A 57671-nucleotide genomic window follows, 5' to 3' on the forward strand; every position below is an offset into this window, starting at 1 on the left:
ACAGGGAGGACTATCATATGCCGATGGTAACCGTTTCCATTTCTCCGCTGCAGGCCGCCGATATCCGTACGGCTGTCGATAATGGCGACTATGCGTCCAGCAGCGAAGTCGTGCGTGAAGCATTGCGGCTGTGGGATGCAGCCCGCAAGCTTGACGGCTACAACAGTGGAATGCTCGATCACGATGGCGCGCATCTTGGCGGCAAGTGCGTGGCCGACATGTTCGCCGACCACGAGGCCGAGCATCGCCGGTCCGCCTAAGGCCCGGCTCAACGAAAAGCGATCGGCCATGCCGGTCGCTTTTTAGCGAACTTTCACAAAAGTTTCATACTGGAGAAAGGCTTCATTGACCCTTCTCCCGCAAGGTCCTGCGGAAAAATAATAATCACAGTGGAGAATGGCATGTCCTTGGCTGCCACCGCCGAGCCCGCCCTCGTCCGTCGCTATGCCAGCGATCAGATCGTAACCCTTGCCAAACTCGTCGTCGAAAACGCTTTTCAGCCGATCGTTGAAACCAACACCGGCGTCGCCTTCGGCTATGAATCGCTGATGCGCGGGCAGGACCGCATCGGTTTCAATTCGCCGCTCGAAATTCTCGATGAGGCCCACAGACACGACCAGCTGCTACAGCTGGAGCAGATGGTGGCGAGCCGCGCGCTCGCGAAATTCGCGACGGTTCCCAATTTCGCCAATGCCACGCTGTTTCTCAACCTCGATGTCCGCCTGATCCCCTATGGCGAACGGATCGTCGAAAGCCTGCTGCATCATCTAAAGCTCGCCAGCATCCCGCCATCCTCGATCTGCTTCGAGTTCTCCGAGCGGTTCGACAATACCAGCGTGCCGGAATTCTCGGCGCTGGTCTCGCTGCTGCGTAAGGCCGGTTTCAAGCTGGCGATCGACGATTTCGGTGTCGGCCACGGCGAGATGAAACTGCTCTGCGATTATCCCGTCGATTACCTCAAGGTCGACCGCCACTTCATCGCCGATATCGACGGCAGTCCGCGCAAGCGGCATCTGTTGAAGAACATCGTGCACATCGCCCACGTTCTCGGCACCCGCGTCATCGCCGAGGGTATCGAGACGGAAGCGGAATTCGTCGCCTGTCGCGAATTTGGCGTCGATCTCGTACAGGGCTGGTTCATCTCACGGCCGACCACGCATGTCTCCGAACTGGTGCCGTCCTTTCCGCATCTGCAGGACCTCGGCAAGAGCAAACGCAACAACCAGTCGCTCGACGAAATCCTCATCCGCAAGCAGATCGAGGTGCTGCCCACCGTCTTCGAGAACGACACGATCGACAGCGTCTTCGAAGTCTTCCGCCGCAACCCGCAGCAGGCCTTCTTCCCGGTTCTCAACGCCAATGGCGAGCCGCGCGGCATCCTGCACGAGCGCCACCTGAAGGAATACATCTACCACCCCTTCGGCCGCGATCTCCTGAAGAACAAGGTCTACGAGCGCACCATCTCCAACTTCGTCGAGATGGCGCCGATCGTCGGCCTGGATTCCGATGCCGAGCAGCTGATGGCGATCTTCGCCAATATGGAAGGCAGCAACTGCCTGCTCCTGACCGAGAACATGCGCTACGCCGGCGTCGTGTCGGCCGCCTCGCTCATCAAGGTCATGAACGAGAAGAAGCTGAAGACCGCGCAGGACCAGAACCCGCTGACCGGCCTGCCGGGCAACCATGCCATCCGCGATTTCATGCGCGACGCCAGCCGCGACGGCGATGATGTCAGGCACTTCTGCTACTGTGACTTCGACAACTTCAAGCCGTTCAACGATGCCTACGGCTTCCATCTCGGCGACCACGCCATTTCGCTCTTCGCGGCGCTGATGCGCCGTTATTTCTTCGCCGAACGCCACTTCCTCGGCCATGTCGGCGGCGACGATTTCTTCATCGGCGTGCGCGGCTGGAACAAGGAAGAACTGACGGAGATCCTCGACCGCCTGATCGGCGATTTCCATGAGGATGTGCTGCATCTCTATTCCGATGCCGACCGTGCGGCAGGCCGCATTCGCGGCCACGACCGCGCCGGCGTCGAAGCGCTCTTCCCGCTCATGCGCTGCTCGATCGGCGTGCTGGAATTGCCCGAGGGGCTCGTCATCGACGATATCAGCCGCGTCAGCGCCGCCATCGCGCAGATCAAGGCGGAAGCCAAGGAGAGCGACGAGGGGCTTGTCTTCCATCTTCTGGGCGAGGCGAATTGACGCTCCGGCGCTTCCGGCCTTCTCAAGCCCCGAAAGCTGAACTATCTCCTCTCAGATAGGAACCGAGGAGATCCGTTCATGCCCTTGCCCACGCACATGCGTTTCGTCGATCTGCCACGCTTGGGCGCGCCCGAGGTCATGACGATCGCGACCGGGCCGCTGCCGGTGCCGGGCGAGGGGCAGATCCTTGTCCGCACCGAGGCTATCGGCGTCAACCGGCCCGACGTGGCCCAGCGCCAGGGCAGCTATCCGCCGCCGAAGGACGCCAGCCCGATCCTCGGCCTCGAACTGGCCGGCGAGGTCGCGGCCATCGGCCCCGGCGTTACCGGCTATTCGATCGGTGACAAGGTCTGCGGTCTCGCCAATGGCGGCGCCTATGCCGAATATGGCCTGCTGCCCGCGGGCCAGGCCTTGCCCTATCCCAAGGGCTTCGATGCGGTGAAGGCCGCGGCCCTGCCGGAAAACTATTTTACCGTCTGGGCCAACCTCTTCCAGATGGCCGGCCTTACAGAGGGGGAAACCGTGCTCATCCACGGCGGCTCCAGCGGCATCGGCACGACGGCCATCCAGCTTGCCCGCGCCTTCGGCGCCGAGGTCTTCACGACCGCCGGTTCCACCGAGAAATGCGAAGCCTGCGTCAAGCTTGGGGCCAAGCGCGCCATCAACTACAAGACCGAGGATTTCGCCGAGATCGTCAAGGCGGAGACCGGGGAGGGTGTCGATATCATCCTGGACATGATCGGCGCCGCTTATTTCGAAAAGAACCTCGCCTCGCTCGCGAGGGATGGCTGCCTCTCCATCATCGCCTTTCTCGGCGGTGCGGTGGCCGAAAAGGTCAACCTGGCGCCGATCATGGTCAAGCGCCTGACCGTCACCGGCTCGACGCTGCGTCCGCGCACCGGGGAGGAGAAGCGCGCCATTCGCGACGATCTCCTCTCGCACGTCTGGCCGCTGTTAGACGAGGGCAAGGTTGCCCCTGTCATCCATCAGACCTTCGCCTTCGAAGATGTCGTCGCCGCCCATCGCCTGATGGAGACGAGCAACCACATCGGCAAGATCATGCTGCGTCTCTGACGATCAGGCTGCCGCCGGCTCTTGCGTCTTGTTGCCGGCGGTCTGGATCGACAGCGAGATCAGGATCGTCACGATCCCCGGCAACGCCATCAGCACGAATAGCCAGTGTGCGGCCGATATTCCGCCGGCGATGCCATCAGGCGCAAGCAGGCCGGTGCTGTTGACGATGACGCCCGCGAAAGCCGCGCCGAATGCGCTGCCGAGCGACTGAACGGTGGTGATTGCCGCCGAAGCCTTGTCCTGCTCCGAGGTGGCGACGATGCGAAGCACCTTGGTCACCAGATGTGCCCAGCCGAGCCCGACTCCGAACCCCATCAGAAACATGAATATGACGGCGGGCGCGAGCAGCACGAGGCTGCCGGCCTGGTTGTCCCGCGCCAGAAAGATCGCCAGCGCCGCGACCGCAATCGTTTCGACCACGCAGCCGGCGACGATCGCGCGGCCGGCGCGCCTGCCCGAAAGCGAGGCGCTGAGGAACGCGGCTGCCGTCCAGCCGAGCGCCACGAGCGCTGTGAGATAGCCCGATTCCAGGGGGCTGACACCGTGCAGCGACTGCAGGAAATAGGGAATGTAGATGTCGCTGGTCAGCACCAGCATCAGCAGGAACATCGTCAGATAGACCCGGGCGATCGGCATGCCAAAGGTGACGGCGCCTGATGGCAGCAGGCGGTTTTCACTCCGTCGTTCGATCCCGAGCATGGCAAGCACGGCGACAAGCGATGCCGCGACCAGCAGCGCCTTCGACTGCGTGGCCTCGATCGTGCCGGCGATGCTGACCAGAAGCACGGCAGCGAGCAACAGCCCGATCTGCGTGATCGGCGTGCGGCCGGGAGCCCGGTCGTCATGCGCGGAGGGAAGAAGCAGGGGTGCCAGTACGGCCATGAGTACACTAACCGGAACAATCAGCATGAAGGCATGTCGCCAGGCGCTTCCATCGGAGAACAGGCCGCCGAGGCTCGGGCCGAGCAGCGTCGCCACGCCCCAGATCGCGGCGTAGAGCGTCGAAGCCTTGCGCCACAGATGCTCGGGATAGGCAAAGCGGATGAAGGCATAGGCAAGCCCGCCCAAAGCGCCAGCCCCGAACCCCTGCACGGCGCGTCCGGCCAGAATGACCGGCATGGAGGGCGCCAGCGCGCAGATCAGGCTGCCGGCGGCAAACATCAGCGCGCCGGCCACGTAAACCGTGCGCAGGCCGATCCCGCGCGGTCGCATGGCGACGAAGATGGAGCCGAGCACAGCGGAAGCGACGAAAAGCGTCGTCACCCAGGAGAGCAGTTCCAGCCCGCCGATATCGCGCACGATCGATGGCGCGATGGTCGCCATGATGTAGGCTTCGACCGCATAGAGCGTCACGCCGCCGCCGAGCATCAGCGTGGCGGCCAGAACCGGCCTGGAAAAGAGATGAAAGACGGAGGAGCGCTCCGTCGCGACGTCATCGATGCTGCTCATGCGGAATGCCTTGAATGTTTCCTGGAGAGTCTTTTGCAAGTTATAACGCAGCACGCAGCCGGGCACGGTTAGGCCGTTTGCCGGGAGGTTCGCGGGGTTCGTTCGAGAAACAGCAGCAGCCCGATCGAGCCAAGCCCGATCGCAGCCGCGAAGATCGCCGTGCCGGAATAGCCGGTGAAGCCGGTACCGATAGCGAAGACCGACGCGCTCAAGCCGTTGGCGATGAAGGTGTTGACCGAGATCAGCGAGCTCCCAAGCCCCGGTCGATCGGCGATCAGGTCTTGCAGGTAGGTGATGGGAACGCTGAGGATCGCCGCCGCGCCGCAGGCATTGATCGGCACCAGTGCGTAGATCTGCCAGGGCGCCGAGGCGAATCCGAGAAGGACCAGATAGAGACAGTAGATCGTGGCCCCGAACGCCAGCACATGTACGCTGCGAAACCGCCGCTGCAGCCCGCCCCACATCATCATGAAGGGCATCTCCAGGAAGGCGACGAGGCCTGCCATGAAGCCGACATCGACGACGCTGCCGCCGGCCGAGTGTGTGATGATCAGCGGCGACACCACCGAGCTCACGCGCTGCAGTCCGAGAAGCGAGGCGATGATGCCGATCCGCGCCAGCACATGCGGTGACAGCAGCCGGCCGAGCGACGAAAAGAACCCGATATGTACGGGCGGCGGCCCCTCGCGTTTCGGCGCCGGCTTGGCGACGAACAGGTAGAGAGAGAAGCAGACGAGGCTCGCAAGGCCGGCGATCCCATAGGCTGGCATCATCGATTGCGAATGGATGAGATAGAGCCCGATCAGCCCCGGCGCCAGCGCCCACGAACCGGAGAACAGGGCGCGCACGGTCGAGGTTATCGCCGCCGCCTGTCCCCGGTCCATGGTGTTCGTCGTGGTACGGATGCTGGCGAACAGGATCGAATAGGTGGAATTGCTGATGGGAATGAGCACCAACATCGAGAACACGAAGACGGCCGCCGTGCGGAACTCGTAGATCATGCCGAAACCCAGCATGCCCGAGATCGACAGCGCAAGGACCAGCGGGCGCCGGTCGCTAAGCTTGTCGGACCAGATGCCGAGCGTAAGGCTGGTGCAGACATTGACCGCCGCCGCCAGGAAGATCAGCCCGGAATAGGCCCGGTCCGAAAGCCCGAGCTCGTTGATCCCGATGATCGACTGATACGGCATCGTCGACGCATAGGTGAAGGCAAGCGCGATCAGCGTCAGCGTCGGAATACGGATCCTGACGTCGCGGAGGATGGAAGAAAAAGCGGATGGCATGGCGTGATTCCCTATGCCCCAGCTATAAATCAGTAGTGTGCTTTCGAATAAGCAAAGTTTGTGATGGCGCAGGTCAAATCGCGTGATGAGTGGTCGGATTTCGTGATTGCCGGCTCTACAGCCCAATCCGCCCGAATGCCGGGATCTTGACTCCCGGATTGGCGACATCGACACCCGCGACCAGTCCCATGAAATGCACCTCGAAGCCGCTGCGCGCGCCGGCGGCGATGCCGACGAGCCCGTAGAGCGTCGCGTGCATGTCGCGGCCATCGGCATCGACCTCGAACATCCGGCCATCCGTCAGGAAATCGCGGCCCACGGCATCGGGCGGCAGCACCGCGCCGAGGTCGGGCACCGCCCTCAGCACATGGGCGACGAAGCTGTTGGAATTCGGGCCGGGATAGATTCTGTAGTCGCCGACGCCGGAATAGGGGTAGGACTGGATCGCGCTCTCGACGGCGGGAATGAGCCGGGTTGCCTCGGCCCCCTTGATCCCGCGCACGATGCGTGGCCGGTTCGAATACCAGTAGGCATCCGCCACGTAGTTGTTGCGGCGGATCGGCGAACCCCAGCCGACCTTGTCGTAGCGGTTATAGGCGGTATCGCCAGAAGCCTTCGTCACGATCCAGGAATGGCTGGCGACGGCGCCTTTCAGCCCGCCGGTGCTCGCCGACATGATGTAGATCGCCGCCTCGCTATCCGCATCCGCTTTCGGCAGCACGCCCGCGGTGCCCCAATCGGCCTCGCGCCAGCTCTTCGGATGCTCCTGCAGCGACCACCAGCCGGCGGCCGCAAGCGCGGGAAGGATGTAGATGACGAGAATGAGGAGCAGGAGCCGTTTGAGATGACGCATGGAAACGCCGGTGACCTTCCGATGGCGGGGTTGCGGGTGGACCATTCACGGCCAGGGTGGCGCAATTGAGCCTTCTTTCCGGGGTTGCTTTATCACGCCCATCCTCTAAGGCTGGCAGCCTCTCAGAACAGCAGGAAACCCGCCATGAACAATCCCGTTACCGTCGAAGTCACCCGTGGCGCGCTCGTCGAAAGCCGGCATCGCGGATCGGTGATTGCGGTCGATGGCGACGGCACGGTCGTGTTCTCGCTGGGCGATGTCGATGCCGGCGTCTTTCCGCGCTCGGCATGCAAGGCCATGCAGGCGCTGCCGCTGGTCGAAGGCGGGGCGGCGGATGCCTATGGCTTCGGCAACAGGGAGCTTGCGCTCGCCTGTTCCTCGCACAATGGCGAGGAGGAGCACGTTGCGCTCGCCGCTTCCATGCTGGCCCGCGCCGGTCGTGACGTCGAAACGCTGGAATGCGGCGCCCACTGGTCGTCGAGCCAGAAGGTGCTGATCAGGCAGGTCCGCAGCATGGACAAGCCGACGGCCCTTCACAACAATTGCTCCGGCAAGCATGCGGGCTTCGTCTGCACCTGCTGCCATGGCGGCATCGATCCAAAGGGCTATGTCGGCTATGATCACCCGTTGCAGCAGGAGATCCGCGGCGCGATGGAAAACCTCACCGGCGCCGTGCTCGGCCACGACAATTGCGGCACCGACGGCTGCTCGATCCCGACCTACGCCGTTCCGCTGCGCGGCCTCGCGCACGGCTTCGCGAAGATGGCGACCGGGGCCGGCCTCGAGCCGCTGCGCGCCAAGGCCTCGCGTCGTCTGATCGAGGCCTGCATGGCCGAACCCTTCTATGTCGCCGGCACCGGCCGCGCCTGCACGGCGCTGATGCAGGTCGCACCCGGCCGCATCTTCGCCAAGACGGGCGCCGAGGGTGTCTTCTGCGCCGCCGTTCCCGAGCAGGGCATCGCCATCGCACTGAAGTGCGACGACGGCCATTCGCGCGCCGCCGAGGTGATGGTCGCCGCCACGCTCGCCCGCTTCTTCGAGAAGGACAGCGAGATTCGCGCCGCCCTGGAGGCCATGGCCACCGTGAGCATGCGCAATTGGAACGGCATCCATGTCGGCGACGTTCGCGCTGCGGCTGTGCTGGCAGCATAGGTCGTGCCGAAATGATGCATTTCGGTGATGAAATGTAGAATTAACTAATGCATGCGAAACTAAGCTCCGCGACAACGCATGCGGTTCTTCTGATTTAAGGTACGCTTGGCACAGTATATCGAACGCCATGAGGGCAGGATATGTTTGCAGGCCGCTATCTCTGGTGGATGCTGATCGCGATCGCGGTCTTCCTGTTCTTCACCATGTGCTTCGATTACGTGACCTGGCTGAGCGTCGTCATCTCCGGCTGCACTCGCGTTGCCGGTTCCTGCGGACCGCTGATCTTGACCATGTCGGGCTCGATGAAACCTTCCGGCGTCTATCTCGCCGGCGGCATCATCCTCGTCGTCACCTTCGCGCGCATCCACTATATTGGGTTGAACTGGTTATGGGCGCTGGTCGCCGCCGTCTGGTTCGTGGCATCCGCGCCGTTCCCGTTGCTTCTGGCGAGCGGCTGGACCGGCCAGCTGAAGCCACAGGCCGTGCTCGAAGCGCTGCCGGTCTCGTTCCTGTTTCTCGTCACCTTCTGCATCTACATCTGCTCCGCCTTCGAGGAGAGCGGTACCAAACCATTCGGTGCCTGGCGGCCGGTGCGCCTGGCGGCGCATCTTTCGGCCATCTATTGCGCGCTGCTGGCACTCGCCGAGACCTCCGCCTTCGCGACGATCCCCAGCCGCATGCTGGGAGAGCCCGGTTTGACGGCAGTCGTCGCCGGCCTGCAACCGGGCCTTCAGGATATCCTGACGCTCGGTTCCAACGACCGTATGCTGGCGCTGATCGCCTTGGGGATCTTCGTCGGCTGCATAGCGCTCAGTATCCTGCAGGAACACCGCGACGCCCTGCATGCCCGTTTCGTTCAGCCGATCATGCTTCGCGGATCGCGACATTGAGGTCACGATAGGGCACAAGCGCCGTCGGCCTGTCCGTCGCGACGATCAGGCCCGAGATATCGGCGATCGGCAGCACGTGGCAGGCGGAGACACGATCGAGCTTCTCTTCCGTCAGCAGCACATGCGTTTCCGCCGCACAGCTGGCGATATGTCGCTTGATCGCCGCCTCCTCGAAATCGCCGGTCGAAAGCCCGTGGACCGGATGCGCCGCCGTCACGCCGAGAAAGAAGATATCCGGCCGAAGCTGCGAGATCGCCGCCATCGCCACGGCGCCGGTCGCCACCATCGAATGTTTGTAGAGCCTGCCGCCGATCAGGATCACCTCGGCGGTCGGGTGATGCTCGAGCTCCGAGGCGATGGTCGGGCTGTGCGTGACAATGGTGACGCCAAAGCCGGTGGGCAGTTGCCGCGCCACCTCAGCCGTCGTCGTTCCGCCGTCGAGAAAGATCATCTGCCCCGGCTGGATCATGCCGGCGGCCTTGGCGCCAAGCTTTTGCTTTGCCTGCGATGCCACCTCGCGCCGCGCCGAGAAATCCGGCAGGGCCGGCGCGATCGGCAGGGCGCCCCCATGCACCCGCTTCAGCAACCCCTCGGCCGCCATCTCCCGGAGATCGCGCCGGATCGTGTCCTCAGACAAGGAGAACTCCTCGGCGACGCGCTTGGCAATCACCTGGCCGTCGCGGCTGAGAATGTCGAGGATGAGCGATTTGCGTTGGGTAGTGAGCATGGCGATTCTGCACGAAAATGGACGAAATGTCACGATACTGCACGAAATGATTCGACAATCAAGAAATATAATGCATTTTCGTGCGACCCCGTGCATGAAGCCGGGAGAGCACAGGAGAATGACCATGTTGATCTTGATTGCAGGCCCCTACAGATCCGGCACCGACGACGATCCCGCCAAGATGGCGGAGAACCTCAGGCGCCTAGAGGAGCCGTCTTATGCATTGTTCCAGGCCGGACACGTGCCGATGATTGGCGAATGGGTGGCGCTGCCGATCTGGCATGCAGCCGGCGGCCAGAATATCGGCGACGATCTCTACGAGGAAATCTTCCACCCCGTCGCCGGCCGCCTGCTGCAATTGTGCGACGGTGTGCTGCGGCTGGAAGGCGCGTCCAAGGGTGCCGACAACGATGTCAGGATCGCCAACGAACGCGGCATCCCTGTCTGGTATCGGCTGGAGGATGTGCCGGGCTGCGCCAGGGCCGCATAGCGCGGAGGCGAGGCCGGTTCGCCGGCCTCGATTCCGGCATGTTCGATCAGCCCGGGCCGCGCTATAAAGCTAACGGAAAAGGGAGATGATCATGCCGACTTTATATTTCGGGAAGGGCAGCTGCGCGCTTGCCAGCCTTATTGCGCTGGAGGAATCCGGCCTGTCGTTCAACGCCCATAAGCTCAACCTCGCCAATGGCGACCAGCGCACGCCCGATTTTCTCAAGATCAACCCCAAGGGTCGCGTTCCCGCGCTGGTCACCAGGCGCGGCACGCTGACCGAAACGCCGGCGATCCTCGCCTATGTCGCGGCGATGGCACCCGAGGCGGGTCTGGCGCCGCTGGACGATCCCTTCGAATTTGCCCGCCTGCAGGCCTTCAACAACTACATCTGCTCGACCGTGCATGTGAACCACGCGCACCGCCCGCGTGGCAGCCGCTGGGCGGATGAACCCGCCGCGCTCGAGGCGATGAAGGCCAAGGTGCCGCAGACCATGACGGAAAGCTTCACGCTGATCGAGGAGACCATGTTCGAAGGCCCTTGGGTCATGGGCGAACGTTATACCGTCGCCGATCCCTATCTCTTCGTCATGACCGACTGGCTCCCAAGCGACGGCGTCGACCCCGCCCGCTTCCCGAAGGTCGCCGCGCACCACGCGCGGATGCTGGAGCGCCCGGCGGTGCAGCGCGCGCTGCAGAGGGAGAAGATCTAGCGGAGCGAACTCTATTGCCGAAATGCAGCCGAAAGCCGTTTCGGCGCGCGAAGCAGCCACGCGCCGATCAGCCTCTCCGTGAGTTCGGCATCGTCGATCTCCTCGGCGCGGAGCGGCATATAAGGCCAGCCCACATAGTGAGCGGTCTGGAAGTAGATGTGCGGCGCCATCTCGATCAGTCGCTCCTTGTCGTCGATCGAGATCGGAATGACCAGCGTCGCCTCGTCCTTGACCGTGACGAACGCCTTGCCCCCGACCTTCAGCGCCGGATTGCCATAGGACGTACCCTCTTCCACGCCCGGCAGGCCAGCCTGCGCGGTCAGTCGCTTCACGCGTGTGAACTGGATGTCGGTACTGTCGGGCATGGCAGTCCTCGCGCCGGTTTGCAGGGATGGTAGCAGGTTTTGGGAGTGCTGAGCGGGTCTTGTTCTCCTCCCGGTCAACGGTCCGATCCTCTCCTGCAACCACGGGATTTCCAAGCGCTGAATGCCTCCGTGATCTCGCGCGGCGGCAAAGATCGCCTCCGTAAAAACCGACATATGCGTGCGCTATTCAGGCTGTTGTCAGGTGAATCGCATCTTCAGCACCTGCGAGATCGAGACGTCTCGGGCAGGTGCGGAGCAGGGGCGAATGACAAGAACTGAACTGGTCAGGTCTCTCTGGCTTCCGTTGGTGGTCGTCATCCTGTTTGCCGCAGCTATTGGTCTGCGGCCGCTGATGCCGATCGATGAGACGAGGTATCTCACCGTTGCGTGGGAGATGTATCTTCGCGGCGGCTGGTTCGATCCGCTGACATTGAATTTCGCTCCCTATCATCACAAGCCGCCATTGCTGTTGTGGCTCATCAACATGTCCTGGGCTGTCTTCGGGAGCAGCCGCTGGGCCGCCACCGTGCCCGTCGTGCTGATGGCGATGGCGAGCGTCTACCTCACGGGGATACTGGCGCGTCTCCTGTTTCCCGTCGAACTCGCCGATCGAAACCGCACGAACCTGATCACGGTCGCCGGTGCGCCCTTCCTGACCTACGGCACGATCATCATGTTCGATGTCACGCTGACCGTCTTCGTCCTCCTGTCGCTGATCGGCGTCGTGCTTTATGCCCGGGAGAGACACTGGCGGCATATTCTCCTGATCGGCGTGGCGTTGGGGCTCGGCGGTTTGACCAAGGGTCCGTTCGCTCCCTTCTGCATCTTCTTCCCGATCCTGCTCGCGCCCTTCTGGGCGAAGCGCCTCGGCAATATCTGGACATGGTATGTCGGCAACGCGCTGGCAGGCGTCATCGCTCTTGCCATCGTGCTTGTCTGGCTGGTTCCGATGCTCGCCCAGGCCGACGGCGATTTCGCCTATTGGCTGCTTTGGAAGCAGACGGTCGGACGGGTGACGGGTGACATCGACGCGCATCTGGCGCCGTTCTATGCCTACCTGCCGCTGCTGCCGGCCATGCTGGTCCCCTGGATCTTTCTTCCGCGCTTCTGGAAGGAGAGCATGAAGCTTCGCGCGCAATTCGCGACAAGCGAGGGCATGCGGTTCCTGATATGCTGGCTTGTGCCGACCTTCATCGGCTTTTGCCTATTTAGCAACAAGCAGCCGCACTATCTGATGCCCTTGGTTCCCGGCGCGATGATCCTTGCGGCGCTCTGCCTGCGAACGATCCCGACGTTGAAACTGGCGCAGACCACGGCCCTGATGGTTGGCCTCTTGGTGGTGGGCCAGGCCGTTGCGGCCGCAACATTCCTGCACCGCTACGATCTGACTGATATGGCGACGTACATCCGGGACAATCCGGAACGCGACTGGGCCTTTGTCACCAATTACCACGGCGAGTTCGGCTTTCTGGCGCGTCTGCAAAGGCCGATTGACGAAGTGCAGCCCGACGAACTCGCCAAATGGTACCAGGATCACCCGAACGGCTACGCCATCATGATCTACCGCGAGCCCGAAGAGGTTTCCGCCTATCTCCGGGTCGCTGATAATCCCTACCGCTCGCGCAACATGGGTGTGTTTGCCCGCGATGTCACCGAGGACAGGATGTCGGTGGCATCAGGGGAGGCGCCCGTGAACAGCGTCGGCCTGCGGTAGTTCGCGGGCACCGCCCGCCCGGTCGCGCCGATGCCCATAGGCCCGGATAAGCGAGGAAATGGGCGGTACCCTGAAGATGTGCCCCTGATCGGATGTCAGACGGGTTCCTGCGACCGCGCCGCCTGCATGGCGAGATAGGCCGGGCGCGACTGGCAGCGCTTGATCCAGGCGGCGATATGGGGATGCGTGTCGAACAGATACTGCTCCGACTGCGCGTAGCGCATGACCTCAGCAAGGTTGAGGTCGGCCACCGTAAAGCGTCCGCCGACCAGATAGTCCGATGTCGCCAGATGCGCGTCGAGCATGGCGAGCGGCTTCTTCAGCGAACGGCAGGATACGGCGATCGTCGCCTGCCCCTCTTCGGTGTTTTCTTTTCCGTTGTCGTAGGTCTGGACCATCCTGACGGTATGCGGCTCCACCTCGTTCGCCGCCCACAGCGTCCACATCGTGATTAAACCGTCTTCCTCGACTGTTTGGCCGGCAAGCTCGCCGCCGTCCTTTCGCGCAAGGTAGAGCGTAATCGCCAGCGACTCGTGCATGACGATGCCGCCGTCCTTGATGCTGGGGATCAGGCCGAGCGGGTTGATTGCCGTAAATTCGGGCGACAGCGTGTTGAGCGGCGCGTCTGCAGCCAGCGGGTTTTCCAGTCGGCGCGCCTGCAACACCGGCACGGAGGTGAACGGAAGGCCGAGTTCTTCCGCCATCCAGTAGACGCGCGAGGCGCGCGAGCGGTAGACGCCATAGATTGTCAGCATGCCGATGTCCCTTGCTTGGCCGATGTGGTGCTTGCTTGAGCGCTCAGACTAGTGGCCGAAGGGCGCCGATGAAAGGGTGGCTCGCTGATGGTTCAATGAAAGCTTTTGATATCAGGCGTTTCGCGGCTCACGAAACGCGGTTGCGCTCGATCGTCAGCTGAGGGTAGGCGGCATCGCCCGCCGCCGCAAGCTCGCCAGTCACCTTCTTCACCCATTCGAAGCCGAGGATCGCGCCATCGGGAGTGTCCTCGAAGACATTGTCGGTGATGACAGCCGATCCGGCGCCCTCGGCGACCGACACCGCGCAGCCGATCCTGGCCTTGCGGATGATGTTGCCCGTCACGACGAGATTGCGCAGATAGGGTCCCCAGCCGAGCTGCAACCCCCAGCGCGGTGCGCCTTCCACGACATTGCCGGAGATCAGCGTGTCGGCCTCCGCCGCGATCCCGATCCCGAAGCCGACGTCGGGCTTATAGGGTCCCTCGAGCGTCAGGTTGCGGATCACGTTGCCGGTCACGCTGGCCAGTCGTCCGCCCTGGTCGAAATTGGCGATCGAGATGCCGTTCGCGGCACCGTCGATCATGTTGTCGGCAACGACGGCGCCCTCGAATTCGAACTCGACATAGATGGCGGTCTCGCCCGAGCGCAGGCACTGGTTGCCCGATATCTGCACGTTGGAGCCGGAATTGGCGCGGATGGCGGTGAAGGCGCAGTCGGAAACGTGGTTGTTCGCCACCATCACGTTGTCGGCGCGGAAGATGTTGATGCCGTTGCCGTTCTGCCCGGTGCCGCCGTCGTTGGCACGGATCCGGTAGACCCGGTTATTGGTCACGATGGCGTTGTCGGTCGCCTTCTTCCAGCGGTGCACGAGAATGCCGCCATTGCCGCAGTCGAACACCGCATTACCGGTCACCGACATCCTATTGGTTTCCACCGCGTAGATGCCGGATTGTCCGGCGCCCGATATGCGGCTGCGTTCGATCCGCCCGCCGCAACGCTCCAGCTGCACGGCATGCTTGCGGCTGCCCAGGATCTCGCAATTGTCGATGACAACCTCGTCGACACCGGTGAACTGTACCAGCGCATTGGCATAGTCGCCGAGCCAGCGATTCTGGCCGTCGATGACGATGTTGGACAGCTCGATGCGCCTGACGTTCTCGGCTGAAAACAGATGCCCGTCGCCGGTGTAGACGATCCGCGAGGCGCCGGGAACGCCTGTGATCCTGGTATTATCGGGCAGCGTCAGATTGGAGACCTTGTATGTCCCCGGCGGCAGGAACATCGGCACGCCTGCCCGCGATGCTTCATTGATCATCCTCTGCAGGCTGACGCTCTTGCGGTCGCCGGCGTCGGGCAAGGTCTTGTATTTCACGGGGTCGATCGAGCCGCGCAGATCCGGCTGCGGGCTTGCCGCGAAGGCGCGCGGCGCGAGAAGGGCTGCGGCCGATGCCGCGGTCAGGCCAAGCATCGCCCGGCGCGTCGAAGTTAACGATTGGTTCTTCATGATCCCGCACACGCAGGAAACGTGCCATCAGATGTATATCGTTTTGAAACAGTGGATATAGTTCGAAAAATCATAGTCTATAATTGTGGGACCGTTTTTGTTCTTTTGTTCATTGTTCAGTTTAAATCTCTGAATGCGAATATAGGCTGGTTCTTGGTGCAATTTTTTTGAGTTCGCTGTTGGGAGCGGCGGGCTGGAGCGGATGATATGAATGAACGGAGTGCGAAACGTCACGGAGACGCGCTGGATGAAGCGGTAGATCGCGTGGTTTCGGCAACCGAAGCGCTGGTGGTCGCGAATGCCGGCAAAGCTTCCGACAGCATCGAAAGCCTCTCCCTCAAGGCCATTCATGAACTTCCTGACTTTTTCTACGTCAAGGATCGTGCCAGCCGTTTCCTCTTCGCGAACGCCACGACGGCGCACAGCCTCGGCTTCTCCAACACGGCCGAACTCTCCGGCAAGTCGGATTTCGATCTGTACGATTTCGAGACGGCGCAGCGCTATTTCGACATCGAGCAGGCCATGATGACATCGGGCGAGCCGCTCATCGATATGGAGGAGGTCACGCCCTCCCGGATCGGGGAAAAGGCGGCTTGCCGGCTGACTTCGAAAATCCCCTTGCGCAATGATCGTGGCGAGATCGTCGGTCTCATCGGCGCCTCCCGGGATATTACCGAGCGGAAGCGTCAGGAAGAACTGCGCCGCCGTCAGGCGGAGCTGCTCGAGATGATCGCCCGCAACGAGCCGCTGGAGACCGTGCTCGAGACGCTTGTCCTGCTGGTGGAAGCGGAGATCGATGACGTCTCGGGTTCGATACTCCTGCTCGACAGCGAGGGCCAAAGGCTTCGGCATGGCGCGGCTCCCCATTTGCCGGGAGCCTACACGCGCATCATCGATGGTATCGCGATCGGCCCGAAAGTCGGTTCCTGTGGTACCGCCGCCTGGCGCGCCGAGCCGGTCATCGTTGAGGACACGCTCAACGACCCGTTGTGGGAGGATTTCCGCAGCGTGGTCGGCGCCTTCGGCTTCCGCTCCTGCTGGTCGATGCCGATCCTGACGGCGCAGTGCAATGTGCTGGGCACCTTCGCGCTCTATTCGAGTGCCGTGCGCGCACCGACCCGCCGCGAGACGGAAATGGTCGCGATCGCGACCCATCTCGCCGGCATCGCCATCGAGCGCAAGCGCGGCGACGAGCGCATTCACTTCATGGCGCATCACGACGATCTCACCGGCCTGCCTAACCGCGCCTTTTTCAAGGAGCGGATGGCAAAGACGCTGCACCAGGCACGCGCGGCCTCTAGAAAGGTCACGGTCGCCTATATCGATGTGAACGGCTTCAAGGAAATAAACGACACTCTCGGCCATGCCGCCGGCGACGAGGTGCTGAAGGAAATCGCGGCCCGGATGGCCAACTGCGTGCGTGCGTCCGATATAGTCGTGCGCCTCGGAGGCGATGAGTTCGTCGTGGTTCTTGTCCACCAGTCTAGACACGATATCGGTATCACCCGTCGCCTGCGCGACCTGCAGAAGGCCATTTCGAAGCCGGTACGGTTTCAGGGACGTGAAATCCCCATTGGTTGCAGCATCGGCGTGGCCGCATTTCCGAACGATGGCGCAACGGCGGAAGAACTTCTGCTCAATGCCGATCGCGCCATGTATAGCGCCAAGCAGCAGGGCCTGCAGGCACCGCTTCACCATTACTCCAGGCAAGACGCGGCGACCGAGTTGCCGGTGAGCGATCAGGAGGAACTGCGGCTCGCCATCGTCCGCGATCAACTGTTGCTCCATTATCAACCGCAGGTCGACGTAGTGACCCGCAAGGTCACCGGCGTAGAGGCGCTCGTACGCTGGGAGCATCCGCAAAAGGGCATGCGCCCGCCGGCCGAATTCATTCCGCTGGCCGAGGAATGTGGCCTGATCATCCCGCTCGGCCTGTGGGTGCTCAACGAGGCCTGCCGGCAGGCGCGTCAATGGCAGGACATGGGCATGCGGCCGGTACGGATCGCCGTCAACGTCTCTGCTCGCCAGTTTACCGACCCCGATTTCGCCCGCCATGTCGTCGAGACCGCGGAGCGCCACAAGCTCGACCTATGCTGGCTCGAACTCGAGCTTACCGAAAGCGTCCTGATGCAGGATGCGGAAAAGGCGCTGGCGATGATGGATGCCCTTCGCCCGCTCGGCGTGCGCTTCTCCATCGACGATTTCGGCGCCGGCTATTCCAGTCTCGCCTCGCTCAAGACCTTTCCCTTCGATCGCCTGAAGATGGACCGCTCGCTGATCGAGGCGCTGCCGTCGGACAAAACCGCGGTTGCCATCGGCCTCGCGGTCATTTCGCTGGCGCAGACCCTGAAGCTCAGCGTCGTCGCCGAGGGCGTGGAAACCGATGCGCAGCTGGAATTCCTGAGCTTCGCCAAATGCGAGGAGGCGCAGGGCTACCGCTTCTCGAAGCCGGTGCCGGCGGATCAGATCCCCGACCTGTTGAAAGCTTAAACCTCAGGCGAAAGCCGGTGTGTTCCGAGATAGGCCGTCAGGAGCCGGACGAGTTCGCTCTCCAGCCCGTCTTCGAAGCCCGGCTCGACATACCCGTCGAGCAGCGTCCGCACCGGGCCGACCAATGCACTGAAGGCAATCGCGCTGGTCATGGCCGGATCGTCGAAGCGGGCGTCGGGCGCGCTTTCGAGCATCGCGGCGATCGCCGAAAGCATCCGCTTGTGCATTTTTTGAACCAGAAGCGGGCCGCCGCGATCGGCCGACACCGCGTAAAGCGCTTTCGATTCCTGCGGGTCGCGCAGCTTGGCGGCGAGGAAGGCCGAAGCGAGGCCCACCGCCATCTCATCGATTGGCTTGCCATTGAACGCGCGGCTTGCACCCTCGATGGCATCGGCGACACCTTCCAGATGCGTTTCCAGGACGGCCGACAGCAGCGCGTCGCGGTTCGGATAATATTGATAGACGCTGCCGACGGACATGCCCGCCCGCTCGGCGATGCGCGTCGTCGTGCAACGGCTCAGCCCCTCCCGCGTTAAAACCTGAATCGCCGCCGTGTGCAGCGCCTCGACGGTAACAGTCGAGCGGGCCTGAACCGGGTTCTTTCTGGGCTTTAGGGCTGCTGTTGCCGTGTCCATGAGAATGCGAATTCCGAAACTGAAGGATCCTTCATATACTTTCCGGCATCCGATAAGGCAAGAAAGCGAAAGCAATGACAAGCATCGAACAGGCAGGCACGTTCAAACTCGGCTCCCGCACGGTCAACCGTCTCGGCTATGGCGCCATGCAGCTCGCCGGCCGCGGCGTCTTCGGCCCGCCCAGGGATCGCGACGCCGCGCTGGCCGTGCTGCGCGAGGCGGTCTCGCTCGGCGTCAACCATATAGACACCAGCGATTTCTACGGACCGCATGTCACCAACCAGATCATCCGCGAGGCGCTGCACCCCTATGCCGACGATCTCACCATCGTCACCAAGATCGGCGCCCGGCGCGGGGCCGATGCCTCCTGGCTGCCCGCCTTCTCGGCCGAGGAACTGGAGCAGGCGGTGCAAGACAATCTCCGCAATCTCGGCCTTGATGCGCTCGATGTCGTTAACCTCCGTATCATGCTTGATGTCCACGGCCCGGCCGAAGGCTCGATCGAGGAGCCGTTGACGGCGCTGGCAGAGCTGCAGCGCAAGGGACTCGTCCGACACATCGGCCTCAGCAACGTCACCGCCACCCAGGTCGCGCAGGCCCGGGGGATCGCCGAGGTCGTATGCGTCCAGAACATGTACAACATCGCCCACCGCAAGGACGAGGCGCTGATCGACAGCCTGGCCAGGGATGGCATCGCCTATGTGCCGTTCTTCCCGCTCGGCGGCTTCTCGCCGCTGCAATCCTCGGCGCTGTCGGATGTCGCGGCGAGCCTCGATGCGACGCCGATGCAGGTGGCGCTGGCCTGGCTGCTGCATCGCTCACCCAACATCCTGCTGATTCCCGGTACATCTTCCGTGGCGCATCTGCGCGAAAACCTGAAGGCGGCCGAGCTGCAATTGTCGGCCGAGGTGATCGCGACGCTCGACGCGATCGGCGCGTGATCCCTTGAACGGTTCCGGTGGCATCCGCGCGGATGCCACTGGCCGTCGCCCGATTTCCCACTATCTCTAAGGGCATGAGACCAGACGCACTGCTCTATCCCGCGCCCGAGGGGCTGTACTGCCCGGAAGGGCGGTTCTACGTCGATCCGGTGCGCCCGGTCGAACGCGCGCTGATCACCCACGGCCATTCCGACCATGCCCGCTCGGGCCACGCCAAAGTGCTCGCCACCCGCCAGACACTCGATATCATGAGGATCCGCTACGGCGACGATTTCTGCCTGAGCGAACAGGCGGCGGCCTTCGGCGAGGAGATCGTCGTCAACGGCGTCAAGGTCAGCTTCCATCCCGCCGGCCACGTGCTCGGATCCGCCCAGATCGCCATCGAGAAGAATGGCACCCGCATCGTCGTCTCGGGAGATTACAAGCGCCGCCCCGACCCCACATGCGCGCCCTACGAGCCGGTCGCCTGCGACGTCTTCATCACCGAGGCGACCTTCGGCCTGCCGGTGTTCCATCACCCCGATCCATCAGGCGAGATGGCCAAGCTTTACGCCTCGCTACGGCAGTTCCCCGAGCGCACCCACATGATCGGCGCCTACGCGCTCGGCAAGGCCCAGCGCGTCATTCGTCTGCTGCGCGACACCGGCTATGACGAGCCGATCTATATCCACGGCGCCATGGAGCGGCTCTGCGACTACTATGTCAGCCAGGGCATCGATCTCGGCGAGTTGCGCCCGGCAACCGTCGAGGGCCGAGACAAATCCGCTTTCAAGGGCGCCATCGTCGTCGGCCCGTCGTCGGCGTTCGCCGACCGCTGGGCTCGCCGCTTCAACGACCCGCTCCCCGCCTTCGCCTCCGGCTGGATGATGGTGCGGCAGCGCGCCAAGCAGGGCGGCGTCGAGCTGCCGCTTGTCATCTCCGACCATTGCGACTGGCCCGAGCTGACCGAAACCATCACCGAGCTGCATCCGGCCGAAGTCTGGGTGACGCACGGTCGCGAGGAGGCGCTGGTGCGCTGGTGCGAGCTGCAGGGCATCAAGGCCCGGCCGCTGCATCTGGTGGGCTATGAGGACGAGGCGGAGTGATGGTGGTGCGCAGCCATGAAAACCCCTCCCCAACCCCTCCCCACAAGGGGGAGGGGCTTACGCGCGGCGCCGCCGGCGTACATCTCAACCTCTCAACTTGCGAAACTGTTTCGATTCTTCCCGAGAGGCTTCCCCCGGTTAGTCCCTCCCCCTTGTGGGGAGGGGTTGGGGAGGGGACTTTGCGACAAGCAGGAAGATCGCGATGAAAGCCTTCGCCGACCTTCTCGACCGCCTGGTCCTCACCCCATCCCGCAACGGCAAGCTGAAGCTGCTGACGGATTACTTCCGCGACACGCCCGATCCCGACCGCGGCTACGGCCTCGCCGCCATCGCCGGCACGCTGGATGTCCGCAACGTCAAGCCCGCCATGCTGCGCGAACTGGCGCTGGAGCGCATCGACGATGTGCTCTTCCGCTATTCCTACGACTATGTCGGCGATCTCGCCGAGACCATCTCGCTGGTTTGGGACAACGAGCGCGACATCGAGCGTTCGGCGCTGGCACAGCCGCGCCTCGGCGCGGTGGTGGCGGAGATGAATGCGCTGGGGCGCACCGAGGTGCGTGGCTTCGTCCGCGACATGCTCGACCGCCTCGACGCCTCCGGCCGCTTCGCCTTCATCAAGCTGGCGACCGGCGCGCTGCGCATCGGCGTTTCGGCGCGGCTGGCGAAGCAGGCGCTGGCCGATCTCGGCGGCATGGATGTGGCCGAGATCGAAACGCTCTGGCACGGGCTGCAGCCCCCCTACGAGAGCCTGTTTGCCTGGCTCGAGGGCAGGGGCGGCAAGCCGGTGCTGGCGACGCCGGCGATCTTCCACTCCGTCATGCTTGCCAATCCCGTCGAACCCGGCGATCTCGACGCGCTCGATCCCGCCGATTACGCCGCCGAATGGAAGTGGGACGGCATCCGCGTGCAGCTGTCGCGGGCCGGCGTTACGCGAAAGATCTATTCGCGCTCCGGTGACGACATCTCCGGCGCCTTTCCCGATATCGTCGATGCCATCAGCTTCGAAGGCGTGGTCGACGGCGAGCTTCTGGTCGGCGGCACGTCGCGCTCCAACAGCCCGACGCGCACCTTCTCCGACCTGCAGCAGCGGCTGAACCGCAAGACGGTGACATCAGCGATGCTGGAGGAATACCCGGCATTCATCCGCGCCTACGACCTCCTCTTCGACGGCGAGGAAGATGTGCGTGGCAGAACCTATGTCGATCGCCGCCATCGCCTCTCCGAGATCATCGAGCAGGCGCCGCACGAACGCTTCGATCTGTCGTCGCAGGTTGAATTCGGCTCCTGGGACGAGCTCGACGCGCTGCGCTCGACGCCGCCCGATCCCGTCATAGAAGGCGTCATGATCAAGCGCCACGACAGCGTCTACCAGTCCGGCCGGCTGAAGGGTCCGTGGTTCAAGTGGAAGCGCAATCCCTTCAATGTCGATGCGGTGCTGATGTATGCGCAGCGCGGCCACGGCAAGCGCTCCAGCTACTATTCCGACTTCACCTTCGGCGTCTGGGCCGAGACGCCTGACGGAGAGCAGCTGGTGCCCGTCGGCAAGGCCTATTTCGGCTTCACCGACGCCGAGCTCGAAATCCTCGACAAGTTCGTCCGCAACAACACCACCGAACGTTTCGGCCCTGTGCGCGCCGTCCGTGCCGATAAGGATTTCGGCTTCGTCGTCGAAGTCGCCTTCGAAGGCATCAACCGCTCGAACCGCCACAAGTCGGGCGTCGCCATGCGCTTCCCCCGCATCTCCCGCCTGCGCCCCGAAAAACCCTCCTACGAAGCGGATCGGCTGCAGACGCTGGTGGCGATGATCGATGCGAAGGCGGGGTAAAAAGCGTTTCCGTAGACAAAAACGCTTCACACGCCCGATCCTCAACACAATGTGTCTTGGCGTCCGCGTTTCCTGGTGTAACCATCTGAAATGCCGGGAATATGGAAGTGCGACATGAGATCGAATGAAGACAACGGCTTTTTCCGCCAGCGCCGCCTGGTTCTGACCGGCATCGCCGGCGCCCTTTTGGCCCCGGCCATGGCACCCATTGTGGCGAATGCCTTCGAGGTGCCGAAGGAACCCCGGCTGATCACCCGAGACTATGCCAAGGTCCGCAACCGCTTCCGCACCAAGCTGCTCCAGAAGGGTCCGGCGCCCGACAAGTTCGAGCCGCTCGACGCGCCCGCCAATGCCGACAGGATCTTCTATCGCAGCGGTTATGGCGGCGAGCTCGAGCTGACGGCCTGGGTCTCGAAGTACAAGCGCGGTCACAAGTCCAGGCCCGGCGTCCTTTTCCTGCACGGTGGCAACGCCATGGGGATAGGCCACTGGAGGCTGATGGCCCCCTATGTCGATGCCGGCTTCGTGGTGCTGATGCCGTCGCTCCGCGGCGAAAACGGCCAGCCGGGCAATTTCTCCGGCTTCTATGACGAGGTCGATGATGTGCTGTCGGCAGCCGATCGGCTCGCGCATCTGCCGGGTGTCGATCCCAACCGGCTGTTCATCGCCGGCCACAGCATTGGCGGCACGCTCACCATGCTGGCCTCAATGAGCACCCACAAGTTCCGCGCCGCGGCTCCCATCTCCGGCAACCCCGATTCCTTCCGCTTCTTCAATCGCTATCCGCAGGATATCCGCTTCGACGACAGCAACCCGCACGAGTTCGAGGTGCGTACCGCGCTCTGCTACGCGCAGAGCTTCAAATGCCCGGTCCGGATCGTTCACGGCACCGAGGAGGCGAATTTCAACGACCGTGCCGGCCTGCTCGCCAGCCGCGCCCGTGCAGCCGGCATTCATATCGAGACGGATACCGTGACCGGCAATCACACCTCGGCACTCCCGGCGGAGATCGAGCAGAGCATCCGCTTCTTCCACGGCGTCGCCGCCTAGAGCAGTTCCGCTTTTCTTCGAAGCGCGGAACGGCTCTATTCTTTTGTTTTCACGCAATTCCGGACGGAAAACCGCTTCGCACTTTTCCTGGAATTGCTCTAACGGCATCGATATGCGAGGCGGATGGAAAGCCTCGCGCCAGCCGCGAATGCCATCTTCGGCGCAGTTATCGGAATTGCTGTCGTCGACGAGGATGGATTTATGAATTTTCTCAGCCGGGTGCCGTCTTTCGCCGGACTTGCGGTCGCGGCCCTGTCGCTCAGCGGCTGCAACATCCTGATCCCCGATACGGGCGCAACCGATCCCGCCCGTTTCGTGCAGGAAACCTCGCCGGTCTTCTACCATCCGCCGGGTGTCGATCCCGATCGTGTCCGCCCGATCAACGCGCCGGTGCCGCAGCGGCCGGGCGTCCCGGCGACGATCTACAACCAGACCTACGGCATCCCCGGCGCGACGACGAGCCGCATCTATGGCCTGCCGGTCAGCAATCCCGTCAGTGCCGCCATGTATTCCGAGGTGCGCGACAACGATTTCACGCTGCCGGCCATCCCCGTCAGCCGTGTCGATCCGCAATATCTGCGCCAGGAAGTGGATTATCCGAGCAGCGAAAAGCCCGGCACGATCGTGGTCAATACCAAGACCAAGCACCTCTACCTCATCGAGCCCGGCGGCAAAGCCATGCGCTATGGTGTCGGTCTCGGTCGTGAGGGCTATGCCTGGTCCGGCCGCGGCGTGATTCAGTGGAAGCAGAAGTGGCCGCGCTGGACGCCGCCCGATGAAATGGTCGAGCGCCAGCCCGATGTCCGCTCTTTCTCGGCGGCGAACGGCGGCATGAACCCTGGCCTCGGCAATCCGCTCGGCGCGCGCGCCATGTATATCTTCAAGGACGGCCAGGACACGCTCTACCGAATCCACGGAACGCCGGACTGGCAGTCGGTCGGCAAGTCGACTTCATCGGGCTGCGTGCGCATGCTGAACCAGGATGTCGTCGATCTCTATGACCGTGTTCCGGCCAAGGCCGAGATCGTCGTGATGTAGCCGCGCAACAGCCGCGCGGATATCGTATGCCCCCGAGGGGACACGACTTCGTGAGGTTATGGTTTATTTAACCCGAGCGGATAGATTTGTTCGTGGCGACAGGATGTTGCCTAACCTGCGGGGCCAGCCGTCGCTGTCCCGTCAAAGGAAAAACGACACGAATGAGTTCTGAAAAATCTATCTCCCGGCGCAGCTTTCTTTCTTTGTCTGCGCTCACCGCGGCTTCCGCACTCGCCGGCTGCGCATCGACAACGGGAAGCCCGACCGCACAGCCGATCGCCTTCCGCAATCCGGTCCGGATGTTCCAGACCGTGCCGGCGCCCACCGACGCCGAGCTGGCCGTCATGTACGGCCCGATCGAGGACGGTGGTTTCCTGATCCCGCCGGTTCCCTACCAGCAGATCGATCCGCGCTTCTACCGTCAGCAGGTCATCGACCCCACCGGCGAGGCACCCGGCACCATCGTCGTGGATACGCCCTCGCGCTTCCTCTATCTGGTTCAGCCGGGCGGCACCGCGATGCGTTATGGCGTCGGCATCGGTCGCGAAGGCTTCGCCTGGCAGGGCGATGGCGTCATCCAGTGGCGTCAGAAGTGGCCGCGCTGGAAGCCGCCGAACGAGATGGTTGCCCGCCAGCCCGAACTCGTCAAATACTCGATCGAGAACGGCGGCATGGAGCCGGGCCTGAAGAACCCGCTCGGCGCCCGCGCGCTCTATATCTTCTCCGGTGGCCAGGACACGCTCTACCGCCTGCACGGAAATCCCGACTGGCGCTCGATCGGCAAGGCCGTGTCATCAGGCTGCGTCCGCCTGCTCAACCAGGACATCATCGACCTCTACGACCGCGTTCCGAACAAGGCGCCGATCGTCGTCAAGCAGTAATGCGCCTACCGTCTCTCCCCGGAGCGGGGAGAGACGGATTTGGCGGATCGCAAGGTCAGACCGCCGTCTTCAAATTCGCCCGCAACCCCTGCAGCATCTCGCGGATCGTTACCATCTCCTCGATGGTGCAGCCCGCGGCTTCGCCGATGCCGGACATGATGGTGTCGATCTCGGCGCGCATCTCGTGTCCCTTTGGCGTCAGCGACACGATCACCTGCCGCTCGTCGGTTGGATCGCGCAGGCGCGTCAGCAATCCGCTCTGCTCCAGCCGCTTCAGGAGTGGGGAGAGCGTGCCCGAATCAAGATCCAGCTTCTCGCCGATCGATTTCACCGGCAGCTCGGCTTTTTCCCAGAGCACCAGCATGACAAGATATTGCGGGTAGGTGAGACCGATGCGGTCGAGGATCGGCTTGTAGGCGCGGGTAAACGCATGCGCCGTTGAATAGACCGCGAAGCAGAGCTGCCTTTCCAGGCGCTTCTCTTCTTCCGGTATGTTCATCGTCTTGGTCATCTGCGTTGTCATCATCGTCATTCCCTGAGCCCTGATTGTCCTCTTTTCAGCCCGTGAATGCAATTTGCAAAATTCACTTGCGTACAATTTAATTGCGCGATATACAAAATCCAACCCCAACGCAAAGGAGACCGACATGCCTATTCTCTACACGACCAAAGCTTCCGCCACCGGTGGCCGCGCGGGCCGCGCTGTTTCCGAAAACGGCGTTCTCGACGTCACACTGACTGTTCCCAAGGAACTCGGCGGCGACGGCGCAACCGGCACGAACCCCGAGCAGCTTTTCGCCGCCGGCTATTCCGCCTGCTTCCTCGGCGCGCTGAAATTTGTCGCCGGCCAGCAGAAGGTCAAGATTCCTGAGGATACGACTGTTACCGCCACTGTCGGTATCGGTCCGCGCGAGGACGGTGGCGGCTTCGGCATCGAAGTGTCGCTCGCCGTCCACATTCCCGATCTCGACAAGCCGACCGCGGAGAAGCTGGCCGCCGCCGCGCATATCGTCTGCCCCTACAGTCACGCGCTGCGTACCTCGACGGAAGTGCCGTTCACCGTCGTCTGATCGGCTGATCCGCTGTGAATGAGACGCCACGCTGTCGCAAGCGTGGCGTTTTCGCGTTTAAAGGACGACGCAAAAGGGCAGAAATATCACTCGAATCTAATATTTCTCGTGGGAGAATGCTGACTACCTCATCATACCAGTTGACGAGTGTGCGACATTTTGAAAGAGTTGCCGCGCTCGCCGGGAGGAGGCATGTCCGCTGGAGTATGGAGAACCTGACAGGTTCATGGGCCGAAATATCGCCCAAGTCCGGACACGAATTCCATCCCAAGAAGCGAGCTGAGATCAACACCAGGCATTCCCGCCTCGACGGGTCTGCAAAGCACAAGTCATGTTCGGGGGGCCTGTCGGCCGGGATGTGGTTTTGTTGCGGGAGGATTTAGTGAACGCGACTGTCAAAATATCAGAGCAGGATCAGCTGGTCGAAAAGTCGGCCATCAGGAAGATCTCCATCCGGCTCGTCCCCTTCATCGCCCTGATGTTCTTCATCAACTTTCTCGACCGCACGGCAATCTCCTTTGCCGGCCCGAACGGGATGACGCAGGACCTCGGCATGACCGCCGCCCAGTTCGGGTTTGCGGCCGGCATCTTCTTCTTCGGCTATATCGTGCTGGAAATCCCCAGCAACCTGGCTCTCCACAAGTACGGCGCGCGCCGCTGGCTCGCCCGCATCATGGTGACCTGGGGTATCGTTGCCATGCTCTTCACCTGGGTGAGCAGCGTTTCCGGCCTCTACACGCTGCGCTTCCTGCTCGGCGTTGCCGAAGCGGGCTTCTTCCCCGGCGCCATCCTCTACCTCAGCACGTGGGTCCCCGGCCGTCACCGCGCCAAGATCCTCGCGCTCTTCTATCTGGCGCAGCCGCTGACCACTGTCATCGGTGCTCCGATCGCCTCGCTGCTGATCCAGGCGCATGGCCTGTTCGGCTATGAAGGCTGGCGCATCATGTTCTTCGGCGTTGCCGCGCCCGCGATCATCGTCGGCATCATCACCTGGTTCTACCTGCCCGACACCCCCACGGCCGCCAAGTGGCTCACTGCGGGCGAGCGCGACTGGCTGAACCGTGAACTCGCCAAGGAAGAAGCCGGCAAGCTTTCCGGCCACGGCTCGATGACCCTGCAGGCCCTCAAGGACAAGCGCGTCTGGCTCCTGTCGGTCATCTACTTCGGCCTGATCTACGGCCTCTACGCCCTGGCCTTCTTCCTGCCGACGATCATTTCCGGTTTCGAGGCAAAGTTCGGCACCAAGTTCGACGTCTTCGACAAGGGCCTGATCACGGCGATCCCGTATCTGCCGGCCGCTGTCGCGCTGTTCTTCTGGAGCCGCGATGCCTCCAAGCGCGGCGTCCGTGCCTGGCACGTCGGCATCCCGGCGCTCGTCGGCGCCATCAGCATCCCGCTCGCGCTGCTGATGTCCTCGCCGGAAGCGACCGTGCTCGCCATCACGCTGACGGCCTGCGCAATCTTCTCGGCGCTTCCGAACTTCTGGTCCTTCCCCTCGCGCTTCCTGACGGGTGCGGCGGCCGCGGCCGGCATTGCCCTCATCAACACGGTAGGGAACATCGCCGGCTTCGCAGCGCCCTACATCACCGGCGCGGTCAAGGATGCCACCGGCCTCTTCGAGCTCCCGATGTTCATCGTCGGCGCCCTGATGCTGATCTCGGCGATCCTCGCCTTCTCGATCGGCAAGTCGATCAAGGATCCCCACGCGAAGTAAGGTCCGACTTCAGTGGACAATGACAACCCGGTCTGTTCCGCAGGCCGGGTTGTTTCGCTTCTTGGTGGGGCGGTGGCGCCATCACATCTTTTCATCTGAAATAAATCGTCTATATTATTTCCAGGGAAAGGATGTTGCCATGCTTGTCGCAAAACAGATTTCGGGTACCCGCCCATCGGAAGCCGCCGTCATGACCAAGGCGACGGTCAACGCCGCTGAGAGGCTCGGCATCAGCGCCCGTACGCTGTCTTCGGTGCTCGGCCTTTCGGAAGCGACCGTTTCGCGCATGAAGCGGCAGGACTATCTCCTGGAGCGCGGCTCGAAGTCCTTCGAGCTCGCCATTCTTCTCGTGCGCCTGTTCCGCTCGCTCGATGCGATCGTCGGCGGCGACGAGGCGATCGCCCGGCAGTGGCTGCGCAACGCCAACACCGCGCTTGGCGCCACGCCGCTCGAAAAGATCGTCAGCATTTCAGGATTGACCGATGTCCTTGCCTACCTGGACGCCCGCCGCGCTATCGTCTGAAGCAGGATCCGTTTCCGGCCGCTTCTGGCGCCTGGTCGAGGCGCAGCATCAGATCTCGACACTAAAGATCGTCGATACGCTGGACGAGCAGGCGCTGCTCGAAACGCTGCTGGAAGAAAGCAAGCCGGCGCTGCCGCCGGAATGCGCGGGACTAGATTATCTGCTCGCGACCCCGTTCCGCTATGGCGCAGTCTATCCGTACGGTTCGCGCTTTCGCAGGGCAGGGCGCACGCTCGGCGTCTTCTACGCCTCGGAAAAGGTGGAGACGGCGCTGGCGGAAATGTCCTTCTACCGGCTGCTGTTCTTCGCCGAATCGCCCGCGACGCCGCTGCCCGCCAATGCCGCCGAATACACCGCCTTCGCCGCTGTGATCGACGCCCCCGCTGGGATCGATCTCACCCGCCCGCCGCTTGACCGCGACCGAGAAGCCTGGACCGATCCCCAAAACTACGCACCGTGCCAGGCGCTTGCCGATGCCGCGCGCCAGGCCGGCTGCCAGGCGATCCTCTACCAATCCGTCCGCGACCCCGCCCGCGGCCGCAACATCGCACTGCTGACGGCCACCGCCTTCGCCGTCAGCGAGCCCGTCGACCGCCAGACCTGGCGCATCCGCCTTTCGTCGGTTGGTGTGCAAGCATTGTGTGATTTCCCGAAGATGCGTATCGGTTTCACGCGGGCGGATTTCGCGGCGGATCGAAGGGTGGCGGTGGGGTAGCCTCAAGCCAACGCTCGCAGGTCGTCGCGCAGGCGCACCGCATTGCCGTCGGGCAGGCCGGACTCCAGTGTCGCGTGCGTGCTTTCCCAGATCGGTACCGCCGAGGCCAGCACAGCCTTTCCCTCTGGTGTCAGGCTGAGCAGCCGGCCGCGGCGATCCCTCGGGTTCGGCGCAACGACGACCCAGCCGCGCCGCTGCAGCGGCTTCAGCGCCGCCGTCAGCGTCGTCTGGTCCATGGCAAGCAGGCTTGCGACCGGCCCCATGGGCGGCGGTTCGGGACGGTTGAGCGACATCAGCAGCGAAAATTGCCCGTTCGTCAGCCCCACTGGCCTCAGCGCATCGTCGAACAATCGGGCCAGCGCGCGCGCCGCGCGCTGCACATGCAGGCACAGGCACGTATCGCGTACCAGCAGCGTCGTCGCAAAAGGAATCTCGGTCGCGTTTGACATGGGCGAATTATATTGATATCAATTCAATTATTCAAGCCATAGGAGAATAGACAAACAATCCGATAGCGCCGGAGGAGGGCGCAGACGATGCAGAACCAAGTCGTTTCCCGTGAAGAATGGAACAAGGCCCGCCGCTCGCTGCTCCTGAAGGAGAAGGAGGCAACGCACCTGCGCGACAAGCTCAACGCCGAGCGCATGGCGCTTCCCTGGGTCAAAGTCGACAAGGACTATGCCTTCGACACCCCTCAGGGTAGGAAAAGCCTCGCCGATCTCTTCGATGGCCGCAGCCAGCTGATGATCTACCACTTCATGCTCGGGCCGGATTGGGAAGCGGGATGCCCCGGCTGTTCGTTCCTGTCCGATCACGTCGATGGAGCGCTGCCGCATCTCAACAATCACGACGTCACATGGGTCGCCGTCTCCAGGGCGCCGATGGAAAAGATCGAGGCCTACAAGAAGCGCATGGGCTGGAAATTCCCCTGGGTGTCGTCCTCGGGCAGCGATTTCAACTTCGACTATCACGTCTCCTTCACGCCTGACGATCTCAAGCAGGATATGGTCGTCTACAATTTCACCGCCATCCCGCCGGCCGAAGCCCATGACGAACTGCCCGGCCTCAGCGCCTTCTACAAGAACGACAGGGGTGAAATCTTCCACACCTACTCCAGTTACGCCCGTGGGCCGGAAGAACTGATCGGCACGCTGATGATCCTCGATCGCGCACCCAAGGGCCGCAACGAGGATTCGACGATGAACTTCGTCAAGCGCCACGACGAGTATGAAACGGCGCCGAAAGCCCAATCCTGCTGCCATTGAGGCAGCCGTTCGAGCAGACCGAAGTGGGACGCGAAAGGGAGGACACCCATGTCCGAGACACACGGCAAGTTCATCTGGTGCGAGCTTATGACGCCGGATACAAGAGCGGCGGCGGAATTCTACGGCAAGGTCGTCGGCTGGACGACGACATCCATGACGGTACCCGGCCAGCCGCCCTATACGATCTTCGAGGCGGGCGGCATTGGCGTTGCCGGGATGATGGATTTCCCGGCCGAACTTGAAGGGCAGGGCATTCCGCCGAACTGGACGGGTTATGTCGCGGTCGACGATGTCGACCAGTCGGCCCGCGATTTCGCCGCCAATGGCGGCGCGGTGCGCCGTCCGCCGGAGGATATCCCCACGATCGGCCGCTTCGCCGTCGTCGCCGATCCGCATGGCGCGGTGATCTGCATCATGACGCCGTTCCCGATGGAAAATCCACCGCCGGAAGCGCCGATGGGCACGCCCGGCCATGTCGGCTGGCGCGAGCTCTACGCCGGCAATGGCGAGGAGGCCTTTACCTTCTACGCCAGGCTGTTCGGCTGGACCAAGGACCACGACTTCGACATGGGCGAGATGGGCGTCTACCGCATCTTCGCCGAACACGGCGTCCAGACCGGCGGCATCATGACCAGGCCCACCTCCATGCCGATGGCCGCCTGGGCCTATTATTTCAACGTACCGGCCATCGATGCGGCCATCGAACGCGTCAAGGCGGGCGGCGGCACCGTGCTCAACGGCCCGATGGAGGTTCCCGGCAACAGCTGGATCATCCAGGCGACGGACCCGCAGGGCGCCTTCTTCTGCCTTGTCGCGCCGGCGCGATAGCGCGTTTCGCCTGCTGTTTTCGGTTCACGCCCCGGCCGGTCGCTCGGTGTCGGGGCGTGCCCGTTTATACTGTCGGCCGACGAGTTCTATCCTTCGAAAAGGCCACGAATCCATCGCCGGCACGGTCTGGCATCGTCACGCCTTTATTATTTCATTAATTTTATTAGATTTTTAGCGTTTCAAGCATTGCCGAAGTGCTTTCGCGGTTAACCGTCCCTAAACATTTTTGGGCGGATGCATAACCGGCTATGTCGGCAGGGTTAAGGAAGTATTGCATTTGCCCCGTCGACGTAATTCATAGGCTCCAGTTTCATATTGGGGTTATCTTTATGTCTATCGAAGATCTGCGCATTTCTGCTGTCGACGGCGAGCACGTATCCAGCGACGTTATTGCCGATACGCATGAGGATGGATCCTCCGCCCGAGAGGGTGTCGAGGTCGCACAGGCCGATACCAGTCAGCAGCCGGTGCGCACCGATCGCCTGCCGGAAGCACCCGCCGCTTCAGCCCCGGTAGCCGCCGCAAATCACCCGAACGAAGTTGTCCCGGATCAGAACAACGTCGCCCACCTGCCGGCCGACGTCTCGATCGACGACATCCGTATCGAGGGCAACAACCTCGTTCTCGTCCAGGCCGATGGCACCGAGATCGTCATCGTCAACGGCGCCCACCACATCCCGACCTTCCTGCTGGGCGAAGTCGAGCTTCCGCAGCAGGCGGTGATCGCAGCACTCGAGCAGAGCAACATCAACGTCGCCGCCGGCCCCGACGGCTCCTACTCCGCGAGCGCCGCTCCCTCGAGCTCTGGCGCCGATTTCCAGGATTCGCTGCAGCAGGACGCTCAGGATCCGACCCAGCTCGCCCAGCTCCTCGCCGACACGCAACAGCCCGACGGCGAGTTCACCGACAGGGAAGAACTGCGCAACGGCGTGCCGACCATCACCGCCACCGAATTGCTGACGCTGACCGAGAACGAGGGCAGCGAAGGCGGCTTCAGCGAGCAGACCGTCAACGGCACGTTCGGTTTCACCCCCGGTAGCGACGGCGGCAAGATCGTTGCTGTTCAGCTCTCCAACTCGCTGAACATGGTCGAAGGCACCCAGAACGGTTCACATGTCGACCTGACCTCCGACGGCAAGCCCGTGGTCGTGACCGTCAGCGGCCTGACCGTCACCGGCTCGGTCGACGGCCACCCGGTCTTCGTCCTCACCGTCACCAACCCCAGCACCGGCGCCTTCACCTTCACGCAATCAGGACCGCTGGATCATCCCGACAAGGGTGAGGCCGGCGCCGACGATACCCTGCGGCTGCTCTTCAACTACACCGTGACCGACAAGGACGGCGACAGCGTCACCGGCACCGGCGCGATCGACATCAATGACGACGCGCCGAGCGTCGGCGAAGGCGTTGCGGCGCAGTCGATCAACGAAGCCGATCTGCTCAAGGGCGAAGGCGGCAGCGCCAGCGTCCACGATATCTCGCTCGGCATCAATTGGGGCGCAGACGACGGCGCCAACCGCGACCTGACCTTTGCAGACGTGCAGAAGGACTTGGGCGCCCTGAAGTCCGATGGGCAGACCGTCCAATATGTCATCTCCGATAACGGCCACACGCTGACCGGTTATGTCGGCGAAGGCGACGACATGCACGAGGTCTTCGTCGTCAAGCTCGATCCGACGGCGCCGAACGGCGCCTACAGCTTCACGCTGATCCAGCCGCTCGACCATCCGCAGGACTCCAAGACGGGCAACGAAACGCTTGGCCTGACCTTCAATTTCGTGGCCAAGGATGCCGATGGCGACACCGACAGCGGTTCGTTCGCTGTTAACGTCAAGGATGACGTTCCGACGGCTGACTTTTCCGGCACCAGCGTGATCAACGAGCACGGCGTCAACGGCGTGTTCACCACCCAGTCCGCGACCGGAACACTGCTGTTCACCGGTGGCGCCGACGGCGCGACGATCACCGACCTGACGTTCCGCACCTCGATCGACATGGATGCAAAGGACAGTTATCCGCCGCTGAGCTCGCACGGCGTTGCGCTGACTTACGTCACGACTGTCGACAACGGCGTCATCACGCTGACCGCATCGGCAGGCAAGACCGTGGTCTTCACCCTCAGCGCCGATCAGGAGACGGGCGCCTATGAATACAAGCAGTTCGCGTCCATCGATCATCCGCTGAACAGCAACGATCTTCGCCTTGTCTTCGATTTCGCGGCAACCGATGCTGACGGCGACAAGACTGCGTGGAACACCGGGACCGTCCAGGTCGATATCCTCGACGACAAGCCGACGACGACACAGGCAGACCGCTACATCACCGTCAGCGAGAACGACATCCACGGCGCGACGCCGGATACGGAATCGAAGAGCTTCACCATCAACTACGGCGCCGACGGCGCTGGAAAGACAAGCTTTACCGGCAAGGTTCACCTTGATATCGGCGGCGGTACCCCCGGCAACGTCGATTTCACCCTGTCCGGTCCTGGCGCTACCTACGAATCGCCACTGAAGTCGAACGGCCAGCCGGTCATCTTCACGCTTTCGTCCGACGGCACCAAGATCATCGGCTATGTCGGCGATATCAGCCATCCCGTCATCGAGCTTTCCGCGAACGGCACGTCCGTTACCGCGCAGCTGTCGCAGGTGCTCGATCACGTTGCACGGGTTGATGGTACCAACGTCGACAATATCCGCATCGATGCCACCGTCTCCTTTACCGACAGCGATGGCGATGCCGTCAACAGCATCATCCGTGTCAACGTGACCGATTCCGGTCCGACGATCACCGGCACCCCTGAGGCCGTGAACCTGCTCGCCAACGGCGACTTCCGCGCAACCAGCACCGGCTGGCAGGCGGCGGGCTGGGACAACGGCGGCTGGGCCGGCTCCGCCAACAGCGATATCGGCTGGAAGGTCGAGGGCACCGGCAGCGGCCAGCTCGAGCGTGTCAGCAACACCTATTCCGGCATGAAGACCAGCAATGGCGCGCCGATGGTCGACATGGGCGCTTCGCCCGGCAACACGACGATTTCCCAGGACATCACTGGCCTCAAGGCCGGCGACACCTACACGCTGAAGTTCGACGTCGGCGCGCCGGTTCCGGCAAGTGCCCGCCTAGAAGTCTTCTGGAACGGCGTCAGCATCGGCATCTACGAGCCGGGCAGCGCGATGGTCACGGAGATGAAGGTGCTGACCGCGAAGGACGGCACCAACACGCTCACCTTCCAGGAAATCGGCGACGGCAATGACAACAACGGGACCTATCTCGCCAATATCAGCCTCACCAAGGGCAGCGACGTTCCCGTGTTCACGGCATCCGCAGGCGAAGACGACAATATCTCGCTTGAACTCGCCGCCGGCCACCAGTTCTCGTTCGGCGCCGATGGTGCCGGCAAGGTTGTGCTCGGCGTCGCGACCGTCGCGACTGCCTCCGGCATCCCGCTGACGCTGGATGCCGCTTCTTACACCTATGAAAACGGCCATGTGGTGATCAAGGCGGGCGTCTTCGATGCCCTCAATGCCGGCGAAATCGCCAATGTCACCATCCCCTTCACCGTGACCGATGCCGACGGCACCGCCAAGAGCGGCGTCTACCAGGTCCAGATCACCGGCGCCAACGATGCCGCCACGATCACCGGCTATGCTCCGGGCGCCGCTGTCCAGGAAGACGGCACGCTGCACGCCCAGGGCGCGCTGAAGGTTACCGATGTCGATGCCGGCGAAAACCATTTCCAGACCCCGGCTTCCTCGTTGCTGACGGGCGCCTACGGCACCTTCACCTTCAATCCCGCCAACGGCCAGTGGACCTACGATCTCGACAACGCCAAGGCGCAGGAGTTGAGACAGGGCCAGACCGTCAACGAGACCCTGACGGTCGTCTCCGCCGATGGTACCGCGCAGCAGACGATCACCGTCACGGTGAACGGCGCCAACGATGCTCCGCATCTTTCCGCCAGCACGACGGGCGTGGTCTACAGTGATCACTCCTATGACGACACCTTCACCGCCGCGACCGGCCAGCTGACCACCACCGACGCCGATAAGGGCGACAGCGCTCGATACGGCATCGCCGGAACCGGTGTGACGGCCGGCAACTTTATCGACGGCGCCTACGATATTTCCAAGGCGGGCACCTACGGCACGCTCTACCTCAACAGCCAGACCGGCGCCTACACCTTTGTCCCCAATGATGCCGCGATCGAAGGTCTCAAGAACAAGCAGACCGAGAGCTTCCAGCTGACTGTCACCGACGGAGCAAACGCCACCGACAGCACCAACTTCCAGGTGACCGTCGAAGGCGCGAACGACAAGCCCGAGCTTTCCTCCGTCAAGCTGTCCTTCACCGACACCGCTGAAGACGACCGCTTCTCGGCCGTGAGGGGCTCGCTCGTCTCGACCGATCGCGATGCCGGCGACACCGCTCGCTATGGCGTTGAGGGTGCATGGCGCGGTCTCTTCGCCGTCGGCGGCACGCTCTATGATACCGCAAAGGATGGTCGCTACGGCACGCTCTACGTCGACAGCAAGACCGGTGCCTACATCTACGTTCCGGATGGCGACGCGATCGAAGCGCGCAAGACCGACACGTCGGAAAATTTCACCATTAAGGTCACCGATGGCTCCGGCGCCAGTGACGACGCCAACTTCACCGTCGATATTCATGGCGCCAACGACACGCCGGAGCTTTACGCCACGCTGACGAACATCACCTACAACGACAGCAGCCGCGACGACGTCTTCTTCTCGCGCTTCGGAAGCCTCTATTCCAGCGACCGTGATGCGGGCGATCGTCCGACCTACGGCATTACCGGCGGCGGTGCCTCGAACGTCTCGGGCTACGATATCGCGAAATCAGGCACCTACGGCACGCTTTATCTGAACAGCACCACCGGCAACTATGTCTACGTTCCGAAGGACGGCGCGATCGAGGCCCTGAAGGCGCATGCCTCGGAAAGCTTCGACCTCACGGTTACCGACCAGTCCGGCGCATCCGGCAAGGAAACGCTGACCGTCAACCTCGAAGGCACCAACGATCGCCCCGAGATCTCGGCCACGCTTTCCAGCGTCACCTACCGCGACACTTCCGCTGACGACAGCTTCTCCGTCGCCAGCGGCAAGCTCTCCTCGACCGATCGCGATGCCGGCGACAGCGCGACCTATGGCGTTTCCGGCGGTGTGGCTTCCAGCGCCCGCGACGGCTTCGACGTCGCCAAGACCGGCAGCTACGGCACGCTCTACCTCAACAGCAAGACGGGCGCCTACATCTACGAGCCGAACGATGCCGCCATCGAAGGCCGCAGATACGATACCGACGAGCGCTTCACGCTGACCGTCACCGACGGTTCGAACGCCACCGACAGCACCACCTTCGTCGTCAACATCGATGCCGCCAACGACAAGCCGGTCCTCTCGCCCGTTACCATCGGCTTCACCGACACGGCGGCCGACGATGCGTTCCAGCCGATCACCGGCAAGCTTTCGTCGACCGACCGCGACCTGGACGACTCCGCCAGATACGGCCTCGGCAACGCGTCCTCCGGCAACTACAAGATCGCAAACGTCAGCTACGACCTGAAGGCCAGCGGCACCTACGGCACGCTCTATCTCGACAGCAAGACCGGCGCCTATGTCTACCAGCCGAACGACACCGCCATCGAGAAGACAAAGACCGAGACGAGCGAAAGCTTCCAGATCAAGGTCACCGATGCCGGGGGTCTCTCCGACCAGCAGACCTTCACCGTCGAAATCCACGGTGCCAACGACAAGCCGCAACTGACGATCTCGCAAGACGAGGTCAGCTATACCGACACGGATAAGGACGACAGCTTCAACGCGGCATCGGGCACCATGTCCTCGTCCGATCGCGATGCCAACGAGACCGCCACCTATGGCGTCTCCGGTGGTGTCGCATCGAGCGCCAAGTATGGCTATGATGTCGCCAAGGTCGGCACCTACGGCACGCTCTACGTCAACAGCAAGTCCGGCGCCTACACGTTCATGCCGAACGATGCCGCGATCGAAGGCCTGAAGTCCGGCACCAAGGAGACCTTCACGCTGACGGTTGCCGACAAGTCCGGTGAGATCGACAGCAAGGACTTCGACGTCAAGATTTCCGCGACCAACGACAAGGCCACGATATCGGGCGACGCCGACGGCAGCGTCAAGGAAGACACGACCTTGACCGCACACGGGACGCTGACGGTCAACGACCGCGACACCGGCGACGATCACTTCAGGACGCCTGCAAGCCTGAACGGCAAGTACGGTGTCTTCACCCTCGACACGGCAACCGGCGCATGGACCTATACGCTCGACAACGACAGCCACGACGTCCAGAGCCTGGGCGCCGGCCAGTCGCTGACCGATAGCATCACAGTTTCCTCCGCGGACGGCACGGCGTCGAAGGTGATCGATGTGGCGATCGCGGGTACCAACGATGCCGCCGTCATCGGCAACCCCAACAATGCGCAGGTCATGGAAGGCGTCAACGTCAGCGCCGGAAAGCTGACCGCCGAGGGCACGATATCGATCACCGACGTCGATCAAGGCCAGGCTTCCTTCCAGGAGACGGTGACCAGCAGTGGCCCGACCCTTGGCAGGCTCGATCTGCACAGCAATGGAACCTATACCTATTCGGTGAAGGCGGATCTGGTCGAATATCTCGGCGACGGCGAGAAGAAGATCGAGACCTTCGTCGTGAAATCTCTCGACGGCACGTCCAACGAAGTCAGCTTCACGATCGTCGGCACCGAGGACCGGCCTTACATCACCTCGGTCGAAGGCACGGGCACGGTTACGGAAACGGCTGGCCAGACGGGTTCCTCGACGGAGCTTCATCTGGACCGCGTCATCGTCTTCACCGACGATGACATCCACGACACTCACAGCCTGCAGATCACCGAGATGACGAGCACGGCGCCGGGCGGCCATTTCCTGGGCAGTGTGGGCTCCACGATCCTCGACGCCGTCGGCAACGCCGATGGCAGCGGCCGCCAGGCGCAGCTGAACTTCACCGTCGTCGACAAGGATATCGACTTCCTGGCCGCCGACCAGACGATCGTCCAGACCTACCAGGTCTCCGTCGTCGACCAGCACGGCTACGTCAGCTCGTCCCAGACGATCACCATCACGATCGTCGGCACGAACGATGCGGCTGTTCTTTCCAGCGCGGTTGTCAATCTGACGGAAACCGACAGCGCCACCGACATCAGCACGTCGGGCAACCTGACGATCAGCGACGTCGACAGCTCCGCGAGCTTCGTGGCGCAGACGGATGCCGCAGGCAAGTACGGCACGTTCTCGATCGACGCGAACGGCGCATGGAGCTACACCGCGAGCTCCGCGCACAACGAGTTCGTCGGCGGCCAGGTCTACACCGAAAGCTTCACGGTCAGCGCCGCGGACGGCACCACGACGACGGTCAAGGTCAACATCACCGGCACGAACGATGCGGCGGTGATCACCGGCACGTCGACTGGATCGGTTGTCGAAGCCGGCTCCGCGAGCACGGGCACGGGAACGGCGAATGGCGACCTGCTGTCCACGGATGTCGACAACACGACGGATGCCTGGCGGGCGGTCACGACGGCAACGGCAAGCACCGGCGGCTACGGGACCTACACGATCGATGCGACAGGCCATTGGACCTACACGCTGAACAACGGCAACCCTGCTGTTAACGCCCTGAACGAGAACGGACATCTGACCGACACGTTCACGGTCCAGACCGAGGACGGCACCTCGCAAGTCGTCACGGTCACCATCAACGGCGCCAATGACGCGGCGGTGGTCACCGGCAACGCGTCCGGTACGGTCGTCGAGGCCGGTGCGGCAGGGAACGGAGTCGCCACGGCAAATGGCGATCTGAACTCGGCGGATGTCGACAATACGGCAGATGCCTGGCAGGCAGTGACGACGGCAACGGCCAGCGCCAATGGTTACGGCACCTACAAGATCGATGCGACGGGCCATTGGACCTATACGCTGAACAACGGCAACGCGACCGTCAATGCCCTCAACGAGAACGGACATCTGACCGACACGTTCACGGTGAAGACGATCGACGGCACCTCGCAGGTCGTCACGGTCACCATCGACGGCGCCAATGACGCGGCGGTGATCACCGGCAAGGCGACCGGTACGGTCGTCGAGGCAGGCTACGCCAGCACGGGCACCGCGACTGCAAGCGGCGATCTGAACTCCACGGATGTGGACAACGCTGACGATAGTTGGAAAGTCATTGCGACCGCGACGAAGAGCACCGGTGGCTATGGCACGTACACGATCGACGCGACCGGTCATTGGACTTACGCGCTGGACAACAACAACGCGGCCGTCAATGCGCTGAACAGTGGCCAGACGCTGACCGACACGTTCACGGTTCAGACCATCGACGGTACCGCGCAGGTCGTCACGGTTACGATCAATGGCGCCGACGATGTTGTCCCCAACCGCGCGCCGGTTACCAGCGACGACATCGTGATCACCAATTCCTCAAGCATCTCGATCCCCGATTGGGCCCTTCTCCTCAACGACAAGGACGCCGACGGCGACAGCTTGAAGATCACCAATGTGAGGAATGCTGGCTGGGACGATGTGGACCACGACGCAAAGTCCGCGTCGGTCAGCTTCGATGATTGGCTTCTTCCCGGTGGGGCGTTCGACTATACCGCGTCCGATGGCACTGCCAGCGCGAACGGCCACGTCGATGTCGACTACCAGTGGAGCTCGACGGTCCGCGGAACATCCGCCAACGAAATCCTGATCGGTAGCGACTACGGCGACACGCTGATTGGCAACGGCGGGCGTGATGTCATTATCGCAAATGGCGGCAACGATACGATCGTAGGTGATGACACCGATTATCTGCTCGATGGCGGTAGCGGTACGGATACGCTGCAGGTGGGAGCGAATTTCACCAGCACCGGCGATGATCAGATCGTCAATATCGAGAAGGTGTCACTGACTGCGGCGGTCAAGCTCGACCTCTCCAACCAGACCGAAGGCTTCACAATCACTGGTTCCTCCGGTGCCGATACGATCATCGGCGGTTCGGGCAACGATACCATCACCGGCGGTCGTGGCGGGGATACGCTTACCGGCGGTGCGGGCAAGGACACGTTTGTGATTGCAAGTGGCGATTCCTCCTTCTCGATCTCAGGCTCGGGAAGCCGGATCCAGATCTCGGGCTATGACACCATTACCGACTTCAAGGTTTCGGACGGCGACAAATTGCAGTTGTCCGGTTCGGTCAACGTCGCGAGCGACAGCAGCAAGTCGTTTGCGAAGGTGGACGGTAGCATCGGGATCAACGGTTTTACGATTAAAGATGGTGTTGTGAGCTTCAAGACAAGCTCGGGCGTTGTGACAATCGACTCGCTCACCGACGTGGCGACCGCGGTCAAGGCTCTCACGGTTGGAGGCATAGGCAATGGCAGGGTCGTGGTTTTCACGGCAACCTTCGAAGATCATTCCGTGCACAACTTCATCTACCAGCAGGAATCTTCGGGCCAGTACACGCTCGTTGACCTGCAGGGATCGATCGCCAATGTTGCCTCTCTGGTCGGCTTCTCGTCCAAGAGCCAGATCGACCCCATCATCCTCGATCTCGACCACAACGGCATCGCGCTTACCACCCTCGACCACGGCGTCTCCTTCGACATCAATGCCGATGGTCATCAGGACAAGATCGCCTGGACGGCGGGCACGGATGGCATTCTGGCCTACGACCTCGACGGCAACGGCAAGATCGACAACGGCAGCGAGATCTTCTCGCCGCACTTTGCCGGTGGTACTTATGTCGATGGTCTGGCGGCGCTGGCGACGCTCGACAGCAATCATGACGGCAGAATCGATGCGGCCGACGAGGCCTTCTCGAAGCTCACCGTCTGGCAGGATTTGAACCATAATGGCATCACCGATGCCGGGGAGCTTTCGAGCTTGACCGACCACCAGATCACCAGCATCTCGCTCGACGCCTCGGCCTCCGGCACGGAGATCAACGGTCAGTCGATCATGTCCGAGGGAAGCTACACGACTTCGGATGGCGTCGGCGGTCACTTCGTCGAGGTCGCCTTCGACACCACGCTCGGCGGCACCGACGGCGACAGCCATGCCTACACGATGTTCGGCAGCGATGGCGACGATCTCATCGCCGGCAGCGGCGGCATGTACACGATCACCGGCGGTGCCGGCGCCGATACCTTCGTTCTCGATGCCGATGCCTTCAACGACGTGAAGCTTGCCGATGTCATCACCGACTTCAAGGCAAGCGAAGGCGATACGCTCGATGTCTCAAAGCTGCTCGACAGCCTGCTTGGTCATCAGGCGAACGAGGCGGAAGCGCTGGCAAGCGTCAAGACGACGGTCTCGGGCACCGATACCGTGGTCAGCGTCAACGACAATGGCGCCTGGCATGATGTTGCCGTGCTTCAGAACACCACCGAGGCCGTCAAGATCCTCTTCGACGACAAGCACGACGCGACCACCGCCCCGCACGTCGGCTAACCAGGCCCCGACACCAGAACCTCGAAAAGGCGCCTCGGCGCCTTTTCCGCGTTTTCAGGCAGCGGGAAGACGCGAGATCGGGATCGGCTCGTCGGCGTCACCGCCGCGTTCCATCGCCATCTCGTCGGCAAGCTGGCGAATGTGGTTGAAGTCGGTGGCGCCCTCGAAAACCGCACCGCCGAGCCTGACGCCGATCGACAGCGGCATCTCGCCGGCGGTGAACGACGCTGCGGTGACGCGCTGGCGGATGCGGGTGCCGACATCCTGGGCGTTTTCGATCGAGGCGCCGGGCAGGAAGACGCCGAGTTCGTTGGAGGCGAGCCGGGCGACGAGGTCGCCGCTGCGCACGGAGGACTGGATGATCGAGGCGAGCGACTGGATCACGGTGTCGGCCCATTGCGGCCCGTAGCGGCGGCTGATCTCGTCGAGCGTATCGATCACCACGGCGATCATCACCCCACCAGCATCGGTCGCGATCCGCTTGCGCCGATCCATGTAGTGCTCGACGGCGGCGGCGAACGCCGTCCCGTTCAGCGCCTTGGTAACGGCGTCGTGGCGTTGAGTATAGTTGACCGTATCTTGCAGTTTCTTTAGCTCGCCGACCTTGAGTTGCAGAAGCATAAGAAGCGGAAATGCAACAAAAAGCGAAATAAGAATTGCACCCACGAACCCAACCAAAAATGGTTGCTCCGGCGCGAGAAGGTTTAAGATAAGTAACACCCCGACTGATCCCGCCGCGCAGCACAACGCTCCGACGATGGAGATTCGGAGAGCAGAAATTGTAGTTGTTGCGGATGAGTAACGTTGGCCGAAATTCATTGCGGTTTGCACCCGTTTGTATGTCGAGCCAGCTAATCAGGCCGGGGCAAAATCCCGGTTAAAAAATTCTGTAAAATTCTCGCTTTAGGTAGTTCTTCCCTGCCGGGTTAACTGTCTTCGCAGGAAGCCGCGGGCCGCAATTGGAATGTGGAAAGATTGGTGTTACTCGTTTACCCAAGAATAGGCTTTGGTATACGAGGTCATCGTATGAATCTTGATGTTGAGGGGCATCTTCTTTGTTCAATCGCAAAAGAATATTCGCAGTCTTGTCTGCAACTGTTGCTATAGGCCTTACTTTTTGTGCTGATGCCGGTGCAATGACATTGCAGCAGGCAATCGAAAAGACGATGAAGACCAACCCGCAGATCTTGCAGGCGGCAAAAGATCGCGAAGCGGTTGAATTCGAACTTCGCCAGGCCCGCGGTCTTTACTTGCCGTCGGTGGATCTCGAAGCCGGCATCGGCCGTCGCCGTCTGTCGAACAACAGCTCCGGCGCGCTGAGATCCGATCATGATTACCTGTCGCCCGGCGATGTCGGCCTGACGGTATCGCAGACCATCTTCGACGGCGGCAGCCGCAAGGCGCAGGTGCAGCAGCAGGCTGCCCGCGTCGATGGCGCTTCCTTCCGCGTTCTCGAGCGTTCGGAAGCGCTGGCGCTCGAAGTCACGCAGGACTATCTCGAATACATGCTGCAGAACCAGATCGTTGCTGCCGCCAAGCAGAACGTGTCCTTCCATCAGGGCATGGTCGGCGACATCAGCGAGAGCATCAAGGGCGGCGCGCTCACCGATGCCGACCGCCTGCAGGGCAGCGAGCGTCTCCAGGCCGCCAAGGCCCGCCTGCGCGAAGCGCTGGAAGAGCTGGAACAGACCAAGATCCGCTTCCTCCAGGCCGTCGGCGAGCAGATCTCCAACCCGTCGACGCCGCCGTCCGTCGCCAAGTATCTCCCGAAGACGCTGAACGACGCGGTCTATGTCGCCGCCAGGAACAGCCCGCGCATCTACTCGGCCAATGCCGATGTCGACGCGGCCGACGCCGGCGTTCGCGGCGCGCGCGCCAACTACATGCCGAAGGTCAACCTTGAAGGCACGGCCCGCGTCGGTGACGATATCGACGGCGACGAAGGCAATACCAACGACTACCAGGTCCGCGTCGTCGCCCGATGGAACCTTTATCGCGGCGGCATCGACGTCGCCCGCGAGCAGGAACAGATCCGCCGCTCCGGCGAGCAGCGCTATGCGCTGGCGCAGGTACAGCGCGAAGTCGAGCAGTCGGTTCGCTCCGCCTGGAACGAGCGCGTCAGCCGCAGCGATCTCTCCAAGATCCTCGGCGAGCAGACCTCGATCAACGAAAGGCTGGTCGGTTCCTACCGCGAGCAGTTCAAGGTCGGCCAGCGCTCGCTGCTCGACGTGCTCGATGCCCAGAACACCCGCTTCAACACCAAGGTGCTCGCCGATACGGCCCGCGTAGCGTCGCTGTTTGCCGAGTACAAGATCCTGGCCGCGTCCGGCAACCTGCTGCAGACCATGAAGCTGCGCCCTGTCGAACAGGCTCAGCCTTATGCGCGCGACGGCTTCGCGGTTCCCGCGACGTCAGCCAACCCCAACTATGTCGAGCTGGATTCGCACCAGAAGGCCGGCATGCCGCTGGACCTCCTGGCCCCGATTCGACAGCAGTAGTCGAAACGGCCACGGACCATGTTGAACGTAGCGCTAGAGACTTCGAGCGGCACGCCGCTTCAGACATTCAAGGCCGCGTTCAAATCCGTGGCCGCGTTCTACGGTCGGCCGAGTTCCGACACCGTCCTCTTCTCCGGCCTGCCGGACGAGGTGACGGAATCGCTGGAGACGGATGACGTCGAGCGTATCGCCGAGCGCATCGGCCTGCAGGTCATCCGGCACGGCGAGCGCGAATGTCGGCTGGGCAATTTCGATTGCCCGGCAATCGTCTCCTTCGCCGACGGCGGCGTCCTGCCGCTGCTCGAAGTGGCCGAGGACGGCTCCTACGTTATCGATATCATTCCGATCGCCGGCAGCCCGCTGCGGTTGACCCGCGCCGAACTGATGGCGCTGAGGCCGCAAACGGCCTTCGCCTTCACGCTGTTCTACCAGAACGCCTCGGAAGAGGCGCTGGTCGGCAATGCGGTGGAGATCGAGAAGCGCCACTGGCTGGCGACGACCCTTCGGCCCTACTGGCGCACCTATGTCCGCGTCATGGTCGCCGCGCTCTTCATCAACCTGATCGCGCTCGGCTCGCCGCTGTTCACGATGAATGTCTACGACCGGGTGCTGCCCAACAAGGCGATCCCGACGCTGTGGGTTCTGGCCGCCGGCATCACGCTTGCCTATCTCTTCGATTTCCTGCTGAAGACCGCGCGCTCGTCGCTGATCGATTATGCCGGCCGCAAGGCGGATCTGCGCCTGTCGCAGATGATCTTCGACAAGGTGCTGAACTCGACGCTTGCCTCTCGGCCGATGTCGACGGGCGAATATGCCAACCGCGTCACGCAGTATGAATTCGTGCGCGAATTCTTCACCTCGAACACCATCGGCGTCGTCATCGACAGCCTGTTCGTCTTCGTCTTCCTGATCGTGATCTACCTGATCGCCGGCTGGCTTGTGGTCATCCCGGCTGTCGCCTTCCTGCTCTCCGTCGTCATCGGCCTCTATGCGCAGGCCGCCATCGGCAAGCGCATGGCCACCGCCGCCAACGAGGCCTCGCGCCGTCAGTCGCTGCTGGTCGAGACCATTTCCACGATCGAGACGCTGAAGAGCCTGCGCGCCGAAGCCACCATGCTGCGCCGCTGGCACGAGCTCACCAAATATTCGAGCCGCACCAGCGAGGATATCAAGCATGTCTCGACCAACGCCATCAACATGACGATGTTCGTGCAGCAGATGGTCAGCGTCCTCATCGTCATCGCCGGCACCTACGAGTTCTCGGAAGGCCGCATCGCCATGGGCGCGATCGTCGCCACCGTGATGCTGGCAAGCCGCGCCGGCGCGCCGCTCGGCCAGATCGCCATGACGCTCGCCCGCTTCCGCCAGGCCACCATGTCGCTGCGCATCCTCGACAAGATCATGGAGCAGCCTGACGATCGCCCCTCGACGGTCGGCTTCGTCAACCGCGAGATCGCTCGCGGCTCCTTCAGCTTCCAGGATGTCTCCTTCCAGTATCCCGGCTCCGATTACCCTGTCATCAACAAGCTGTCCTTCAGCGTGAAGCCCGGCGAGCGCGTCGGCATCATCGGCCGCATCGGCTCGGGCAAGACCACGCTCGGCCGCCTGCTCGACGGATTGTTCCAGCCGTCCGGCGGCCGCGTGCTGATCGATGGCGTCGATATCCGCCAGTATCACATGGCCGAGGTGCGCGCCGCTGTCGCCGTCGCCGGCCAGTCGTCGGATCTCTTCTCCGGCACCGTCAAGGAAAACCTTTTGATCGGCCGCGCCGATGCCAGCGACGAGGAATTGCTCGAGGTCGCCCGCATGACTGGCGTCGACGAGTTCGTCGGCAACCACCCGCGCGGCTTCGACATGCCGGTGGGCGAGCGCGGCACCAACCTCTCCAGCGGCCAGAAGCAGGCGCTCACCATCGCCCGCCTGCTGCTGACGAAGCCGAAGATCGTCTTCCTCGACGAACCCTCGGGCGCCATGGACCTTGCCACAGAGCGGCATCTGATCGCTCGCCTGTCGAAGGCCTTTACCCGCGACACGACGCTCCTGATCGCCACCCATCGTTTCAGCATGCTCGAACTGGTGGACCGGTTGATCGTCGTCGACAAGGGCCGCATCATCGCCGATGGCCCAAAGCAGGCCGTCATCGAGGCCATGCAGCGCAAGCCGGCGGGGCCTCAGGCATGAGCAGCCAGGTCGACAACCCGCCATTCCTCGCCCGCGCCATCCTCGCTCTGGTGGCGCTTGTCATCGCGAGCTTCCTCGCCTGGGCGGCGATCGCCGATGTCAACGAAATCGCCCGCGGCGAAGGCAAGGTCATTCCCGTCTCCAAGACGCAGATCATCCAGTCGTCGGAACCCGGCGTCGTGCAGCAGATCGCGGTCGTGCTCGGCCAGGTCGTGCGCAAGGGGCAATTGCTGGTCCAGCTCGACAACACCACCACCACCTCCACGCTCGGCGAATCCGTCGCCAAGGCCCGTGCGCTCGGCGCCAAGGTGGCTCGCCTGAAGCTGGAGGAAGACGGCCAGTACGACGCGCCCTTCGTCTGCCCGCAGGAAATCCTCACGGTGGCCAAGGATGTCTGCGCCAACGAGGCGCAGCTCTTCGCGGCTGATCGTGCCAGCTACCAGAACAAGCTCGGCGTCCTCAAGGAGCGCGTGCGCCAGCGCGACAACGAGCTCAGCGAAGCCCACGCCAATATCGATCGTCTGGTCGAGAATATCGACGGCGCCCAGCGCCAGTACGATCTCATCAGCCCGCTGGCCAAGAAGAAGCTGGTCGCGCAGACAGATGTTCTGAAGACCGAACGCGACCTGGCCGATCAGAAGGGCCAGCTCAAGGTCTATCAGGAAAGCATCGTTCGCCTCGAAGCCGCCGTTCAGGAAGCCAGGCTGCAGCTCGGCGATCTCGCGCTCGAACTGCGCCAGCAGGCGCTCACCGACAAGGCGCAGGCGCTGGCCGAGCTCTCCGTCGTTGACGAAACCATCCGCGGCGCCTCAGATCGCGTCAAGCGCACCGATATCCGCTCGCCGGTCGATGGCATCGTCAACACGCTCGAGGTCAACACCATCGGCGCTTATGTCGATCCAGGCCGCGTCATCGCCGGCATCGTGCCGACGGCCGACACGCTGCTTGTCGAAGCCAAGATCTCGCCGCGCGACGTCGCCTTCGTCCGTCGCGGCCAACCCGCCATCGTCAAGGTCAGCGCCTACGACTTCTCGATTTTCGGCGGGCTGGAAGGCACCGTCGAGAACATCTCGGCCGACAGCCTCGTCGAGAAGGAAAAGGGCGAAACCTATTATCTCGTGCAGGTGAAGACGGAGCGCTCGGAACTCGAGCGCAACGGCAAATCCTATCCCATCATTCCCGGCATGGTGGCCTCCGTCGAAATCATGACGGGCAGCAAGACCGTGCTCAGCTATCTCATGAAGCCCATCAACAAGGCGCGCTCGGAAGCGCTGACGGAGCGATAGATGCTGATCGTAAAGCCCGGCAGCACCGCGGTACCGGAAAGCGATCTCCTCGATGAGGGACTGCCCGTGATCGATGCCGGCGAGATCGAGCCGCGCTTTCGTGCCGTCATGGGCAGAGGTGGCGAGCGCCGTGGCATTCGCCTGGAGCGCATCTACTGGGATGGCCTCGGCCGCATGTCGGCATCAGGCCGCATGTCGACCTCCGACCTCGTGCACTACACGGCCTCGCAGATGCCGGAATCGGGCAATCTGGCCTCGCTGCTGCGCGTGCTCAGCCTCAAATGGGCATTGCGCCGGCTGGATACGGTTGAAGACATTTCCTCGCTCGCCAACGTCAACGCAATCATCCAGGCCTCGCCGTCGCCGACCGTCCTTTTGACGCGCGACAAGAAGGTGCAGCTGTTCAACGAGCCTTTCCTGTCGATGCTGCGCCAGCGGCTGCCGATGGGCAATGCCGAGCAATTGACCAAGGGCCTGCGGTTCTCGATCGATACGCAGATCGACGAAGCGCTGGAAACGCTTGGCCGCAACAAGGGCAAGACGCTCAACACCGGCTTCACCATCACGGTGGGATCGATGACGATGAAGGGCCAGATCAATCTTGCGCTGGCGCCGACCCACGAGAAGCCGATGCTGATCGGCTATATTTCCCGCTACTGATCAGCTGCGTTGCAGCGCCAGATGCGCGCCGAGGCCGACCAGCGTCGCGCCGCCCAGCCGCCGCACCAGCCGCTGCGCCGAAGTCGAGCGCCGCAGCCTGCCAATGACGGCACCGGCAAGGAACACGCAGACGATATCGGCGGATGAAAAGATCACGTTGACGATCGTGCCGAGGATGACGAACTGCAGCCAGACCGGGAAAGCGGCCGATGCATCGATGAACTGCGGCAGGAAGGCGAAGAAGAAGATCGCCGTCTTCGGGTTTAGCACGTCGATCATGAAGCTCTCGAACAGCGCCCGCCGCCCGGATTTCGGCTCCGTGCCGGGCAGGGTGGTCTCGCCCTCCTGCTTGCCGCGAAACAGCGAGATACCCAGCCAAACGAGATAGGCCGCGCCGATCAGCTTCACCGCCATGTAGAGAACAGGCACGGCGTGAAACAGGATCGAGAGCCCGGCGGCCGCTGCCGCCACATGGACATAGCAGCCGAGATGAATACCGAGCGCCGCCATGAATCCCGCACGTCGCCCGCGCGCCATGGTCTGCGCCGCCGCGTAAAGCATGGCCGGACCGGGCATGTAGGCAAAAAGAGTGGTGGTGATGAAGAAGCTGATCAGTAGTTCGGCGGATGGCATCGGGTCCCCCATTCAAGTGCTAAGCCGTTGATATCAGGCCGCGCTTGATCTGCATAGCGGATCAGGGAGAGACTTTGCCGGCCGGCCCGGATGCCGCGCGCGGCGATCCGGAACGGTCCTGCTGCGTCAGAAGGCTACGCCTTCGCCGGGCGCGACTTTCTCGATCGGCATGGCGGCCGCCATCTGCTTGGTCCCGACGCGCGAGCCGTGCAGGTAGCCCTTGCCGTTGGCGATCGAGTAGAGCGGCTGGTAGTCGGGCAGGCGGCTGTCGGCCAGCACCTCGTCGCGCATGTTGTCGAGAATGAAGCGGCTGCCGCCGACCGAGACGGACAAGACGGCGTGATAAAACCTACGCTTCTGGTCGAACAGCACGACCACGGCCATGTCCTTGAGGTCGACGCCCTCGGCATGCAGCGCCGCCATCTTCAGGATCGCGAAATCCTCGCAGTCGCCCTGCTGGCGCGACAGCGTCTCGGATGGCTTTGCCCAGTAGTCGGCCTGGCCATAGGTGTCGATGTCGCGGCGGTAGCGAATGGTGTGATTGACCGTTGCATTGACGGCATTGAGCTTGTCGCGGATCGATGCCTGCGCCTTGCGCGTGAACGCCGCCTTGATCGCGGTCGCTGCCTCGCATTTGCCCTTGGCGCAGCCGATCGCCGCGCCGCTGTTCATTTCGGCAAGCGACGGCGCCAGTTTTTTCAGCGCCGCGAGCTTCTTGAACGGGATGGCGACGGTGCCGAAAACGGCGCTGTCGGAGCGAGCGGCGGTGACAGCCGGACGCGTCGCGGGCCTGATCGATGCCGTGCTTTCAGGCGACCACGAGGCCGGCTGGACGAAGGACGACAGATCGACCGAACTCATCGCCCGCACGATGCCATCGGTGGCGGCGCCGACCAGTGCGGCGACACCGGCAAGGCTGCCGGTCTGCGCCAGCGCCCGTGCCGGGATGGCGGAGAAGATGGGCGGGTAGGCGGCGCCTGTGAGCTGCGCCGAGGGAAGCGCGCCGGCCTGTGCAGAACCGCAGGCGGACAGGGCCATGACAAGGGCCGAAGTCAGGGAAGCAAGTCTTCTTGTTATTCTTGCGGGCTTCATGTCGATCGTCTCTCCGTGTGTGAGAGAAGATTACAAATAGCCTATAAAAATCAGGTATTTAAACGTAGATAAGTGTTCCGGAATTTATCGGGTCGAATGCGCATAAAATTTTAGTTTTGCCGTCAACCAAGTTTGGGGGAAGGGTTTGCTTTCGGCCGTCGCCTGTGCAGATATGAAGCCCGTGAAAAGCCTGCGTTTCAGGCGTATTTTGAGTTCGGGGGAACAGGTGAGAGTGCATCGGATCGCGCGCGGGGAGCGCGGGCATGGTTTACTTCAGGCAGCCGCAAAGCCGATTTTCAATGCCGCCGTTTCGCTCGGGCGCTTCCGGGGGCTTTCGGTATCGGCGCTTCTGCTCCTCTGCGGCACACTTGCAGCCTGTCAGTCCGGCGTCGATGGTGTCGCCACGAACGTCAAGACGAACGACATCAAACCGCCATCGACGGAGGTCGAGGAGAGCTACGGCGAGACCGGCGCCGAAATCACGCTTTTGGCCGCGAAAGGCAGTAGCGGTCTCTATGAGGGTGCTGCCCGTGACGTGCGCGACGGCATGGCGCTCGGCGTCGGCGAGCTCGGCAACAGCCAGGTCTTCGTCAAGGTCATCGATGTTTCCGGCGGCGCTGGCGCGGCCACCGCTGCGGTGAGTGCTGCCAAGACGAGGGGCTCGACGCTCATCGTCAGCTACGCCTCGCCGGCCGTCACATCTGCAATCGCCTCGCTTCCGGCCGACCAGCGCCCGCCGCTCCTCAATCTCGGCGTGCCGGTCCCAGCCGGCGCCGGCAATGTCTACAACCTCGTCTCCGATGAAGTCGACAGCGCCATCGAAGGTGCCCGTGCGGCCGCCGCCAGCGGCCATAAAAAGATATTCGCGTTTGCCCAGTCCGACTTCTCGCCCGCGTCCGAAAGCCGCCTCTCCAGCGCCATCCGCGCATCCGGCGGCACCTGGGTCGGCATCGCCCGTTACGAGCTGACCGATGCGTCGGCCTCCGACGCCGTGCAGAAGAGCAGGGCGCTGCTGCAGGGCGCCGATACGGTGCTGATCCTCGGCAAGAGCGCCATCGTCACCACGGTGGCCGGAGCGGTGAAGGCGGGCGGACAGCCGAACCTCAGCTTCGTCGGCACCAGCGCCTGGCCGCAGCAGACCTGGTCCAACGCTTCGGTCAACGGCACGCTGATCGCCCGCGTCGAGCCCGATGGCGCCGGCATGATCGGCGCCCGCTACAAGCTTCACTACAAGCGCACGCTCACCGATGATGCCGCCTATGGCTACGACGCCGTCGCCATCGCCTCCGGCGTCGTCAGGACCAAGGGACCGGAAGCGATGACGGCTGAAACGCTGACCAGCAAGGTCGGCTTCCACGGTGTCACCGGCGTCTTCCGCCTGACGCCGGCAGGCTCCGTCGAGCGCAAACTCAGCCTCTATGCCATCTCAGGCGGCAAGCTGAACCTGCTCGGCGCCGCCTCCGCCTCGTTCTAGAATAAAAGCCGCGGCAGCTCGATGCCGCGGCCCTGAGGTCACACCATGCCTGACGCGGAAGCGAAGAATGCTTCCGGGCTCTCCACCTCCACCAGCCGTTTCCTGTCGATCACCCAGAAGCGGTTGCCGACCTCGCGGATGAAGCTGCGGTCGTGCGATACCAGCAGGCAGGTTGCCTGCTGCGCCATCAGCTCCGCCTCCAGCGCCTCCTGGCCCTCGATATCGAGATGGTTGGTCGGTTCATCGAGCAGGTAGAAGTTCGGATTGGCGAGCCGCAGCGCCAGCATGCCGAGCCGTGCCTTCTGCCCGCCGGACAATCGTCCGATCGGCTTTTCCTGCATCTCCACGCTCATGCCGGCGCCCGCCAGCAGCGACCGCGCGCGGGCGTCACCCAGATCGAAGCGCCGCAGGATCATCCGCATCGGCGTCTCCTCGTCCTTGAGATCGCCGAGCGCCTGGTCGCCATAGCCGAGCACCACCGAAGGCGTCACCTTGATGCTGCCATCGGCAGCGTCGGGAGCCTCGATCGCCCGCCGCAGCATCGAGACGAGCCGCGTCTTGCCGGCTCCGTTTTCGCCGAGCAGCACGATCCGGTCGCCCTGGCAGAGAAACTGCCTGCCGGTGCGAAACAGAAGCCGCCCGTCCGGCGTCGTCACCTCGGCATCGTCAAGTGTCACCAGCACCTTGGCATGCGTGCCGCGATTGGCGAGCCGGATGGCGCCGGCCGAGCGTTCGAGATGCGCGGGCTTTGCCGCATCCTCCAGCTTGTCGGCGCGCTGCTTGAGCTGCTTTGTCTTGACGACGAGCAGGTCGCTGCCGGAGTTGATGCCGATATTGTTGAGCTTCGCCGCCTGCTGGCGCAGCTGCTGCGCCGTCTTCATGTCGCGCTGGTAGCGCCGCTCGTCCGCCGCGTCGGTCTCGTCGAGTGCGGCCCGCGCCTTGGTATAGCCGAGCGCAAAGACAGGCGAGCGTTCCGGGCGCAGGAACAGCGTCCGGTTGGTCGTCGCATCCAGAAAGGCGCGGTCGTGGCTGGCGATGACAACGGGCGTGTCGCGCGGCAGGCCGTTCACCCATGCCTCAAGCCGGGCGATCTTGCCGAGATCGAGATGGTTGGTCGGCTCGTCGAGCATCAGCACATCGGGCTCGGTAACCCAGACGCGCGCCAGCATCGCCAGCCGCTGCCAGCCGCCGCTGAGCTGACCGACCGGCCGCTCGCGCAAGAGATCGGGTACATCGAGCGCGTCGAGCACGATGTCCACCCGCCAGCTCTCGTTCTCCTGCTGGTCCAGCGGCAGGGCCCGCAGCACGGCCTGATGGAACGGCACATTGACGAGCGCCGCCGGCACGTCCTGCTCGACATGGCCGATCGTCAGGCCGCGCGAGCGCGTCACGTCGCCATCCGTCGCCTCCATGGTGCCGGCGATCACGCGCAGCAGCGTGGACTTGCCGCGCCCGTTGGCGGCGACGAGGCCGATGCGGTCACCGGCATTGATGGTGAGGTCGAGATTGGAAAACAGCGGTCTGGAGAGGGAGACGCCGAGATTGCGGATATTGATAAGAGTCATGATCTTGCTCTGGTCTTCCGAACGACCGCGGCCGCGCGCTTGAGCGCCACGGGCATGCGTGTCGTTTCGGTGGATAAGTCACAAGCAGGCGAGCCAAAGCTCGGCTCTGCTTAGCCACGAAGGGCGGACCAGGAAGAGATTTGCGAGAAACGGTCTCTGGTCAGCCCTGCAAACGCATCTGCAGGGCGTTGACGGGGCCACGCTGCCGGTAAAACCGGAAGTAAAAATTCTGCACGTGACCCTCCTTTCTCTTTGGCGCAATGGCAATGAAATAACACCGCACACCCCGCGACGCAACCGCACGCTCCGGTTCAAGCCTTGCGGCGGTCCGCCGGCTGCTATAAGCGCCGGACTCATACTTTATTTCTTTCAGGAGATGCGCCGATGGCCGCGGATGATGACGATTATGTTTACGACGAAGCAACCGGCGAATGGCGCCCCGCATCGGAGCTTGCCGCAGAGGCGGCGAAGGCATCGGAAGTGCGCGACGCCGCCGGCAATGTGCTGGCGGACGGTGATTCCGTCACGCTGATCAAGGACCTCAAGGTCAAGGGCGCCGGACAGACGCTGAAGCAGGGCACCGTGATCCGCTCGATCCGGCTGACCGACAATCCCGAGGAAATCGACTGCCGCCACGATGCTATCAAGGGTCTTGTGCTGCGAACGGAGTTCGTGCGCAAGCGGTAGGGCATGACGCCTGTTGCGGCGCGAACGATCGCCGCCGCAACAGGATATCTGCCTGAAACTACCGTTTCAGGCTGCCGAGAATGCCGCGCACCAGCGCGCGGCCGACCTGCGTCGCCACCGTGCGGGCGACGCTTTTCATCGCCGCTTCCACCACCGTTTCGCGCTGGTAACCGGCGGCGCGGCCACGGCCCTTACTGGGCTGATCATCCTTGTCGCCGCCGCCGAAGCCAGGCAGCGTCCAGCCGCCGGTGGTGCTCGCCTCGGTCGGCTGCGGCTCTTCCTTGGCGGCATTGGCCTCGGCTGCGTTCTTGGCGCGGGCGGCGAGCATCTCGAAGGCGGACTCGCGGTCCACGTCTTCGTCGTAGACGCCGAGAACCGGGCTCTTGTCCATCACCTGCTGCCGCTCGGCATCGGTCAGCGGTCCGACCCGGCCGGATGGCGGCCGTACCAGCGTGCGCTCGACGATCGACGGCGCGCCCTTGTCCTCCAGCGTCGAAACCAGCGCTTCGCCGGTGCCGAGCGTGGTGATCACGGTGGCGCAATCGAAATCCGGGTTGGGGCGGAAGGTATCGGCAGCCGTCTTCACCGCCTTCTGCTCGCGCGGCGAATAGGCGCGCAGCGCATGCTGGACGCGGTTGCCGAGCTGCGCCAGAACGGTTTCCGGCACGTCGAGCGGGTTCTGCGTGACGAAATAGACGCCGACGCCCTTGGAGCGGATCAGGCGAACCACCTGTTCCACGCGCTCGGTGAGCACCTTCGGCGCATCGTTGAAGAGCAGGTGCGCCTCGTCGAAGAAGAACACCAGGCGCGGCTTTTCGGGGTCGCCGATTTCCGGCAGTTCCTCGAACAATTCGGACAGCAGCCAGAGCAGGAACGTCGCGTAAAGGCGCGGGTTCATCATCAGCTTGTCGGCGGCAAGCACCGAAATCTGGCCGTAGCCGCGATTGTCGGTGCGCATGATGTCGCTGATCTTCAGCGCCGGCTCGCCGAAGAAGTGCTCCGCGCCCTGCTGCTCCAGAACCAGCAGCGCGCGCTGGATCGAGCCGACGGATGCCTTGGAGATCAGACCGAACTGGCTGGAAAGCTCGCTGGCGTTCTCCCCCATGTAGTTCAGCAGCGCAGCGAAATCCTTGAGATCGAGCAGCGGCAGGCCGGCCTTGTCGGCGATCTTGAAGGCGATGTTGATGACGCCCTCCTGCGGCTCCGACGCATCCATCAGCCGGGCGAGCAGCAACGGTCCCATCTCGGCGATAGTGGTGCGCACGCGGTGGCCCTTCTCGCCGAAGAGATCCCAGAAGATGACGGGAAACTGGTCGAAAGCGAAGTCGTCGAAGCCGATCTGCTCGCAGCGCTTGGTGATGAAGTCCTTCGGCTCGCCGCGCGCCGCGATGCCTGAAAGGTCTCCCTTGATATCGGCGCAGAAGACCGGGACGCCGGCCTTGGCGAAGCCTTCGGCCAGCACCTGCAGCGTCACCGTCTTGCCGGTGCCGGTGGCGCCGGTGACCAGGCCGTGGCGGTTGCCGAACTTGAGATCGAGATATTCGGGGCTGTTGATGCTATCGTCGGGCTTGCGGCTCACGCCGATGAAAATCTTGCCGTCCTCGATCATTGCAAACATTCTCCCAATGGCGCTTGGCCGCTTGCGTCAAAATGCGGAGAGCAGTTTCCGCACGGTCATTGTAATATCGCTCGTCTGTTATAAGCAGGGACTTCAATGCCGACAACTGTCTGCATTAAAAGGAAAACCGGGATTGACGTCCGCCATCGGCGCGGGTCGCTTGAGTTGCCTGATAAACTCGATTAACGTTGACGTTAACGTCAACAAAGGAGGATACCATGAACGAACTCGTAGATCAGGTTGCCGCACGTGTCGGCATTCCGGCCGAGGTGGCCGAAAAGGCTGTCGGCATGATGCTCGGCTTCCTGCAGCGCGAAGCGGCCGATGGCCCCGTTGCCCGGATGATCGAAGCCATTCCCGGCGCGTCCGATCTCGTCGCCCAGTACAACGGCGAAGGTGCGACGGGCGGCGGCGGCATTCTCGGCAGCATCATGGGTGCCTTCGGCGGCGGCGGCATCATGGCGCTCGGCCAGCAGCTGATGTCGGAAGGCCTCGGCATGGGCGAGATCTCCAGCCTCGCCAAGGAAACCATCGCGATCGCCGAGCAGCATGCCGGCAAGGATGTCGTCGACGAAGTGGTCGCATCCGTGCCCGGTCTCAGCCAGTTCATCTGAGGCAAAAATTACGCGAAGAAAGGCGGACGAGGGCATCGTCCGCTTTTCAACTTGAAGTTCAGTTTCGGGCGGTGACGCCAAGCAGAATGAGCCAGTTTTTGGCGAGATCCGCAGCCGCCTGCCGGCCCGGATCGTCGAGCTTTTCCGGCCCGCAAGAGCGAGCCATTTCTCTCTGGTCGTTGATGTCAAACGAGGCGTTTTCAGCCTTCACGATCACCTGCCACCAGGCGCAGCCGCGCATCGCGTTAGGCTCGACGGCGCCGTCGCAGCCGGTGGAGAGGCAGCGCGCGACGATCCTCTGGCTTTCCACTTTTCCGGCGATGGCATCGCCGTAGATATCGGTCCAGCGCGCCCGCAGATCCGTACAGCTCTGCGCATTTTCTGATTGCCCGCAACTCGTCTTCGCCACGTAATCGGCGGCATCCGGCCAGTCTGCGACCTCGACCAGACTGACACATCCGCAAGCCAGAAGCGCGGCGGCGACCCACTGCAAATTCCATCTCCGATGCGCCCAAGTGCGCGGTTAACACTTTGAATATGCGCAGGATTTAACCGGAACAATCGATCGGAGCGCCCGAAAAACCCACACAACGGCTCGCAACGAGAATCGCCGCGAGGTGGTCTCGCGTATTTTCTACCTGCTAAAACCTGATGTCGAAAGTGTCTGCTGCGCTCGGCGGGATACAAAAGAACGCGGATAAGCCGGGTCAGTGCTTCTTCTTAGTTTCCCGGGCCAGCTTCAGTATCACGTCATCTGCCGCGTCGGCCAAGGCCATCGCGATCTCGGCCGCTTTCCACCCACGCTTCTCACCGTTCTTGATGAGTTCGTAAAGAATGGGCTCAAACTCGGACCGGCACGTTTCCATGCGTTGATCGGAACTTGGATGATTCTTCGAAGTTTGAATATCCGTCATGTCAATACCCCAAAACCCGTAGGATAGATTTAGCAAGGCCAACGAAGAGCGCAAGTAAATATGTTAATCCGACATTAATAATTCGGGGTGGTGTGCTTTTTCAGCCATTGGTTGGTGTAAAGCCCAAGAAGGGCCCGCCGGGGTTTGACGGGCCCCGCCTTCTTTGTCGCACTGGAAAAGCAACGCCGTCAGCGAGAAAATCTTCGCATCTCCGGCCTGCGCGTCAATTCATACCTATGTTGTATGACGCACCGCCATTTTGCTGCATGATTAGGATTATTCATTGAGACCAGTCATTTGCGCCGCGCAGTGCGAAAACTATACGGCAGTGTTCTTTGTTATACTTTAGTTAAGCGTGTATTTCAGGGCTTCGCCCGGCTGTGGTTGTGCAGCGTCACGCCCAGCGCATGCCATTCCCGGCCGTCCTTCCGGATAAGCTCCTCGGCACAGGTCGGTCCCATGCTGCCCGGAGCATAAGTCTCCGGCTCCTTTTTCTCCGTCGCCCATACGTCCAGGAACGGCTGCACCGCGGCCCACCCGGCCTCGATGCCGTCGGCGCGCTGGAACAGCGTCTGGTCGCCGATGAAGAGGTCGTATAGCAGGGACTCGTAGCCCGTCATCTTGCCGATGTCGAACTTGTCTGCATAACGGAAGTCGAGCGAAACCGGCACCGTGTCGACCGAAAGCCCGGGCGACTTGA

General features: G+C 62.8%; 47 protein-coding genes (1 of these 47 only partly in view). 29 read left to right on the forward strand and 18 right to left on the reverse strand.

From position 1 onward, the window contains the following. Window positions 1-17 precede the first annotated feature (17 nt). From QTL95_RS12610 to QTL95_RS12620, 3 genes are all read left to right on the forward strand, one after another. Complete coding sequence (locus tag QTL95_RS12610) at window positions 18-260, forward strand: ribbon-helix-helix domain-containing protein (RefSeq protein ID WP_037180729.1); 243 nt, start codon at window positions 18-20, stop codon at window positions 258-260. 141 nt (window positions 261-401) lie between these two features. Then, entirely contained in the window at window positions 402-2207 is a 1806-nt protein-coding gene (locus QTL95_RS12615) for a GGDEF domain-containing protein (RefSeq protein ID WP_289720292.1), read from the forward strand. A 78-nt stretch (window positions 2208-2285) separates the two neighbouring features. Beyond that, the gene (locus QTL95_RS12620; protein WP_289720293.1) at window positions 2286-3281 is read left to right on the forward strand and encodes an NAD(P)H-quinone oxidoreductase; all 996 of its coding nucleotides are present in this window, start codon (window positions 2286-2288) and stop codon (window positions 3279-3281) included. A 3-nt stretch (window positions 3282-3284) separates the two neighbouring features. Here QTL95_RS12620 and QTL95_RS12625 read toward each other — a convergent pair whose 3' ends face one another. From QTL95_RS12625 to QTL95_RS12635, 3 genes are all read right to left on the reverse strand, one after another. Continuing rightward, window positions 3285-4730, reverse strand: a complete 1446-nt coding sequence (locus QTL95_RS12625) for an MFS transporter (RefSeq protein WP_289720294.1) — start codon at window positions 4728-4730, stop codon at window positions 3285-3287. Window positions 4731-4798: 68 nt separating this feature from the next. Then, the gene (locus QTL95_RS12630) at window positions 4799-6013 is read right to left on the reverse strand and encodes an MFS transporter (RefSeq protein WP_289720296.1); all 1215 of its coding nucleotides are present in this window, start codon (window positions 6011-6013) and stop codon (window positions 4799-4801) included. A gap of 115 nt (window positions 6014-6128) precedes the next feature. Next, entirely contained in the window at window positions 6129-6866 is a 738-nt protein-coding gene (locus tag QTL95_RS12635; protein ID WP_289720297.1) for a DUF3750 domain-containing protein, read from the reverse strand. Window positions 6867-7010: 144 nt separating this feature from the next. Here QTL95_RS12635 and QTL95_RS12640 point away from each other — a divergent pair, with 144 nt between their 5' ends. Beyond that, complete coding sequence (locus QTL95_RS12640; protein ID WP_289720298.1) at window positions 7011-8018, forward strand: asparaginase; 1008 nt, start codon at window positions 7011-7013, stop codon at window positions 8016-8018. Window positions 8019-8158: 140 nt separating this feature from the next. After that, a complete protein-coding gene (locus QTL95_RS12645; protein WP_289720299.1) occupies window positions 8159-8908 on the forward strand; it encodes a hypothetical protein in 750 nt (249 codons plus the stop codon). Here QTL95_RS12645 and QTL95_RS12650 read toward each other — a convergent pair. Beyond that, entirely contained in the window at window positions 8883-9635 is a 753-nt protein-coding gene (locus QTL95_RS12650; RefSeq protein ID WP_289720300.1) for a DeoR/GlpR family DNA-binding transcription regulator, read from the reverse strand. The genes QTL95_RS12645 and QTL95_RS12650 overlap by 26 nt on opposite strands. Window positions 9636-9759: 124 nt before the next feature. Here QTL95_RS12650 and QTL95_RS12655 point away from each other — a divergent pair, with 124 nt between their 5' ends. Then, window positions 9760-10125: a DUF4406 domain-containing protein gene (locus tag QTL95_RS12655; protein ID WP_289720301.1), complete on the forward strand. Its 366-nt coding sequence runs from the start codon at window positions 9760-9762 to the stop codon at window positions 10123-10125. 91 nt (window positions 10126-10216) lie between these two features. Continuing rightward, window positions 10217-10837 carry a glutathione S-transferase family protein gene (locus QTL95_RS12660; RefSeq protein WP_289720302.1) on the forward strand — a complete coding sequence of 207 codons (621 nt, stop codon included), beginning with the start codon at window positions 10217-10219 and terminating at the stop codon, window positions 10835-10837. An 11-nt stretch (window positions 10838-10848) separates the two neighbouring features. Here the strand turns inward: QTL95_RS12660 and QTL95_RS12665 are convergent, their stop codons facing one another. Continuing rightward, entirely contained in the window at window positions 10849-11202 is a 354-nt protein-coding gene (locus tag QTL95_RS12665) for an MmcQ/YjbR family DNA-binding protein (RefSeq protein WP_289720303.1), read from the reverse strand. A gap of 265 nt (window positions 11203-11467) precedes the next feature. On the opposite strand from QTL95_RS12665, the gene QTL95_RS12670 reads away from it, so the two are divergent. Further along, window positions 11468-12916, forward strand: a complete 1449-nt coding sequence (locus QTL95_RS12670) for an ArnT family glycosyltransferase (protein WP_289720304.1) — start codon at window positions 11468-11470, stop codon at window positions 12914-12916. 95 nt (window positions 12917-13011) lie between these two features. On the opposite strand, the gene QTL95_RS12675 is transcribed toward QTL95_RS12670, so the two are convergent. Then, on the reverse strand, window positions 13012-13671 hold the full coding sequence (locus QTL95_RS12675; protein WP_289720305.1) for a glutathione S-transferase family protein: 660 nt from the start codon (window positions 13669-13671) through the stop codon (window positions 13012-13014). 127 nt (window positions 13672-13798) lie between these two features. After that, window positions 13799-15175: a TIGR03808 family TAT-translocated repetitive protein gene (locus QTL95_RS12680; RefSeq protein ID WP_289720306.1), complete on the reverse strand. Its 1377-nt coding sequence runs from the start codon at window positions 15173-15175 to the stop codon at window positions 13799-13801. Window positions 15176-15382: 207 nt separating this feature from the next. On the opposite strand from QTL95_RS12680, the gene QTL95_RS12685 reads away from it, so the two are divergent. Further along, entirely contained in the window at window positions 15383-17665 is a 2283-nt protein-coding gene (locus tag QTL95_RS12685; RefSeq protein WP_289720307.1) for a putative bifunctional diguanylate cyclase/phosphodiesterase, read from the forward strand. Here the strand turns inward: QTL95_RS12685 and QTL95_RS12690 are convergent. Continuing rightward, on the reverse strand, window positions 17662-18300 hold the full coding sequence (locus QTL95_RS12690; RefSeq protein WP_289720308.1) for a TetR/AcrR family transcriptional regulator: 639 nt from the start codon (window positions 18298-18300) through the stop codon (window positions 17662-17664). The genes QTL95_RS12685 and QTL95_RS12690 overlap by 4 nt on opposite strands. Window positions 18301-18374: 74 nt before the next feature. On the opposite strand from QTL95_RS12690, the gene QTL95_RS12695 reads away from it, so the two are divergent. The 6 genes from QTL95_RS12695 (at window position 18375) to QTL95_RS12720 (ending at window position 25123) form a co-directional block, all read left to right on the forward strand. Then, window positions 18375-19241 carry an aldo/keto reductase family oxidoreductase gene (locus tag QTL95_RS12695; protein WP_289720309.1) on the forward strand — a complete coding sequence of 289 codons (867 nt, stop codon included), beginning with the start codon at window positions 18375-18377 and terminating at the stop codon, window positions 19239-19241. 74 nt (window positions 19242-19315) lie between these two features. Next, entirely contained in the window at window positions 19316-20326 is a 1011-nt protein-coding gene (locus QTL95_RS12700) for a ligase-associated DNA damage response exonuclease (protein WP_289720310.1), read from the forward strand. Between the two features lie 202 nt (window positions 20327-20528). Next, window positions 20529-22154 carry a cisplatin damage response ATP-dependent DNA ligase gene (locus QTL95_RS12705; RefSeq protein WP_289720311.1) on the forward strand — a complete coding sequence of 542 codons (1626 nt, stop codon included), beginning with the start codon at window positions 20529-20531 and terminating at the stop codon, window positions 22152-22154. Between the two features lie 114 nt (window positions 22155-22268). After that, window positions 22269-23204, forward strand: coding sequence for an alpha/beta hydrolase family protein (locus QTL95_RS12710; RefSeq protein WP_289720312.1), 936 nt, complete (start codon window positions 22269-22271; stop codon window positions 23202-23204). A 201-nt stretch (window positions 23205-23405) separates the two neighbouring features. Beyond that, window positions 23406-24242 (forward strand): L,D-transpeptidase, encoded by an 837-nt coding sequence (locus tag QTL95_RS12715; RefSeq protein ID WP_289720313.1) that lies wholly within the window; start codon window positions 23406-23408, stop codon window positions 24240-24242. Between the two features lie 161 nt (window positions 24243-24403). Beyond that, a complete protein-coding gene (locus QTL95_RS12720; RefSeq protein ID WP_289720314.1) occupies window positions 24404-25123 on the forward strand; it encodes a L,D-transpeptidase in 720 nt (239 codons plus the stop codon). 55 nt (window positions 25124-25178) lie between these two features. Here the strand turns inward: QTL95_RS12720 and QTL95_RS12725 are convergent, their stop codons facing one another. Beyond that, complete coding sequence (locus tag QTL95_RS12725; RefSeq protein ID WP_289720369.1) at window positions 25179-25646, reverse strand: MarR family winged helix-turn-helix transcriptional regulator; 468 nt, start codon at window positions 25644-25646, stop codon at window positions 25179-25181. 124 nt (window positions 25647-25770) lie between these two features. Here QTL95_RS12725 and QTL95_RS12730 point away from each other — a divergent pair, with 124 nt between their 5' ends. From QTL95_RS12730 to QTL95_RS12745, 4 genes are all read left to right on the forward strand, one after another. Then, window positions 25771-26193 carry an organic hydroperoxide resistance protein gene (locus QTL95_RS12730; RefSeq protein ID WP_289720315.1) on the forward strand — a complete coding sequence of 141 codons (423 nt, stop codon included), beginning with the start codon at window positions 25771-25773 and terminating at the stop codon, window positions 26191-26193. Window positions 26194-26575: 382 nt separating this feature from the next. Then, window positions 26576-27907, forward strand: coding sequence for an MFS transporter (locus tag QTL95_RS12735; RefSeq protein ID WP_289720316.1), 1332 nt, complete (start codon window positions 26576-26578; stop codon window positions 27905-27907). 139 nt (window positions 27908-28046) lie between these two features. After that, entirely contained in the window at window positions 28047-28430 is a 384-nt protein-coding gene (locus QTL95_RS12740; RefSeq protein ID WP_289720317.1) for an MbcA/ParS/Xre antitoxin family protein, read from the forward strand. Further along, entirely contained in the window at window positions 28390-29145 is a 756-nt protein-coding gene (locus QTL95_RS12745; RefSeq protein WP_289720318.1) for an RES family NAD+ phosphorylase, read from the forward strand. The genes QTL95_RS12740 and QTL95_RS12745 overlap by 41 nt, the downstream gene beginning before the upstream one ends. Window positions 29146-29147: 2 nt before the next feature. Here the strand turns inward: QTL95_RS12745 and QTL95_RS12750 are convergent, their stop codons facing one another. Continuing rightward, window positions 29148-29594 (reverse strand): MarR family winged helix-turn-helix transcriptional regulator, encoded by a 447-nt coding sequence (locus QTL95_RS12750; protein ID WP_289720319.1) that lies wholly within the window; start codon window positions 29592-29594, stop codon window positions 29148-29150. Between the two features lie 87 nt (window positions 29595-29681). Between QTL95_RS12750 and QTL95_RS12755 the strand changes: the two genes are divergently transcribed. The 3 genes from QTL95_RS12755 to QTL95_RS12765 all read left to right on the forward strand — a co-directional run bounded on the left by QTL95_RS12755 (window position 29682) and on the right by QTL95_RS12765 (window position 41749). Next, a complete protein-coding gene (locus QTL95_RS12755) occupies window positions 29682-30410 on the forward strand; it encodes a DUF899 domain-containing protein (RefSeq protein ID WP_289720320.1) in 729 nt (242 codons plus the stop codon). A gap of 48 nt (window positions 30411-30458) precedes the next feature. Then, complete coding sequence (locus tag QTL95_RS12760; protein WP_289720321.1) at window positions 30459-31238, forward strand: VOC family protein; 780 nt, start codon at window positions 30459-30461, stop codon at window positions 31236-31238. A 329-nt stretch (window positions 31239-31567) separates the two neighbouring features. Next, complete coding sequence (locus tag QTL95_RS12765; protein WP_289720322.1) at window positions 31568-41749, forward strand: VCBS domain-containing protein; 10182 nt, start codon at window positions 31568-31570, stop codon at window positions 41747-41749. A gap of 54 nt (window positions 41750-41803) precedes the next feature. On the opposite strand, the gene QTL95_RS12770 is transcribed toward QTL95_RS12765, so the two are convergent. Beyond that, a complete protein-coding gene (locus QTL95_RS12770; RefSeq protein WP_289720323.1) occupies window positions 41804-42370 on the reverse strand; it encodes a GGDEF domain-containing protein in 567 nt (188 codons plus the stop codon). A gap of 515 nt (window positions 42371-42885) precedes the next feature. On the opposite strand from QTL95_RS12770, the gene QTL95_RS12775 reads away from it, so the two are divergent. From QTL95_RS12775 to QTL95_RS12790, 4 genes are read left to right on the forward strand one after another with little or no spacing between them, the layout of a single operon-like run. Beyond that, entirely contained in the window at window positions 42886-44247 is a 1362-nt protein-coding gene (locus QTL95_RS12775; RefSeq protein ID WP_289720324.1) for a TolC family outer membrane protein, read from the forward strand. Between the two features lie 18 nt (window positions 44248-44265). Beyond that, on the forward strand, window positions 44266-46428 hold the full coding sequence (locus QTL95_RS12780) for a type I secretion system permease/ATPase (RefSeq protein ID WP_289720325.1): 2163 nt from the start codon (window positions 44266-44268) through the stop codon (window positions 46426-46428). After that, complete coding sequence (locus tag QTL95_RS12785; protein WP_289720326.1) at window positions 46425-47714, forward strand: HlyD family type I secretion periplasmic adaptor subunit; 1290 nt, start codon at window positions 46425-46427, stop codon at window positions 47712-47714. Before QTL95_RS12780 ends, QTL95_RS12785 begins: the two co-directional genes overlap by 4 nt. After that, entirely contained in the window at window positions 47715-48374 is a 660-nt protein-coding gene (locus QTL95_RS12790) for a ribbon-helix-helix domain-containing protein (protein WP_289720327.1), read from the forward strand. Here the strand turns inward: QTL95_RS12790 and QTL95_RS12795 are convergent, their stop codons facing one another. Further along, window positions 48375-49007, reverse strand: coding sequence for a LysE family translocator (locus QTL95_RS12795; protein ID WP_289720328.1), 633 nt, complete (start codon window positions 49005-49007; stop codon window positions 48375-48377). A gap of 126 nt (window positions 49008-49133) precedes the next feature. Further along, the gene (locus QTL95_RS12800) at window positions 49134-50099 is read right to left on the reverse strand and encodes a transglutaminase-like cysteine peptidase (RefSeq protein WP_289720329.1); all 966 of its coding nucleotides are present in this window, start codon (window positions 50097-50099) and stop codon (window positions 49134-49136) included. 226 nt (window positions 50100-50325) lie between these two features. Here QTL95_RS12800 and QTL95_RS12805 point away from each other — a divergent pair, with 226 nt between their 5' ends. Beyond that, the gene (locus QTL95_RS12805; protein ID WP_289720330.1) at window positions 50326-51573 is read left to right on the forward strand and encodes an ABC transporter substrate-binding protein; all 1248 of its coding nucleotides are present in this window, start codon (window positions 50326-50328) and stop codon (window positions 51571-51573) included. 38 nt (window positions 51574-51611) lie between these two features. On the opposite strand, the gene QTL95_RS12810 is transcribed toward QTL95_RS12805, so the two are convergent. Further along, window positions 51612-53138, reverse strand: a complete 1527-nt coding sequence (locus QTL95_RS12810) for an ABC-F family ATP-binding cassette domain-containing protein (protein ID WP_289720331.1) — start codon at window positions 53136-53138, stop codon at window positions 51612-51614. A gap of 384 nt (window positions 53139-53522) precedes the next feature. Between QTL95_RS12810 and QTL95_RS12815 the strand changes: the two genes are divergently transcribed. Beyond that, window positions 53523-53825, forward strand: a complete 303-nt coding sequence (locus QTL95_RS12815) for an alkylphosphonate utilization protein (protein WP_037180649.1) — start codon at window positions 53523-53525, stop codon at window positions 53823-53825. A 58-nt stretch (window positions 53826-53883) separates the two neighbouring features. On the opposite strand, the gene QTL95_RS12820 is transcribed toward QTL95_RS12815, so the two are convergent. After that, on the reverse strand, window positions 53884-55434 hold the full coding sequence (locus QTL95_RS12820) for a helicase HerA-like C-terminal domain-containing protein (RefSeq protein WP_289720332.1): 1551 nt from the start codon (window positions 55432-55434) through the stop codon (window positions 53884-53886). 227 nt (window positions 55435-55661) lie between these two features. Between QTL95_RS12820 and QTL95_RS12825 the strand changes: the two genes are divergently transcribed. Next, on the forward strand, window positions 55662-56057 hold the full coding sequence (locus QTL95_RS12825; protein ID WP_289720333.1) for a hypothetical protein: 396 nt from the start codon (window positions 55662-55664) through the stop codon (window positions 56055-56057). A 58-nt stretch (window positions 56058-56115) separates the two neighbouring features. On the opposite strand, the gene QTL95_RS12830 is transcribed toward QTL95_RS12825, so the two are convergent. From QTL95_RS12830 to zwf, 3 genes are all read right to left on the reverse strand, one after another. After that, entirely contained in the window at window positions 56116-56550 is a 435-nt protein-coding gene (locus QTL95_RS12830; RefSeq protein ID WP_289720334.1) for a hypothetical protein, read from the reverse strand. 214 nt (window positions 56551-56764) lie between these two features. Continuing rightward, complete coding sequence (locus QTL95_RS12835; protein ID WP_037181234.1) at window positions 56765-56971, reverse strand: hypothetical protein; 207 nt, start codon at window positions 56969-56971, stop codon at window positions 56765-56767. Between the two features lie 362 nt (window positions 56972-57333). Continuing rightward, a protein-coding gene (gene zwf, locus QTL95_RS12840; RefSeq protein WP_289720335.1) for a glucose-6-phosphate dehydrogenase crosses the window boundary here: on the reverse strand, window positions 57334-57671 show its final stretch. 1186 nt of this gene lie beyond the right edge of the window; only the last 338 of its 1524 coding nucleotides appear in the window; the start codon falls outside the window, past its right edge; it ends in the stop codon at window positions 57334-57336.

It is taken from the genome of Rhizobium sp. S152, assembly GCF_030380735.1.
GTDB lineage: Bacteria > Pseudomonadota > Alphaproteobacteria > Rhizobiales > Rhizobiaceae > Rhizobium.

Excerpts from the sequence above, each read along its gene's own strand:
- QTL95_RS12610 (WP_037180729.1), top strand. The coding sequence starts at position 18 with ATGCCGATGGTAACCGTTTCCATTTCTCCGCTGCAGGCCGCCGATATC.
- QTL95_RS12615 (WP_289720292.1), top strand. The coding sequence starts at position 402 with ATGTCCTTGGCTGCCACCGCCGAGCCCGCCCTCGTCCGTCGCTATGCC.
- QTL95_RS12620 (WP_289720293.1), top strand. The coding sequence starts at position 2,286 with ATGCCCTTGCCCACGCACATGCGTTTCGTCGATCTGCCACGCTTGGGC.
- QTL95_RS12625 (WP_289720294.1), bottom strand. The coding sequence starts at position 4,730 with ATGAGCAGCATCGATGACGTCGCGACGGAGCGCTCCTCCGTCTTTCAT.
- QTL95_RS12630 (WP_289720296.1), bottom strand. The coding sequence starts at position 6,013 with ATGCCATCCGCTTTTTCTTCCATCCTCCGCGACGTCAGGATCCGTATT.
- QTL95_RS12635 (WP_289720297.1), bottom strand. The coding sequence starts at position 6,866 with ATGCGTCATCTCAAACGGCTCCTGCTCCTCATTCTCGTCATCTACATC.
- QTL95_RS12640 (WP_289720298.1), top strand. The coding sequence starts at position 7,011 with ATGAACAATCCCGTTACCGTCGAAGTCACCCGTGGCGCGCTCGTCGAA.
- QTL95_RS12645 (WP_289720299.1), top strand. The coding sequence starts at position 8,159 with ATGTTTGCAGGCCGCTATCTCTGGTGGATGCTGATCGCGATCGCGGTC.
- QTL95_RS12650 (WP_289720300.1), bottom strand. The coding sequence starts at position 9,635 with ATGCTCACTACCCAACGCAAATCGCTCATCCTCGACATTCTCAGCCGC.
- QTL95_RS12655 (WP_289720301.1), top strand. The coding sequence starts at position 9,760 with ATGTTGATCTTGATTGCAGGCCCCTACAGATCCGGCACCGACGACGAT.
- QTL95_RS12660 (WP_289720302.1), top strand. The coding sequence starts at position 10,217 with ATGCCGACTTTATATTTCGGGAAGGGCAGCTGCGCGCTTGCCAGCCTT.
- QTL95_RS12665 (WP_289720303.1), bottom strand. The coding sequence starts at position 11,202 with ATGCCCGACAGTACCGACATCCAGTTCACACGCGTGAAGCGACTGACC.
- QTL95_RS12670 (WP_289720304.1), top strand. The coding sequence starts at position 11,468 with ATGACAAGAACTGAACTGGTCAGGTCTCTCTGGCTTCCGTTGGTGGTC.
- QTL95_RS12675 (WP_289720305.1), bottom strand. The coding sequence starts at position 13,671 with ATGCTGACAATCTATGGCGTCTACCGCTCGCGCGCCTCGCGCGTCTAC.
- QTL95_RS12680 (WP_289720306.1), bottom strand. The coding sequence starts at position 15,175 with ATGAAGAACCAATCGTTAACTTCGACGCGCCGGGCGATGCTTGGCCTG.
- QTL95_RS12685 (WP_289720307.1), top strand. The coding sequence starts at position 15,383 with ATGAATGAACGGAGTGCGAAACGTCACGGAGACGCGCTGGATGAAGCG.
- QTL95_RS12690 (WP_289720308.1), bottom strand. The coding sequence starts at position 18,300 with ATGGACACGGCAACAGCAGCCCTAAAGCCCAGAAAGAACCCGGTTCAG.
- QTL95_RS12695 (WP_289720309.1), top strand. The coding sequence starts at position 18,375 with ATGACAAGCATCGAACAGGCAGGCACGTTCAAACTCGGCTCCCGCACG.
- QTL95_RS12700 (WP_289720310.1), top strand. The coding sequence starts at position 19,316 with ATGAGACCAGACGCACTGCTCTATCCCGCGCCCGAGGGGCTGTACTGC.
- QTL95_RS12705 (WP_289720311.1), top strand. The coding sequence starts at position 20,529 with ATGAAAGCCTTCGCCGACCTTCTCGACCGCCTGGTCCTCACCCCATCC.
- QTL95_RS12710 (WP_289720312.1), top strand. The coding sequence starts at position 22,269 with ATGAGATCGAATGAAGACAACGGCTTTTTCCGCCAGCGCCGCCTGGTT.
- QTL95_RS12715 (WP_289720313.1), top strand. The coding sequence starts at position 23,406 with ATGAATTTTCTCAGCCGGGTGCCGTCTTTCGCCGGACTTGCGGTCGCG.
- QTL95_RS12720 (WP_289720314.1), top strand. The coding sequence starts at position 24,404 with ATGAGTTCTGAAAAATCTATCTCCCGGCGCAGCTTTCTTTCTTTGTCT.
- QTL95_RS12725 (WP_289720369.1), bottom strand. The coding sequence starts at position 25,646 with ATGACAACGCAGATGACCAAGACGATGAACATACCGGAAGAAGAGAAG.
- QTL95_RS12730 (WP_289720315.1), top strand. The coding sequence starts at position 25,771 with ATGCCTATTCTCTACACGACCAAAGCTTCCGCCACCGGTGGCCGCGCG.
- QTL95_RS12740 (WP_289720317.1), top strand. The coding sequence starts at position 28,047 with ATGCTTGTCGCAAAACAGATTTCGGGTACCCGCCCATCGGAAGCCGCC.
- QTL95_RS12745 (WP_289720318.1), top strand. The coding sequence starts at position 28,390 with ATGTCCTTGCCTACCTGGACGCCCGCCGCGCTATCGTCTGAAGCAGGA.
- QTL95_RS12750 (WP_289720319.1), bottom strand. The coding sequence starts at position 29,594 with ATGTCAAACGCGACCGAGATTCCTTTTGCGACGACGCTGCTGGTACGC.
- QTL95_RS12755 (WP_289720320.1), top strand. The coding sequence starts at position 29,682 with ATGCAGAACCAAGTCGTTTCCCGTGAAGAATGGAACAAGGCCCGCCGC.
- QTL95_RS12760 (WP_289720321.1), top strand. The coding sequence starts at position 30,459 with ATGTCCGAGACACACGGCAAGTTCATCTGGTGCGAGCTTATGACGCCG.
- QTL95_RS12765 (WP_289720322.1), top strand. The coding sequence starts at position 31,568 with ATGTCTATCGAAGATCTGCGCATTTCTGCTGTCGACGGCGAGCACGTA.
- QTL95_RS12770 (WP_289720323.1), bottom strand. The coding sequence starts at position 42,370 with ATGCTTCTGCAACTCAAGGTCGGCGAGCTAAAGAAACTGCAAGATACG.
- QTL95_RS12775 (WP_289720324.1), top strand. The coding sequence starts at position 42,886 with ATGACATTGCAGCAGGCAATCGAAAAGACGATGAAGACCAACCCGCAG.
- QTL95_RS12780 (WP_289720325.1), top strand. The coding sequence starts at position 44,266 with ATGTTGAACGTAGCGCTAGAGACTTCGAGCGGCACGCCGCTTCAGACA.
- QTL95_RS12785 (WP_289720326.1), top strand. The coding sequence starts at position 46,425 with ATGAGCAGCCAGGTCGACAACCCGCCATTCCTCGCCCGCGCCATCCTC.
- QTL95_RS12790 (WP_289720327.1), top strand. The coding sequence starts at position 47,715 with ATGCTGATCGTAAAGCCCGGCAGCACCGCGGTACCGGAAAGCGATCTC.
- QTL95_RS12795 (WP_289720328.1), bottom strand. The coding sequence starts at position 49,007 with ATGCCATCCGCCGAACTACTGATCAGCTTCTTCATCACCACCACTCTT.
- QTL95_RS12800 (WP_289720329.1), bottom strand. The coding sequence starts at position 50,099 with ATGAAGCCCGCAAGAATAACAAGAAGACTTGCTTCCCTGACTTCGGCC.
- QTL95_RS12810 (WP_289720331.1), bottom strand. The coding sequence starts at position 53,138 with ATGACTCTTATCAATATCCGCAATCTCGGCGTCTCCCTCTCCAGACCG.
- QTL95_RS12815 (WP_037180649.1), top strand. The coding sequence starts at position 53,523 with ATGGCCGCGGATGATGACGATTATGTTTACGACGAAGCAACCGGCGAA.
- QTL95_RS12820 (WP_289720332.1), bottom strand. The coding sequence starts at position 55,434 with ATGATCGAGGACGGCAAGATTTTCATCGGCGTGAGCCGCAAGCCCGAC.
- QTL95_RS12825 (WP_289720333.1), top strand. The coding sequence starts at position 55,662 with ATGAACGAACTCGTAGATCAGGTTGCCGCACGTGTCGGCATTCCGGCC.
- QTL95_RS12835 (WP_037181234.1), bottom strand. The coding sequence starts at position 56,971 with ATGACGGATATTCAAACTTCGAAGAATCATCCAAGTTCCGATCAACGC.